The sequence below is a fragment of the Erwinia sp. MMLR14_017 genome (assembly GCF_033657285.1).
Taxonomy (GTDB): Bacteria; Pseudomonadota; Gammaproteobacteria; order Enterobacterales; family Enterobacteriaceae; genus Erwinia.
The window spans coordinates 1-57,671 of sequence record NZ_JAWVWP010000001.1 but is presented as its reverse complement, the minus strand read 5'-3'; the positions used below and the strand labels follow the sequence as shown (position 1 = coordinate 57,671).

The following is a 57,671-nucleotide window of genomic DNA, read 5'->3' as shown; positions in this document are numbered from 1 at the left end:
CGCACCTGCCGCCGGGTCGATGCGCTCCGTATCGATGATGAAGCTGCCGTGGCTGTCAGATATTCCCATCGCCGGGCGAGCACTGTTTTCGCAAAGCCCGGTGTTCTATCTGGCGGTGATCATTACTGTGGCGTTGTGGTGCCTGTTTCGCTTTACCCGTGCGGGACTGCTGTTACGTGCGGTGGGCGAAAACGCCTTAGCCGCGGATGCTGCGGGCCACGCCGTGCTGCGCTTACGCTTCAGCGCCACCCTGTTCACTGGGGTGATGGCAGGGCTGGGCGGCGCTTATCTGTGCATCATCGCCTCCGGCGGCACCTTCGTAGACAACATGACGGCGGGAAGAGGCTACCTGGCGATTGCCGTAACCATTTTTGCACGCTGGAAACCGCTGCGGGTGATGATAGTGGCTGTGTTGCTGGGGCTGCTCGAAGCGCTGCAGTTCCAGGGACAGTATCTGGGCATTGATATCGCCCCGTCCCTGCTGATGGCGATGCCCTTTGTCGTCGCGCTGGTAGCGTGGGTGATGATGGGTCGGGCTGGTGCAGCACCGGGAGATTTAGGCCGTCCTTTCCTTCGTGGTTCAGGGCGGTAGTGATTCTAAAACCGGGGCTGCGGCCCCATTCAGGAGAAGCGTATGAACCAGGCAATCAATCCCGAAGGGTGGATCATCGGCAAAACGGCTACCGGCCTTAATCACCTTAACTGGGGTGTGAAAGCGGGTAACCACGTCTCTGTCGCCGGCATGCTGTCCACCGATCCGGTGGATGGCAGCATCGTCGGCGTTGGCGACATCGAAGTACAGACGCGCCGCGTGCTGGACAGCATCAAAGTAGTGCTGGAGGCCGCTGGCAGCAGCATGGATCATGTGGTGATGAACCAGATTTTCCTGCGCAATCTGGACGACTACCATAAGTTCAATGAGATCTACGTCAGCTACTTCCCGCAGATCCTGCCCGCGCGCTTCTGCGTAAAGCTGGAAATGGTGCGCCCGGAGTTTCTGGTCGAAATCGCGGCCACGGCCATTATTCCAGCCTGAAAAGCCAGGTAACACAAAGAGCAGGCGCTTCGTCTGCTCCTGAGTAGCAATCAGAGGGTGAAGTCATGCAATACCGTTATCTGGGGCGCAGTGGGCTTAAGGTGTCCGAAATTTGCCTGGGCACCATGATGTTCGGCGGAGCCACCGACGAGGCTACGTCACGCAGCATTACCGCTGCGGCGCGTGATAGTGGGGTCAATTTCATTGATACCGCAGATATGTACAATAAAGGCGAATCGGAACGCGTTGTCGGCCGGGCCATCGCCGCCGAACGCGACCGCTGGGTGCTGGCGACCAAAGTAGGCAACCCGATGGGCGAGGCACCGAACCAGAGCGGGATGTCCCGCAAATGGATTCGGGAAGCGGTTCACGGCTCGTTGACGCGTCTGGGCACCGATTACATCGATATTCTGTATATGCACAAAGCTGATTTCGCAGCGCCGCTGGAAGAGATGGTGCTCGCCTTTGCCGATCTCATCCGTGAAGGTAAAATTGGCTATTTCGCCGTGTCGAATTTCAAAGCCTGGCGTCTGGCGGAAACGGTGCGTCTGGCCCGCGAAGCCGGTATCACCGGCCCGGTAGCGACGCAGCCGCTGTATAACCTGGTCAACCGTGAGGTCGAAGTCGAAATCCTGCCTTCTGCGGCTTATTTTGGCACCGGCACCGTCTGTTACAGTCCGCTGGCACGCGGTATTCTCACTGGCAAGTATCGCCCGGATGTGGCACCGGACAGCAACAGCCGCGCCGGACGCGCTGACCCGCGCATGCTGGAAGCGGAATGGCGTCCGGAGTCACTGCAAGCCGCCAGCGAGTTGGCAGCCTATGCTGAAAGCACCGGACGTAAAACGGCGCATCTGGCGCAGATGTGGGTGATGCGTAACAGTCTGGTCACCAGCACGCTGCTCGGGCCGCGTACTTTCGACCAGTGGCAGGACGGCATGGCGGCGCTGGACTGCCCGTGGACAGCAGAAGATGAAGCCTTTTGCGACCAGTTGGTTTCGCCCGGCAAAGGCACCAGCCTTGGCCCGGTTGACCCGCATCACCCGATTGAAGGCCGCGTAACCCGCTGGTAATGCAGTGAATATTTACAGGGCCAACCCCTGGCCACTACTTTTACAGGTCCGTTCATGACAGAATCCAGTAACACTAAAGACAGATCGCTGACCGCGTTAGCCGAAGACGTGGCGAAGATTGCAGAAGCCTACCGTGGCGGTATGCGCCTGCTTCCGGCAAGCGTTTGTTTGATCACCGCCAGCCGGGGCGAGGAACTGGGCGGCATGATTGCCACCGCCGTGACCTCGGTCAGTGCAGAGCCGCCAACACTGCTGGTGTGCGTTAACCGCAGCGCCTCAATGTTTGAGATGATCCAGGAAACAGGTCGCTTCTGCGTTAATGTCCTGACCACCGAAGCTCTGCCGTTGGTAGACATTTTCAGCCGTTCAGACCGCCGCGCAGAGCGCTTTCAGAGCGGGGAATGGAGGATATCCCGCCACGGCACGCCAGTTTGTGCGGAGGCCATGGTCTCTTTCGAATGCCGGCTGGCGAAAGTGGTCGACTGGCACAGCCACGGTATTTTCCTTGGCGAAGTGACCAGCGTGTTGCACCCCAGCGTCGGTGCAGCACCGTTACTTTATATGGATCGTCAGTTCCATGAGCTCAGCGAGCTGACGGCTGAAAAAATCTAGCTTATCCCCCAAAAGGAGTTCTGATGCTTTCTGATGATGCAATGAACGCTCTGTTTCTTGAAGCACGCTCCCACAATGGCTGGCAGGACAGAGCAGTCACTGACGAGCAGCTTGCCACCCTGTACGCGCTGACGCGTATGGGGCCGACTTCCGCCAACTGCAGCCCGGCCCGTTTCGTGTTTGTGCGCACGCAGGCAGGTAAAGAAAAGCTGAAGCCAACGCTCTCTTCCGGCAACCTGCAAAAGACCATGACCGCCCCGGTTACGGTGATTGTGGCGTATGACAAAGCCTTTTATGAGCTACTCCCGACACTGTTTCCGCATGGCGATGCCAGAAGCTGGTTCACTTCCAGCCCGGCATTTGCCGAGGAGACAGCGTTGCGTAACAGCTCCATGCAGGCGGCGTATCTGATTATGGCTGCGCGCAGCATGGGGCTGGATACCGGCCCGATGTCCGGCTTCGATCGTGCGAAACTGGACGCCGCTTTTTTCCAGGGCACCACGCTGACCGCCAATTTATTGATCAACCTGGGTTATGGCGATGCAGACAAGCTGTTTGGCCGCCTGCCAAGGCTGTCGCTGGAAGATGCCTGCTCTTTTGCGTAAGTGACGGGCAACAGAGCATAAAAAATGCCGCTTTACAGCGGCATCATAATCACGACTTCAATCTCCAGCATTAATTCCGGTTCGGCCAGCGCCGAAATCTGGAAAAGCGTGCTCGCTGGCAGCTCCAGCCCGGCAAAAAACCGCTCCCGCACCGGATGTATTTCCGCCACCAGATCCAGATCAGTCACATAGGTTGTAGTTTTCACAATTGTGTCCCGGCTTACGCCAAGCCCCGCCAGCAGCCTGTCGATATTATCGTAGACTTGCTCAACCTGCTGTTTCATGTCGCCAATGCCTACCACGTCGCCCTGCTCATCCCAGGCCACCTGGCCGGTGGGGAAAACAGGGGTGCCTGGCCGGATTTTGATGTGATTGTAGTAGCTGCGGGCTTTTAAACCCTGGGGATTCAGAATGCTCATTGCGTGTAGCGCCTCGCCATGCGGATATTCAGCTTTCAGCCTAGCATTCTCCACGGGGGCTTTAAACGCGCATTCCGGCTACACCGCGTTGCCGGTTTAGCAACGCGGGGCAGAGGTCTGTGGGAAGGTTAAACGGTGGCAGTGATTTTATCCGCAACCAGCGCCAGCGCCTGCTCTACTGTCTCGATATTAGCGCCAGGCTTGTGCGCATTTTCGCTGAGATGCCGACGCCACTGACGGGCGCCGGGAATGCCCTGGAACAGGCCGAGCATATGGCGGGTGATGTGGCCCAGGTAGGTTCCTTTTGCCAGCTCCGCCTCAATATAGGGGTACATGGCGCGAACCACGGCGACAGGATCGACATCCGGCGCCGTACTGCCAAACAGTTCGCGGTCAACCTGCGCCAGCAGGCCAGGGTTCTGATAGGCTTCGCGCCCCATCATCACGCCATCAACGTGCTGTAAATGCACTTTGGCTTCTTCCAGCGATTTTACGCCGCCGTTAATTGAGATGGTCAGATGCGGGAAATCGCGCTTCAGCTGATACACACGTTGGTAATCCAGCGGCGGGATTTCGCGGTTCTCTTTCGGGCTGAGACCGGAAAGCCAGGCTTTGCGCGCATGGATGATAAAGGTCTCGCAGCCGCCCTGCTCTGACACCTGGCGAACGAAGTCACACAGGAACTCGTAACTCTCCTGATCATCGATACCAATGCGGGTTTTCACCGTCACCGGCACAGAAACCCTGTCGCGCATCGCTTTGATCCCATCAGCCACCAGTGCGGGTTCCGCCATCAGACAGGCACCGAAACGCCCGTTCTGTACGCGGTCTGAAGGGCAGCCCACATTAAGATTTATTTCGTTATAGCCGCGCGCTTCTGCCTGAGCGGCACACTCTGCCAGCGCAGCAGCATCAAAACCGCCAAGCTGCAGGGCCACAGGTTGCTCCAGCTGATTCCAGGCCAGGTAATCGCCTTTGCCATGAATAATAGCGCCGGTGGTCACCATCTCGGTGTAGAGCAGCGAATGCTGCGTCAGCTGACGCAGGAAATAACGACAGTGACGATCGGTCCAGTCAAGCATAGGGGCGACGGAAAAACGGTGTGCAGGATAAATTGGGGTCATAAAGCGCGCAAACTCGGTGTGATTAACAAATGACGATAATGTGCACAATGATAACATGCCCGGCGGCGGCAAGCATTACCCGCCGGGCTACGAGAGGGCCATAACGAAAAAAGGGCGCATTCAGAATGCGCCCTTGTCTGAGAGAAGACTCAGAAGGTGAAGTTCAGCTGAGCAACCGCGCCCCAGGTGTTGTCATCCCCTTTCATGCCGGCCAAATCCAGATGCACCTTGTTAAAGGGTGACAGACCGAAACCGGCGGTATAAACGTTGGTATCGTTAGACTTCATATCCGCACGATAACCGGCGCGCAGCTGCAACCAGCTCAGCAGACGGTATTCGGCACCCACACCGGCATACTGGCTCTCTCCCTGCGTTTTAAAACGCTTGGTTGGCGTTACGTCCACATCCAGCGCGGCGGTAAGGCGTTCGGTATGGAAAGCGACGCCAGGCGTAACGATGGGGCTGATCTGGTAAGTATCCTTGTAGCCGTTAACCTCTTTGGTATCCAGATCGCGGGAAATCAGGTTCTGCGCGCTCAGGCCCAGCGTCCAGTTATCTCCTACGTCCGTTGCCACGCCCGCATCAATGTTGAAGCCGGTATCGTCGTTTTTATAGCGGCCCTTTTTGAAATCTGATTTGTCGTAGTTATAAACCGAGGCGCTGTAGTTATAGAGATAGGTTTTTTGCAGCTTAGGGGTCACGCCTACAGAAACCGGATGCCCGGCAACAGTAAACTCATGCGCTACGGCAATGCCGTAATCATAGACAATCGCGCCGCGCCCTATTCCGGCAGAGGTCAACTTGTCCTGATCGCCAGGCAATGGGAAAACGGGGCCATCAGCTACACCCTGCAAATAGTCGATGTCGCTTTGCGTAACGTCCGTTCTCACGCTTGCGGTTCCATAGGCTTTAGTTACAAAGGCAAACGGCAGAACTTCATTAGGAACAGTGACCGCAAGGGCTGCGCCTGCCGTGCCCGATGCCCGATTGCCTTTGAGGCCGCGTAGCTGGCTGGCTAAATCGCCCGCCGCTGCCTGAACTTTTGGATAATCGGCAAAGCTGGTAAGGCTACCCGCCAGATCCTGATAACGGTCAACGCTGTCGGTCAGGTCATCAACCTTATCAATCAGCTTGTTTTTATCCGTGACCTGCAGACCTGCTGCCGGAAGGATAATGCTTACCGTGTCGTCCGGCTGCGCTTTGGTCATCAACGCCGGGTTTGCCAGTACGGCAGTGCCGTAAGTGGAAGAGGCAACACCTGTACCGCCCATGGCATCGTTGCGCGCATCGTAATAGTTACCGGCGGCCAGAGCGCTGAGGGGAGCCAAAAATAAAATGGGAAAGGCTGCAGGGCGGGAAAAGCTGTTCAACTTACGGATTAATTTTGCCATTTTTACTTGAGACCCATCCAGACAAAGAGGAAAACGCCGTTAAAAGCGTGAAGTTTTCTGCTGCCTGAATAATGGACACAGAGGCAGCTTTTCATTGCTGAGAAGTAAGTAACAATGGTGGAGCTTTTCGGCTTATTGCCGTTTTATTTATCTGTTAACAGGCAGATTCATAAGCTGTCCGTAACGTTTGTTTTATCTTAAATGCACTATAACCGCCGCTACAAAGTAGCGATTATCAGCACAGGCTGCAATTCACATTAGTAAAGTTTTAAAGAAATTCTATGGCACAGTTTATTAACCCCTGATTCATTAACGCCCTTTAACAAGTCAGCTTTAGTGCAAATCTGTATCAGATCCAGTGTTAGTTCAATGATTTAACGCTGTAAAACCTGACAGAAAGAGGCGTGTGGCCTGAATTCGGCGTTTTGCGGCGGGCGTGATAACATAACAATCTGATCTGGCCTGAGGGGAAAGTTATGAGCATAAGCAGTCCTGAAAAAATCCTGTCGCAGGCGGAAACGATCTGCCAGCAACGTAATGTCAGGCTGACGCCTCAACGCCTGGAAGTGCTGCGCTTAATGAGCCAGCATCAGGGTGCGATCAGTGCTTATGACCTGCTGGACTTGCTGAGAGCCTCAGAGCCTCAGGCCAAACCGCCTACGATCTATCGCGCGCTGGATTTTCTGCTTGAGCAGGGGTTTGTCCACCGCGTGGAATCGACTAACAGCTATGTGGTTTGCCATCATTTCGAACAACCTTCACACACATCGGCCATGTTAATTTGCGATCGGTGTGGTTCCGTAGCGGAACAGCAGGCGGAAGGCGTGGAGAATATCCTGAAATCGCTGGCACTAACTTCCGGATTCGCCCTGGCGCATAGCGTTATTGAAGCTCATGGTTTATGCCACAATTGCGTTGAAGTTGAAGCCTGTACCCATCAGGATGCGTGCCAGCACGACCATACCCCCGCCCCGAAGAAACGCGGGCGTTAAGAAGCGCTGACGCTTAAAAGCGCGGGCGTCAGATGTGGAATAATAAAAATTTGCCGGATCAAGAGCGCTGTCCACAAGGCGGACATAAAGCAAGAGCGCTGACTCCCTCTGCAACGCAGAATAGTTACCCTGTGAAGTGACAAACTTACACTGAAAAATTGGCTACGGAGCAGCCAGACTCAAATGGATGCCAGACAGGGATTTTGCAGCAGGGGAAGGGTGCCAGAATGTTGAATTACGGATTTGAAGGGCGAGAGTAAACCAGGTTGCCGAAGAGATTAAGTGGCACATTCCATGTGCCTGGGTAGGAGCATCGTCCTGAAACGCTAAATTCTTGTCAGAGAATTCTCTGGCTGTCAGAAACGGTGGTTATTATGGGTTTCCCAGTCACTGAGTTCTTTCTCAGCCTGATCTTTACCATAACCGTAACGCTCCTGAATCTTGCCAACAAGCTGATCGCGTTTACCTTCAACAACGGTCATGTCGTCATCGGTCAGCTTGCCCCACTTTTCTTTAAATTTACCTTTCAACTGTTTCCAGTTACCGCCGGCTTCGTCTTTGTTCATCTTGTCTCTCCTCGACCTTAGGTTTACACAGCTTTAGGATTATCCTGTCAGCGAATCCGAGAGCAACAACATAAAACGCTGCTCAATCGCCTGACATACAGATAATTATAGTAGAAGATTAGAATCTTGCTCTGTTAAGCAAAATATTCCGCCAGAATCAGAGCAGACGCACGAAGTGCCTGTTTAAAAGCTGTTTTAAATCAGCGGCTAACGAAGCGGCAGAGGAAGGTAACAAATAATTTCACTGCACGAACCAGCTGTTATTCTGCCAGTGTCGACGCCAGATAAGCCAGAGCGTCAGGCCGCGTAGCAGCAGGAATACCATCACTGCCAGCCAGAGCCCATGGTTTCCCAGCAGCGGGACGGTAAACAGCGTCAGGCCATACCCGGCAGCCGCAATCACCATGCCATTACGCATTTCGCTGGCACGCGTTGCACCGATAAACATACCATCAAGCAGATAGCACCAAACCCCGCAGACGGGCAGCACGATCTGCCAGAACAGGTAGCTGTCGGCCTGCTGTTGCAGGGCCGGAATGGAGGTCAGTAAGGCGACTATCTGCGGGCCTGCAAGACCATAAATCAGGGAAAAAGCCAGCGCCACTAGCCCAGCCTGACGACAGGCGGCGCGCCAGACGGCGAGCAACTTCTCTGCGTTTTTGGCCCCAAAGGCCTCGCCGGAGCAGGCTTCAACGGCATAGGCAAAGCCATCCAGCGCATAGGCCGTAAATGTCAGGAACATCAGCAGCACCGCATTGACGGCGACAACTTCGCCGCCCAGCCGCGCCCCCAGAACCGTCAGCGAGGCGAAGCAGAGTTGCAGCAGCAGGGATCGCAGCATAATGTCGCGATTGAGCCGCAACAGCCGCCCGATGTTGCCGCGCCAGGCCGTTTTTAACACCGGCAGCGAAATACCGCGTAGCTTCAGCACGCGCCATACCATCACTAAACCGATAATCATGGTGACATATTCCGCTATGGCCGTGGCGGCAGCGGCGCCCTGCACGCCCCATTTCAGGCCAATCACCAACCAGAGATCCAGCGCGATATTCACCATGTTCCCCACCACCAGCAGGATCACCGGCGCTCGCGCATACTGAACGCCCAGCAGCCAGCCAAGCAGCACCAGATTCGCCAGCGTGGCGGGCGCGCTTAGCCAGCGAATATGCATAAACAGAGCGGCCTGATGCAGCACCTCTTTGTCGGCCCCGACAACGGAAAGCGCAAGATGCGTTAAGGGAGATTTCATGAGAACAAACAGCAGGCCGGCGGCCACTGCTATCAGAAGGGGTTGCATCAGCGCACGAGCCAGCGCAGGTTTATCCCCTGCGCCAAAAGCTTGTGCCGTGAGGCCGGTAGTACTCATGCGTAAAAACAGCAGCAGCATAAAGAGAAAACTGGTGGCCGTGGTGCCAACGGCTACGCCACCAAGATAGGCAGGTTTGTCCAGATGACCAACGACCGCCGTATCCACCAGCCCCAGTAAGGGCACGGTGATATTTGACAGGATCATTGGCAGCGCCAGCCGCCAGAGATGTTTATCCGAGGGGGAAAATAATCGCATTATCATCCACTGTGCGACTGGCTAATAAGCACTATCGCCGCACCAGACCGGTGCCACGATAACAATGACGCACCGTTCAGAGGGTGCGTCCTGACCAGATCTTTAGAGCCAGTTACCGTTGCGGATCACGCCCACGGCCAGCCCTTCAATCGACAGCGTCTGCTGACGCAGGTCGACAACGATCGGTTGGAAATCGCTGTTTTCAGGGAGTAAATGCACTATATTACCCTGTTTTTTAAGGCGTTTTACCGTGACTTCATCATCAATACGCGCGACCACGACCTGGCCGTTACGGACATCCTGAGTTTTATGCACAGCAAGCAGGTCGCCATCCATAATACCAATATCTTTCATCGACATCCCGCTAACGCGCAGCAGGAAATCGGCGCCTGGTTTAAACAGGCCTGGGTCTACCTTGAAGTGCCCTTCAATATGCTGCTCCGCCAGTAAAGGCTCCCCGGCAGCAACGCGCCCTATCAGCGGCAACCCTGTCTCATCTTCCATCATCAGACGGATACCGCGTGAAGCGCCAGAGACAATTTCAATCACGCCTTTACGCGCCAGCGCTTTGAGGTGTTCTTCAGCCGCATTAGGGGAACGGAAGCCGAGTTGCGCAGCAATTTCCGCCCGCGTCGGTGGCATGCCGGTCTGGTTAATGTGGTCGCGTATCAGGTCATAAACCTGCTGCTGCCTTGCCGTTAGTGCTTTCATCCCGCCCCCTGGTTGTTTATACAGTCGACTGTGAGTATATACAGGTATTTGCGCATTGAAAACCTAAACCTGCTTAAAAAGCGGCGGTTCGCTAAAAACGGGAAACATCCCGCAATTAACCCATTAACAGCATTACCCACACAAAAATAGCGAGTAATATCGTCAGCAGCACGGCAGCAGAACCCATATCCTTCGCGCGGCCAGATAACGGATGGAATTCACTGCCAATACGGTCCACCACAGCCTCCAGCGCACTATTGAGGATCTCTACGATAATGACCAGCACCACAGACCCTATCAATAGCACTCGTGTAATGGCATCCACGTCGAGCCAGCAGGCGACGAGGGTGGCGATAACGGCAGCAACCGCCTCCTGCCGGAAGGCCGCCTCGTTTTGCCAGGCAGCGCGTATTCCTTTCCACGAGTAGCCGGCGGCTTTTATAATGCGGGTCAGTCCGGTGACGTTATTTGCCATAATGAGGGAACCCTTTGTGATGATTAACGTCAATGTCTGGGTGGCGCACAATTTGCAACACCACAGATCTCACTGGCGCTTTCTGGTATGCTTGCGGCGCTTTGCTAACAAGAGGCTTCATGTTGTCTATGTCAGGTTGGCGTAACTTATATTATAAACTGTTGAATTTACCGGTTAAATTTCTGGTAAAGAGTAAAGCGATTCCTGCCGAGCCGGTCACTGAGCTGTCGCTCGACACATCGCGCCCTATTATGTATGTGCTGCCCTATGATTCAAAGGCCGATCTGCTGGCGCTGCGTGAACAGTGCCGCAAACAGGATCTCCCCGATCCGCTGGACCCCCTTGAAATCGACGGAACGGTACTGCCTCGTCACGTCTTTATCCATGACGGCCCGCGTGTTTTCCCCTATTTCGTGCCAAACGTGGAATCGGTGAAACTGTTCCATGAGTACCTGGATCTCCACCGCAGCAATCCTTTACTGGATGTGCAGATGGTGCCGGTCTCGGTGATGTTTGGTCGGGCACCTGGCCGCGAAGTGCAGGGTGACGATCAACCCCACCTGCGCGTGCTGAATGGTGTACAGAAATTCGTTGCCGTGTTGTGGTTAGGCCGCGACAGCTTTGTGCGTTTCTCGCCTATGGTGTCGCTTCGCCGCATGGCTACCGAACACGGTACGGATAAAAGCATTGCGCAGAAGCTGGCAAGAGTGGCGAGAATGCACTTTGCCCGCCAGCGTCTGGCTGCGGTGGGTCCCCGTCTGCCCGTCCGCCAGGACCTTTTCAACAAGCTGTTGCAGTCGAAAGCGATTGCCAAAGCCGTAGAGGATGAAGCGCGCAGCAAGAAAATCTCCCACGAGAAAGCCCAGCAGAATGCCATTGAGCTGATGGAAGAGATTGCCGCTGATTTCTCCTATGAAGCGATTCGCCTTACGGACCGCATCATGGGCTGGACATGGAGCCGACTCTATCAGGGTATTAACGTCAACGGCGGTGAGCGCGTGCGTCAGCTGGCTCAGGACGGTCATGAGATCGTTTATGTGCCCTGCCACCGCAGCCATATGGATTACCTGCTGCTCTCTTATGTGCTCTATCACCAGGGTCTGGTGCCGCCGCACATCGCAGCCGGTATTAACCTGAATTTCTGGCCGGCAGGCCCGATTTTCCGCCGTCTGGGAGCCTTCTTTATCCGGCGTACCTTTAAAGGTAACAAGCTCTACTCCACCGTGTTCCGCGAATATCTGGGTGAACTGTTTACCCGTGGCTACTCGGTTGAATACTTTGTGGAGGGCGGCCGCTCGCGTACCGGCCGCCTGCTGGACCCGAAAACCGGCACGCTGTCGATGACGATTCAGGCGATGCTGCGCGGTGGTAACCGTCCTATCACGCTGGTGCCGATCTATATCGGTTATGAGCACGTGATGGAGGTAGGGACTTACGCAAAAGAGCTGCGCGGCGCCACCAAAGAGAAAGAGGGCTTTATGTCGATGGTTCGCGGGCTGCGTAAGCTGCGTAATCTCGGCCAGGGCTACGTGAACTTTGGTGAGCCTTTGCCCCTGGTGGCTTATCTCAACAAGCATGTGCCGGAGTGGCGGGAAGCTATCGACCCGATTGAAGCACAGCGCCCGGCCTGGCTGACGCCAGCGGTCAATGATATTGCTCAGCGCGTAATGGTGAGCATTAACAACGCCGGGGCCGCGAACGCGATGAACCTTTGCGTGACGGCTCTGTTGGCGTCCCGCCAGCGCTCTCTGACGCGTGAGCAGCTCATCGGGCAGCTAACCTGTTATGTGCAGCTGCTGCGCAACGTGCCCTACTCTTCAGACTCTACCGTGCCGGATATGACGCCGGAAGCGCTGCTTGATCACGCTCTGAGCATGAACAAGTTTGAAATTGAGCAGGATAATATTGGTGAAATCATCGTCCTGCCACGCGAGCAGGCGGTGCTGATGACCTATTACCGCAACAACGTTCATCACATGCTGGTGATGCCGTCGCTGATAGCGGTGATCCTGATGCATTACCGTGAGGTGACGCGGGCCGAGCTACTGCGCCAGATTAGCGTGATCTATCCTATGCTGAAAAGTGAGCTGTTCCTGCACTGGAATAAAGAAGAGCTGCCAGCGGTGCTGGATTCGCTGGTAAGTGAGATGGCACGTCAGGGGCTGTTGACAGCGGACGATCAGATGCTGCGTCTGAGTCCGGCCCGTTTCCCTACGCTACAACTGCTGGCTGCGGGCGTGCGGGAGACGCTGCAACGCTACGCCATTACTTTCTCTATTCTCAGTGCCAATCCGTCGATTAACCGCGGAACGCTGGAAAAAGAGAGCCGGACCATGGCTCAGCGCCTGTCGGTACTGCATGGCATCAATGCGCCTGAATTCTTCGACAAAGCGGTCTTTTCAACGCTGGTGCTGACGCTGCGTGATGAAGGCTACATCAGTGATACCGGCGATGCGCAGGTTGAGCAGACGCATAAGGTCTATCAGATGCTGGCTGATTTAATCACTCAGGAAGTGCGGATGACTATCGAAAGTGCGGGACCGCACGAGTAAATTCTGACGCTGTTAAAAAGGGTCGATGAGCAATCATCGACCCTTTTTTGTGACTGGACGCTCAACGCCAGGCGGCAAGCTTATTCTGTGACTGTCACCTTCAGCGGCCCCGCTTTTGCTGCCGTTTAATCACTCAGTCAAAGCCAGGCAGCCAGCGGAGAGGTACTCAACGCAATACCGATAAACAGCACCAGCCCCACATAATTATTGTTCAGAAAGGCTTTAAAGCAGGCATCGCGTTCGCGGGCGGAAATCAGCTTCTGCTGATGGATAAAAAGCGCGCCAGCCAGCAGGATTGACCAGTAGAAAGCCCCGCCAAGCTGCATCATCCAGCCAATCAGCGCCATCAGTGCCAGCGTCGTCAGCTGTAAAAGCGCCACGATAAGCTTATCAAAGCGACCAAACAGGATCGCTGTCGACTTCACGCCAATCTTTAAGTCGTCATCTCTGTCCACCATCGCATACAGCGTGTCATAAGCCACTGTCCAGCAAATATTAGCGGCAAACAGCAGCCAGCAAACCAGCGGCACGGTTTCGCTTACTGCTGCCCATCCCATGGGAATAGCCCAGCCAAATGCCGCGCCCAGCACCACCTGCGGCAGATGGGTATAGCGTTTCATAAACGGATAGACCCAGGCCAGCGCCAGGCCGCCAAAAGAGAGCCAGATGGTCATCGCATTCATGGTCAGCACCAGACAGAACGAGACCAGTACCAGCCCGGCAAACAAGAGTTTTGCCTCTCTGGAGGTCACCGCGCCGCTGGGTAAGGGACGCGCCTGGGTGCGCTTAACATGCCCGTCAATTTTACGATCGGCGAAATCATTAACCACGCAGCCAGCGGCGCGCATAAAGAATACGCCAAGGGTAAACACAATCAGCACGTTAAGCGGCGGGATCGCTTTGCCCGCCAGCCACAGCGCCCAAAAAGTGGGCCACAGCAGCAGCAGCGAGCCAATCGGCTTGTCGATGCGCATCAGGCGGCTGTAGGCCTGGAATTTACTCACTGGAAGCGTTCTCTCCACGTTACGGGTTCCCTTTAGCCAACAGCGACTGATAAAGCGGTGCCGGCGGTAAAAACAGTTCGGTCAGCAACAGCGGCTTGCCGGAGAGACGCAGACGGGAACGGCGTCCCCATAACTCCGTATGCTGGCCCGGCTCGATAAAATCTCGCGTCAGCGATGAAGAAGAAAAAAGATAACGTCCCAGCGGGCGGGTGCCCAGCTGTTGCAACATCTGCTCTGGCCCGATCAGAGTTGATTCAGGGACGATTGTCCGGCCAGCGAGCCAGGGCACACCGTCGCCACACAGCAAAATTTCACGCAGCCAGTAGCGGGATTCCTGAGGTAAAAATTCCACCTCCTGCGCCGCATCCTCTGGCCCAATAAACCCTTCACGCACAATATTCACCGTCACTTTTTCACAATGACGTTCAAAACGTTGCGTCATGGAATCTTCTTCCATCAACCAGTCCAGCAGCGGCTCGGTCAGCAAGGGCGAGGAGGCAGGAAGCCACTCAAGGGCGCGCAATTGCGTCAGCGCGTTTTCAGCCATTCGGCTTCTCCGGGCAAAAAATTGGGTGCCATAGTGTAACGCAGAGGTTAAAGGAGAACACGGCATGAGAAGGGAAATTAATGCGATTTTTGCCGGGAGCATTGCGCGCCCTTCAGGGCGCGCCGGAAATCATTCGCGCTTCAGGCGATTGCTGTTAGCCAGCCAGAGAGTCACCACCAGAATCAGAATGGCGACGGAATAGGCGAGCGTATCCAGCGGATTTTTATGATCAACAATGATCAGGCGAATAATGGCCGTGATACCGATATAGACGAAATAGCGCAGCGGGAAGTGATAGCCCGACTGAAAGTACTTCACGATCAGGGCGATAAATTCAAAGTAGAGGAAATAGATCACTATTCCATCGATCAATAAATAGGAAGAGGTCTGTTCGCCGGTATTCAGCAACACGTTGGCGAGATGAATGGTCTCCTTGCCTAAAAAAACGGCCAGAATGCAGGCCAGTCCTATCAGCCCAATATTCAGCAACATCTGTAATAACCAGGCGATACGCGTGGCGGTAATCATGGTGCTTCCTCTAAATCATGGTTATCGGTCAGGGTAATCCTGATACGCACAATATGCTTTAGTGTGAGCCAGTTCACAAGTTTTGCTTAGCCACCGCCCCGCTTTCCGCAGCAGTCGCTGATAAAGCAGGCGCTTTTAATAAGCACCACCCGGCTCCACATGCCTTTGCGCTCCGTGACAGGCGCTGACGCAGCAGGCAGTTCCAATAAAAAAGGGTGCACAACGTGCACCCTTTGCAAACCACATTCAGGCCATTTGACCCGCCGCGTTTGGTTAGCGGAAATCGCGATCCCGGTCACTGGTCATATCATACAGCTGGTATTTACGGCCCAGCATCTGCCCGCCATCACGCGTTAACGGCGTCCAGCTTACCTGCGCACGGCCACGCGTTGGCGAAGCAGTAAACAGATCCATTGGAATGGAGATGTAGAAGCCTTTGGTGAAGTCTCCTTCGCCGTACTCTTCCGCCGACACGTTGGTTTTGGTGGCGTAAGCGCCCACAATCACACCGCTGTCGAACTGGCGGGAGACATCAATGGTGGCCCCTTTGTCCTCGGCCAGATACTGACCCACGCTGGCTTTCACCAGCACCTGGTTATTAAAGAAGGAAGGACGCCAGTAGGCTGTCAGATTACCGACTTTTGCTGTGTAGTCGGTAAATTGCATCATGTTGTCCCAGTCACGCTGTTTGACGTAGTTGGCATCGATGCCCACTGCCCAGTCAGAGTCCAGCGGACGATAGATCACTTCGCCCCCTACGCCACCGTACATGGTTTCCAGATAGCCGCCATAGAGCTGGCCGTAGAAGCCGTTGCCCAGGGCGTGCATGTAGTTGGCCTGCAGATTATTAACGTAGACGTTGTTATCCACATAGTCGCGAATGTGCGTACGAACGCGAGGCAGTGAAGAGTCGTTTGGCGCGCCGTTGTAATTAAATTTATCGTAGTTGTTTGCCAGATTGCCGAACAGGCTACCATCAATCAGCAGGTGCTTCGTCAACCAGTAATTGGCGTTTGCCATCACGCCAACCTGGTAGAGATAGAAGCTCTCCGGGCCGCCAACAGACTGATTCAGAACCGGCGCAATGCTGTAGTTGAAATCATCAGCATCAATATAGTAACCCTGCTCGGTATGGCCCGGATCGACCGGCTCAACACGCTTTTGATCCAGCGTCTGCTCTTTGCCGAGCGGATATCCTTCCAGCTGCTGGCGAAGGCTGGCGACCTTCGTTTCTGTGGTGACTTGCGGCATCCGGTCGCGAATTTCCGTCACTTTCAGCGTGTCGATATTGGCTGGCAGGTTATTCATCAGGATCACGTTAGCGCGATCCACCCCTTCCTGGGTATTACGATACTTTGTCTGCCGTCCGGAAGCGTACAGAGTGTGGTCCTGCACCTGAATATTTGGCGCATCCAGCCCGGCGTTATATTTCAAATCGGTCAGCTGGCTCGCCACGGCAGTCTGCTCAAGGAACTCACCCTGCGGTTGCGGTTTATAAGCGGGTTTGGCGGAATCAATCGAAACCGTATGCAGATCGTTGAAGTTGGTACGCAGCGTGAAGCCAGCCATAAAGGTGTTGCCGCGCTCGTAGCTGACATTCACGTCTGCCCAGTCGGTAAGGCGATAGATGGCGCCGACGTTAATTTTGCTTTTCTGTTCAAGGCGACCGGCAAAGTCATCCTGATAATCATTGCCTTCATATTCTGCCTTCAGGCGAAGCGGCTGCCAGGGGGTCTGATACTCCACCCCGCCGAAAATCGCCGCAGGGCCTTTAAACATATCTTTGCCGCTGACAGAGCCCGCCGTCCCGCTGGTATCAGAACGGTTGCAGTAGCTGCTGTCCGCTTCACAGAACGGGTTTTTCACCGTGCCGCTGTTACCCAGATAACCAAATCCCAGGCCCAGCGTGAAATCAAACGGTCCCCAGGCTTTGGTCGCGACCAGGTATTCGCTGTCGAACAGGCCCGTACCACCCAGATCACGCGCGCCTACGGCCACTTCCGGCAGCCAGTAGCCTTCCTGCCAGAGGCGGGCTTTCAGATCGAACGCTTTGTCCTTGTAACTCTGACTTCCGCTGAAGCTGTCCACGGCGCTGTAGCGGCGGGTTTTCACATCCGTATAGCGAATGGTCGCTTCCAGCCAGGGGAAAAGCTGAACCGATGAAGAGTAGAAGCGATACTGATCGTTATAACGGTAGTTCAGGCTGAATTCGCCATCTTTTGCCATCCGCGCGGTGGGAACCTGCAACAGGCCCACTCCGCCAAAATCGGACTGCGAAGGACCAACCGGATCGGGAAAGGTTGCCGCCTGGGCCTGACAGGCGCAGGCCACAGAAATAGCTAACAGGCTGAGAAGATAAGATTTTTTCATCAGTCAGGGATCCGGTGCGTCAGAACAGAAACAATCTGCTGGTTAAGGTCTTCACTGTCGCCAGGCAGCGTCCATGAGGAAAAGCCAACGTAAATAATGCTGCCTGCTTCAGGCTCAACGTGGCGGCGGTTCCAGTAAGCGACCGGCACTTCACTGGCCTCGCCGTTCGGGGCAATCAGCACCGCAACGTTCCGCTCTGCACCCGACAGGTTGTCATGATCCTGCAGATAATCCACCACGCTCCGGCCAGGCAGCCACGAGGTTTTACCGCTTCCGGCAATCGCGCCTGCCAGGGTAATGGTGGTGGGCTTTTGCAGCGTATAGACGCTGTAATCTCCTGCCAGAGTCCGGTTAGCACCGGGACGCAGGCGAACCCAGTCGGGATCAAGATTGGTGAATTGCCGTCCGGTGACTTTCACCGCGGCCACCTGTTGCAGCACGTTATCCACGACGGCCGCAAGAGTGGCGTCGCCGTCCGCATACAGGGCATTGCTCCAGGCTTTCAGGCGCGCCATAACTTGCTGCTGCTGCTGAACCGCGGCGGCGGTCGCCAGTTTTTCCGCAATTACCGTACCGGGCCACCAGGTTTTGCCTGCCAGCGCAGGGCTGCTGACCAACTGAGCCAGATTCTGTGCATCACTGACTGTCGCCGTCTGCGTCTGCCCCTGGGAGTAAACCGTTACCTGACTTTCCGCACGCAGGCTCAGCGAGACGCAGGCAGCGATCCCTGCAAAGAGAAGAGTTATTTTTTTCATGATTTCGCAGGCTTCAGGATGGTGGTTTCAACAGGGAAATAGTCGCCGCCCAGCGTCTGCTGTGACTGGCGAACCTCTCCAGCGGTGGTATCAATCCAGAAGGTGTTGCGCCAGGATTTGCCCTCTGCGGGCAGCTCAACCTCTTCCTGCCAGACGCGACAGGCCACGTTGTTGCCTGCCAGCAGCAGAACCTGATCTTTCAGGCGCGTAAAGCGGGAGGTAGCGGTTGCCGCGCGGAATTTACCTGCTTCACTCCAGCTCAGGGTACGCGTCCAGCCTGCCCCTTCCGTCAGTTCGAGCGGATTCGACAGCGGGTCCTGGCTCAGATTGGTGACATCACTCAGGTTGTCTGCCAGCCCCAGCGTTTTCACCACGCGTCCATGCTGAGTGACCACCATCGACTGATCGCGGGTGATCCACTTTTGCTGGCCGTTTTCATCAAAGCCCAGCACCACAAAAATACGCTGCCCGTTATTCACGCGCAGGTACATGCTGGCATAAGGCAGATTTTCAACTTGTTGATCGGTAACCTGAACGTCATCCGGCCCGAGCAGGGCGAGTTTTACCGTCTCTCCAAGCCCTTTTTGTGTTTGTGTACAGGCCTGGAGAAGCAGGCAGAAAAGCAGCAGTGATAGGTAGCGCACCTGTGTGTGTCCCTGAGCAAAGTCTGACAATGTCAAAAAATAACCACACAAACGTGTGGTTATGATTAATTTACCGCACTTAACGCGTGGTGCTGGTGGTGGTGGTTGTGGTGGTGCCGGTATTTGAACCGTTGCCACCACTGGATGCTGCAAGAGCAACACCAACCAGTGCGCCAAGCGCACCCACACCTACCGCAGTAGTGGTTCCGGCGGAGAGTGTCCCCGCAGTAGCACCGGCGGCAGCGCCAGCTTCTTCAGGCGCAGCAAACGCGGCTGAAGCACTGGCTAAGTACACTATGGCTGCAGCAGCACATAAGACTTTTTTCATAACATTTCCCTTCATTAAATGAATGGATACCTCACCTGAAGGTTTTCAGGCGGCTCCAGTATAAGGCAATAAATGACCAGAATTCAGGGGGATCCCCGCTGTCGCGACGGCCCTTTTCTTTGTCTAAAATAAGCACGCTTTGCCCATCCAGGGCAACATTTGACTAAATAATTCAATATATTAGTGTTTATAACTGCGTCAGGACCAATTATTAGTGTCATACGCTAATAATGTCCTTTAGTAAGGCGTAATTACCGGAGAGGGCGCTGAGAGAGAGTTATTGCATTAAAGAGTTTAAATTTCAAAATATTAGCGACAGATCGGCAGCATAACCTCGATAAACCGCCCTGGTTTATTTCAGATTTATCCTTAAGAAAATCAAAGCAAAACAGCGATTTTTAAGATTATCCTCACCTCTGCGCGCGTGACTTTATCTATTTTTGGGGGCATTAGAGAGCTGTAAGCTGCTTTAGTTTGTCTCTCGCGCAACGGCTATCGGGTAACAGAGAGAACCGCAGATAATGTCAACCAGGTCCATAAACAGATAAAGTCGGATCTGATGAGCGGCTCCAGACCCCGGATAAGGTCGGTCAACGCTGTTCCGCCAGAAAATCGATAAATGCGCGCAGCGGCGCCGAGGTAAATCGGCTGGAAAAATAGAGCCATGGTCCTTCAAAAGTGCTCCACCATTCAGGCAACACGGGTTGAAGATCGCCATTCTGAAAACAGGGCTGTAGCCAGTTCTCAAACGTCGCAATAATCCCTTTGCCGTGACGGGCAAGATCGATGGCAGCGGAAACGCCATTAACGCCGATGGTCAGCCGCCCCGGAGGATCAACAATCAGCTTCTCTCCTTCACACTCAAATTCCCAGGTGACCAGCGCGCCGCTTGAATATTTCAGGCGTATGCAGTCGTGATCGAGTAGCTCCCGAGGAGCGAGAGGACATCCCCTTCTCTCCAGATAAGAAGGTGCGGCCGCTAAGGCTAAACGTTGTGACCTGGGGCCTACAGGAACAGCTATCGTGTCCTTTGCCAGGTGCTCGCCATAGCGGATCCCTGCATCGCAACCGGCGGCAATAGCATCTACAAGCCGATCTTCAACCACGATTTCTACCCTCACCTGCGGATAACGCGTAAGAAAACTGTCGAGCAAAGGGGGAAGAATATCTGTCATTACCGCGCCGGTGACGTTCAGCTTAAGCGCGCCCCGTACATGTTGCTGAGAGCTTGCAACATCGTTGAGTGCTGCTCTCATTTCAGAGAGTAGCGGGAAAATACGGGACGCCAGCGCCCGACCAGCTTCTGTTGGCATGACGCTACGCGTGGTGCGGATCAGCAGTGGCGCTCCCAGACTGAGTTCCAGGGCTGAGATCCTTTCGCTGACGGTTGACGGGGAAAGGCCAAGTCGCCGTGCAGCAGCTCTGAAACTGTTTTCTTCAAAAACAGCGAGAAAAATCGACAAATCATTCATGTCAGAGGGCAGGCTATTGTTCGGCATAGCGATCAGCGTATGCGTATTCGGGCATATTATCAAACACGCCTGCTCAGTCTATAAATAGGCTTAACGGTAATCATTGCCAGCGGTAAGAGATCCCACCTTACCTTTCTGGCTAACTGAGGAGGCTGAGTTGAGTATAAAAAATGTCGTTATTACGGGTGCTAACAAAAGCATAGGCTTTGAAACCGCCCGTCAGATGGGCTTGCTCGGCTATCGGGTATGGGTGGGGAGCCGCGACAAAAACCGGGGATTAACAGCGGTTTCTGAACTGGCAGCACAATGTATTGATGCACGGCTTTTGCTGCTGGATGTCACTGACAACGAGAGCGTAGAGGCTGCGGCTGAACTGATGCGCAAAGAAGAGGGAAAACTGGATGTCCTGATCAACAATGCCGGTATTTCCGGCGCCCAGCCTGTCACGCCGGGTACGCAGAGTCTCGTCGACATTCAACGTGTTTATGAAACGAACGTGTTCGGTGTAATACGCATGACCCAGGCCTTCCTGCCTCTGCTAAAAGCCGCCTCTGGTGCTAAAATTGTGATGGTCAGCAGCGGCTTAGGATCGCTCTGCTGGGTTTCCGATCCCGCTCATCCCTATTCTCAGGTTGAAGCGATGGGTTACAACAGCTCGAAAACTGCCCTTAATGCGGTGACCGTTGCCTTCGCCAAAGAACTTGCGGCGTTTGGTATCAGCGTTAACGCAGTCGACCCTGGTTACACAGCCACAGATTTCAATGGGCATAGTGGCTACAGAACCGTTGCTGAGGCCGCCGCCGGGATCGTCTGGCTGGCAGACCTTAACTCTGCGGATATGACTGGAGGATTTTATTTCGATCGGAACCAGGCACCCTGGTAACATCCACTTATCCGCCCTGGCGGTAAGCGGCTATTTTGGCAATCCTTCGCCAAAATGTTGAGGGTCAGAGCGGACGATGCGCCGTTTCTTTTGCTTTCCAGAGCGCGATAAGCGTAACAGTTAGCGCCAGAGTGACGTAGAGCGAAACCCACAGCGTGCTGCCCATCTCTTTATAAAGCGTAGTGATAATCAGCGGCGCAAACCCACCGCCGATGATCCCCGCCAGGGTATAGGCCAGCGATGAACCGGCATAGCGCACATGGCTGGGGAACTGCTCAGTGACAAACGCCGCCTGTGGGCCGTACATCATGGCGTGGATCAGCAAACCACCAATCACTCCCAGCACAATCAGAACCGGCTGCGTGCTGTCGAGCAGCACAAAGAAGAGGAAGGACCAGACGATTGCCAGCAGTGCTCCGGTAATATAGACCGGACGCCGACCCCATTTATCTGACAGCGCGCCGAACATCGGTACGGTAACCGCATTGCCGATGGCGCCAAGCATGGTCGCTATCAGTGCCAGCGGGCGCGGCAGGTGGAGTACCGTCGTAACGTAGGTCAGCGTGAACACCACCACCAGCGCATAGAGGACGTCAGAGCCGATACGCGAGCCGCCAGCTATCAGCAGCTGTTTGGGATAGCGTACAAACACCTCTTTCAGCGGGGTGTGGGTAGTTTTTTCCGCTGCCTGCATGGCGACAAATGTTGGCGTCTCCTCAACGCCACGACGCAGCCACAGGCCAAACATTACCAGTAGCAGGCTCAGCAGGAAGGGAATACGCCAGCCCCACGCCTGAAACTGTTCGCCGCTCATCAAAACCGTTACCAGCGTAATAAAGCCGGTACCGATCAGCGTCCCGCAGGAGGGGCCGACCTGAGCAAACGAGGCGTTACGGCCACGTTTATTGTCATCACCATGTTCCATGGAGAGCAGAACGGCACCCGCCCATTCGCCACCCAGCGCGATGCCCTGCACAAATCGCAGCGCCACCAGCAGGACTGGACTCCAGACTCCCCAGACGGCATAGCCGGGCAGCAATCCCATTAATGCCGTGGTCACGCCCATGATCACCAGCGTAATAATCAGCACGGCCTTGCGCCCGGCGACATCGCCGAGGTGACCAAAAACAAATCCTCCCAGCGGACGCGAGATGTAGCCCACCGCATAGGTGGAGAACGCCAGAATCGTGCCGACTATCGGATCGAAGCTGGGGAAAAAGACGTGGTTGAACACCAGCGCGGCCATGATGTTATAGACGGTGAAGTCATACCATTCGAGCGCAGTGCCGATCGAACTGGCCGCAGCAAGGCGCCCAGTTTTTGATTTGGTCCGCTTATCATGCACCGCCTGATGCAGGGTAGAATCAGTATCAGTCATGAGCCATCTCCTGTTTGGTTAACTGCCAGCTGAAGAGATAGTGTTGAATATCGCCTTGCAAGCCTGCCGTGGCGGCTAATGCCAGCTGCTGGCAACATTGCGCATTGCTGCAGCTAATCAGCAACACAGGCAACATCGGGCGGTTCTCTTTATTTTCACGCGGCAGCGGTGAGCTGAGCTGGGTATCAGGCGTAAGCAGGCGGGAAGAAATATAACCCGGCGTCTGGCTCGCGCTCTGCTGCCAGTCAGCTAATACCGCAGGATCGGCCGCCCCTTTCAACGTCACCACCGCAAGGTGCTGGCCGGTGCCTTTACCATGCGTATGGCTGATTGCGCAGACGCGGCGCATCGGATTAACCATCTTTTGCAGGTTTGTTACCGACCACCCGGTCTGGCGCGTAAAGGCGGCGTGATAATCTGCACTGGTAAAGGTCTCCAGAGAGTTGGTCTCATAGAGGCCAAGGTATTTCCGCTCCGCATCCACAGCCTGATAGCGCGTACCGCTGAGAAAGCCCGGAATAGCGACGCGCTCCTCAACGTGCTCATGGTCATACCACTGGTTAAAATCCGCTTCGTCTTCAGCGCCAATGTTGGTGGCAACAAACAGCATGCCGTGGGAATGGGTCATGTTCAGGCTCTCCAGTTAAGGGCAGTTTCCACAGCGAGCGACCAGCTGATTAAGCGGGCATCATCACCATGTACGGAAGCAAGGCTCAGGCCAACCGGCGCGTTGCCGGGTAGATGACAGGGTAAAGAGAGGGCGCAGCCATCCAGCATGTTGATCACGCTGGTGTTGCGCAGCATCAGGGCATTGATCTCCATATAACGTTGCGGATCGTCCAGCGAGGCAATAGTGGGGGCGATGCGCGGTACGGTAGGCATCAGCAGCGCATCGAATCCGGTCAGCGCAAGGTTTATGCGCTGTCGCCAGGCTTCACGCTGCTGATAAAGTTCAGCGGCATCCTGCTCCGTCAGCAGGCTACCGCGCTGTATCCGCACCAGCACCTGTGGGTCATAAGCCTCCGGCTGCGCCTGGGCAGTGCGTTGATGCCACTGCCAGGCTTCAGAGGCAGTGATGCCGCCGCGAGCGTTCATGCTATTCAGCTCTGCAAGCTCCTGTAGCGGCAGCTCGGTCAGCGTGGCACCTGCATTGCGCAGCGTAGCAATAGCCCTTTGCCAGGCCTGAGTGACCTCCTCATCCATATCGTCCAGCACGCGGGTCTGCGGAATGGCAAATTGCGCCTGTCTCAGCGCAAAAGTCTGAAGCTCCAGCGGCGTAGCGGCGATTACGCTGTCAAGCAGCCAGCAGCTGCGGACGTCATACGCTATCACCCCTATGCTGTCGAGCGAGGCAGAGAGCGGCAGGGTTCCGCGCTGATCAATACGGCTGGCCGTAGGTTTAAAACCGGTGAGTCCGCACAGCGCGGCGGGAATGCGTACCGAACCGCCGGTATCGGTACCCACGGCCCCCAGAGACATACCGCTGGCAACCGCTACTGCCGCTCCAGAGGAGGAGCCACCGGGGATGCGTTTCTCTTCGCGCTGCCAGGGGTTGGCTGGCGTGCCGTAGTGCGGATTGATCCCAAGTCCCGAGAAGGCGAACTCGGTCATATTGGTTTTGCCGACAATTGCGGCACCCGCCTGCGTTAATTGGGTTACCACGCTTGCGTCAGCCGTTGCTGCCGGTGCGTTCACCAGCAGACGCGATCCTGCGGTAGTCGCTTCGCCTTTAACGTCGAACAGATCTTTAATGCTGACCGGCAGCCCATCTATCGGACTCAGCGCCGCATGGTTTTGCCAGCGCACGCCTGCCTGATGAGCCTGGATTTTTGCCCTCTCCTCATAGCGTCGGATAAAGACCCGCACGCCTTCGCCGTCGGGATCGCTTGCCGCTTTTAATGCGGCATCAGTAAAAGTCTCCGGTGCGGATGCGCCCGTCTGAAGTTGTTGGCTCGCCTGCCACAGTGTGGTCATCATCCGGCTCCTCAGGCAACGACCGGCAACGCGCCGGTACGATAGTGGTGTTCCAGCGTACGGCCCAGAATCGGGTCATGCAGCGCCATACGAAACTCGCTGGAGGGACGGATGCCGCCAATGGCGCTCAGGGTGCCGCAGGACATGGCAAAGCCCTCGCTGGTTTTGCGCTCATCGGGATAGCGCGCCAGCAGATCCTGCGGCGTCAGCAGTGAAGCGAGCGTGCCCTGCTGATAAACAACCCACTCGCCCTGCTCTTTGATCCAGGAGGTGAGTTCAAGCGCATCCCAGTGTTCAGCTACCTCACTCATGCGCCAGGCGCTGTCAGCAACCGGCTTGATACAGGCCTGTTTGGAGAGCGCCACGCTGAACGTTTCCAGATGGCGATCGGTATGATCGGAAATAAGAGAAACCCAATAGGCTCCCTGGGTGAAAAACAGGAAGGGTTCGGCCTCACCGGAGGTTTCATTGCCGACAACTTCCAGTTGGGTTTGCTGACTGAGCTGGTTGGTTGCAACCCGGTAAAACAGCGGCACTGCACCCGGAGCGGGCACGCCAAGCGCCTCCAGCTCCCTGATATGGTGCAACACTGCATCCCGATCGCGCCCTACCCAACCCGCAATGACGAAATGATTAACCTCAACATCCAGCGTGGCGGCGGTTTCAACGCCTGTGGTGAACTGAAGGTGCATATGCCGATCTCCATTTGAAAAAACACTGTGAAATTTCACTGTCATTTCAAACTAGCGATTTTCATGCCAGATTTTTGTGTAATATGTCTCATAAGCAAAAAAAGGAATGTGGTGATGAGTGATTCGGTTGCTGGAAATGAGAACCCGGGAGGCAGGGAAAAGACGCTGTCGCTCAACGATCAGGCCTATCTGGCGTTCAGACACAGACTGATTACGTTGCGCTACAAGCCCGGCGAATACCTGAATACCGCGCAGGTAATGGACGATCTGGAGAGAGGCCGCACGCCGGTCAATCAGGCAATCCACCGGCTGGCCACCGAGGGGCTTCTGCAAATCATTCCCCGTAAAGGCGTGATGGTGGCCCCTCTGTCGATTGACGATGCGCTGGAGCTAATAGAGGTGCGGCTGGTCAACGAAACGTTGTGCGTGCAGCTCGCCAGCCAGAAGGTGATGGCGACACATATTGCTCAACTGCGCGACCTCAATCAACGGATCGCCGCAGCCAGTAAGGCACACGACAGAGAGCAGATGATGTTGCTGGATCGGGAGTTTCACCAGATGCTGGCGGAGATTGCCGGTAATCGTCGGCTGTCCGATATTCTCAGCGTGATCCACGCTCAGGCGCAGCGCTTCTGGGCCACAACTCTCTCCAGCGTCACGCATATGGAAGAGGTTATTGCGGAGCACAACGCGATTATCATGGCGCTGGAAGAAGGGGATACACAACGCGCAGCCGAAGCGGCCCGTGCGCATATTCAGTCGTTTAAGCGGGCGCTACTCGCTACCTGAGTAAAAGCCTGTAGCGAAGTGAGGTGCCAGATAAAACAAAGGGCCGGTGCATCAGCACCAGCCCCTGGGTCTCCAGAAGAGAGATTAGCCGCGCCAGTTCTTGTAACGGTTGATTAAGCCGTTGGTAGAGCTGTCATGGCTGCTGACCTCTTCACTGCCGGACAACTCAGGCAGGATGCGGTTTGCCAGCTGTTTACCCAACTCGACGCCCCACTGATCGAAGGTGAAGATGTTGAGAATCGCGCCCTGAGTAAAGATTTTATGCTCATACAGCGCAATCAGCGCCCCCAGGCTGAACGGCGTGATATCGCGCAGCAGGATGGAGTTGGTTGGACGGTTACCTTCAAACACCTTGAACGGCACAATATGCTCGACAGATTTGGCGTCTTTGCCCGCATCGGTAAACTCTTTCTCTACCGCATCGCGTGATTTACCGAACGCCAGCGCTTCGGTCTGCGCAAAGAAGTTCGACAGCAGCTTGGCATGATGATCGCCCAGCTTGTTGTGCGTTACCGCAGGGGCAATAAAGTCACAAGGGATCAGCTTGGTGCCCTGGTGGATCAGCTGATAAAACGCATGCTGACCATTAGTGCCCGGCTCGCCCCAGATGATAGGACCTGTTTCGTAAGTAACCGGCGCGCCGTTACGGTCAACATACTTACCGTTCGACTCCATATTGCCCTGCTGGAAGTAGGCGGCAAAGCGGTGCATGTACTGATCGTAAGGCAGAATCGCTTCGGTTTCAGCGCCGAAGAAATTGTTATACCAGATACCAATCAGCGCCAGGATCACCGGCAGGTTCTGTTCGGCTGGCGTGGTGGAGAAGTGCTTGTCCATCGCATGCGCGCCGCTCAGCAGCTTCTCAAAGTTGTCGAAACCAACAGAGAGAATGATGGAAAGGCCAATGGCTGACCATAGTGAGTAGCGTCCGCCAACCCAGTCCCAGAATTCGAACATATTGTTGGTATCAATACCAAACTCGCCAACGGCTTTACCGTTGGTAGAGAGCGCAGCAAAGTGTTTCGCCACGTGCTGCTCGTCACCCGCTGTTTTCAGGAACCAGTCACGCGCGCTGTGGGCGTTGGTCATGGTTTCCTGAGTAGTGAAGGTTTTTGATGCCACCAGGAACAGCGTGGTTTCAGGATTCAGATCCTTCACGGTTTCCGCGATGTGCGTGCCGTCAACGTTCGAAACGAAGTGCATATTCAGGTGATTTTTGTACGGGCGCAGCGCCTCAGTCACCATAAACGGCCCCAGGTCTGACCCGCCAATACCGATATTTACCACGTCGGTAATAGGTTTACCGGTATAGCCTTTCCAGTCGCCGCTGATAATGCGCTCAGAGAAAGATTTCATCTTCTCCAGCACCGCGTTAACCTCTGGCATCACATCTTTGCCGTCCACGACGATCGGCGTGTTGCTACGATTGCGCAGGGCAACGTGCAGCACGGCACGATCTTCGGTACGGTTAATTTTTTCGCCGGAAAACATCGACTTGATAGCGCCCTGCAGGTCGGTCTCTTTCGCCAGATCCTGCAGCTTCGCGAGGGTATCGCTGGTGATGCGGTTTTTAGAGAAGTCTACCAGCATCAGGTCGTCGAAGGTGGCAGAGAAGTTCGCGAAGCGATTGCTGTCTTTAGCAAACAAATCAGCAATTTGAACGTCTTTCATCTCTTCGAAATGCTGCTGCAGCGCTTGCCATGCAGCGGTTTGTGTCGGATTGATATTTTTCATAACAACACACTCTTTTTATTTAAGAACCGTAAATCAGACCGGACGCCATGTTACCCGAGGTACCCGCCTGGGTTCCCTCTTCCTGTAACAGGCCTCAGCTATCGTTAGCAGGTTTCCCCACCTTTTTGTCCGGGGCTATTTATAATTCAGGCGGCGGTCAGCTTGCCCGCTCAGCGTTTCAGTATGACTATTCTTGCTGTCGAAAGGAAAAATTTTATGGAGTTCTCTGCCCCACTGCTGTTGGTTATCATTGGATTAAGTTCGCTGGTAGCCCAGTGGCTGGCCTGGTTGCTGCGTCTGCCCGCCATTTTGCCGCTGCTGGTTTTCGGCATAGTCCTGGGTCCGATCGGGCACGTTTTGCAACCGGATGCCCTGTTTGGCAGCCTGCTGTTTCCTTTTGTTTCACTCTCTGTCGCCATCATTCTCTTTGAAGGGGCGCTGACGCTTCGCTTCGACGAGATCCGCGGTCTGGGAAGCGTGGTGCGTAACCTGGTCACCGTAGGAATGATGATCACCTTTCTGGCGATCAGCGTTGCCTGCTGGGCGCTGCTCGACTTTCCGCCGGAGCTTGCTGCGCTGGTCGGCTCCGTTACCGTGGTCACCGGCCCCACGGTTATCGCCCCGCTAATGCGCGTAGTACGTCCCAATAAGGCGATAAACCAGGTACTGCGCTGGGAAGGCATCGTTATCGATCCCGTGGGCGCCATTTTCACCCTGCTGGTGTTTGAGTTCATTGTGCTGCGTCAGAAAGCTGAATCGTTAACGCACCTGTTCTGGACTTTAGGTGAAACGGCAGCGGTTGGTTTAGTCGCGGGTGTGTTTTTTGGCTGGCTGCTGGGCATTGCCCTGAAGCGCGTCTGGCTACCGGGTTATCTGCAAAACTTTGCTGTACTGGCGGTGATGCTGACCGCATTTGGCCTTTCCAACGCGCTGGCGGATGAGTCCGGCCTGCTGACGGTCACGGTGATGGGCATCTGGCTGGCCAATATGCGCGAAGTCGATCTCAGCGAAATTATCGCCTTCAAGGAGGAGCTTTCGGCGCTGCTGATTTCCGGCCTGTTTATTATTCTGGCGGCAAGGCTGGATCTGGCTGCGCTACTGGCAATGGGCTGGCCGCTGGTCGGGCTGCTGCTGATTGTGCAGTTTATCGCCCGTCCTTTATGCATTGCAGTTTCTACCTGGGGCTCGTCACTGCCGCTGCGTGACAGGCTGATGCTGAGCTGGATTTCGCCTCGCGGTATTGTTGCCGCAGCGGTCAGCTCGCTGTTTGCCCTGACGCTGGAGAAAACCGGCTTTGTCGGCGCGGATAAGCTGGTAACGGTGGTGTTTGCGGTGATTATCGGCACCGTAGTGCTGCAAAGCCTGACCAGCTCGGTGCTGGCGCGGATGCTGAAGGTGCAGCAGCGCGAGCCGCGTGGCGTGCTGATTATCGGCGCCAACAGCGTGGCGCGTACGCTGGCAGCTTCGCTGCAAAAGCTCGATATCCCGGTACTGGTGACAGACAGCAGTTGGGAATATTACCGGCTGGCGCGGATGGAGGGGATCCCCGCCTATTATGGCAATGCCTGGTCGGAACATGCAGAGAACTTCCTTGATCTGAGCGAAACGGCTCAGGTGCTTGCGTTGTCGCCCAATCGCCATCAGAATGCGCTCGCGGTTTATCACTTCAGCCATATGTTTGGTGAAAAAAACGTGGCGGCTATCCGCTCCGGTGCCGCACTACGCGTGAAGCGCGACAGCGAAAGCCCACGTTTTCGTCGCCATGAAGTGCTGTTCGGTCAGGAGCAGACCTATGCCCAGCTCAGCAGCCTGCTGTCGAAAGGCGCGACTATTAAGGCCACCCGTCTTAACGAAAACTTTGGCTGGCTGGAGTACCTGGAAAAAAACCAGGGGGTGATCCCGTTGTTTGTGCAAAACGAAGCGGGCGCACTGAACGCGGTACGGGGTGAAGAGACGCCTGTCCTGCCCTGCACCCTGATTGCGCTGGTGCAAAATGAAAATTCCTCAGACGGCAGAGATTGACAGCGGCAGCAGAAAGCGATATTTGTAGCCCGCTAGTTGCGCATCTGATGCGCAAGCCAGAAGAGGCGCGTCGCCCAGGCAGTGTGTTGGAGGAGCCGAATCCAGAGAAAACACATCAGGGGGAGCGACGCCGAGGTACAATCCACGCGGCGTGGGGCGTATCGACCGCAGGGGCTGAATCCTCTGGGTTGTCACCAGGATCGTGCGTCAAAAACGATTCACACCTGATTACGGGTCCTGCAGCCTAAGCCGCTGCCGCATCCGTAACGGGTAGACAAGGTGGGGCGCTTCTGGGTGACTCGTAGTAATCCCCTTTTCTACGTCTACCCCGTTTTCGCTCTTCCCTTGTGCCAGGAATTTAATCAGACACGAGGTATGTCAACACATGTCCCAATCTTTGATCGTGGCCAAATTTGGCGGCACCAGCGTTGCCGATTTTACAGCCATGAACCGCAGCGCCGATGTGGTGCTGGCCGATCCCCATACCCGTCTGGTGGTTCTTTCTGCCTCTGCGGGCGTGACTAACCTGCTGGTGTCGCTGTCTGAAGGTCAGGAGCAGGAGCAACGGGCTTATCAGCTTGATGAGATCCGCCGTATCCAGTACGCCATTGTTGATGAACTGGCCCAGCCGGAGGTGATCCGCGAGGAAGTGGATCGCGTGCTGGAAAACATCACCATGCTTTCTGAAGCCGCTGCGCTGGCGACCTCTGCCGCCCTGACCGACGAACTGGTCAGCCACGGCGAGCTGCTCTCTACCCTGCTTTTCGTGGAGATCCTGCGTCAGCGTCAGGTTGAGTCTGAGTGGTTTGACGTACGTAAAGTGTTGCGCACCAACGACCGCTTTGGCCGTGCCGAGCCTGATGTTGCTCTGCTGGCGGAGCTGGCTCAGGCTCAGCTGGCCCCACGCCTGGCGCAGGCGCTGGTGGTGACGCAAGGCTTTATCGGTAGCGAGGCCAAAGGCCGTACCACTACCTTAGGCCGTGGCGGCAGTGATTACACGGCTGCCCTGCTGGGTGAAGCGCTGCACGCCAGCCGCATCGATATCTGGACAGACGTGCCTGGCATCTACACCACCGATCCACGCGTGGTACCCACAGCGAAACGCATTGATGAAATTACGTTCGAAGAAGCAGCCGAAATGGCCACCTTCGGCGCAAAAGTTCTGCATCCTGCCACGCTGCTGCCAGCCGTTCGTAGTGATATTCCGGTGTTTGTCGGCTCCAGCAAAGATCCCGCGGCTGGCGGCACCCGCGTCTGTAATCAAACGCAAAATCCGCCGCTGTTCCGCGCGCTGGCTCTGCGCCGCAAGCAGACGCTGCTGACGCTGCACAGCCTGACCATGCTGCATACGCACGGTTTCCTGGCGGAATTGTTCAACATTCTGGCGCGCCATAATATCTCGGTCGATTTGATCACCACCTCTGAAGTGAGCGTGGCGCTGACGCTGGATACCACGGGCTCAACGTCGAACGGCGACAGCCTGCTGACGCAGGCGCTACTGACCGAGCTTTCTTCCCTCTGCCGCGTGGAAGTGGAAGAGAATCTGGCGCTGGTAGCGATTATCGGTAATAAGCTTTCACAGGCGTGTGGCGTGGGCAAAGAGGTGTTTGGCGTGCTGGACCCGTTCAATCTGCGCCTGATTTGCTACGGTGCCAGCAGCTACAATCTCTGCTTCCTGGTGCCGGGCAATGACGCCGAGCAGGTAGTACAAACGCTGCATCGCAATCTGTTCGAATAATCCTCTGGTACGTCTGCTATTTAAAAAACCGGGCCTGGCCCGGTTTTTTTATTTCCTGCCCGCTGCCGCCTGGTTGCGAACCCCGGCATAATATAGGAATTTTCTGCAATCACGTGGGCATCTGCGGTGAAAAACCCTGTTCAGATCAATTCAGATTTAAATAAAAAGGGCATAACTTGAATTATCCCGTCCCGTCACGATAATCCCGTTCCTTATCAATTCAGGAGTGTAGGGGTTTTTATGCGGAAGTTTATGGCGGAATTTTTCGGTACTTTTGTACTGGTTTTTGGGGGATGTGGTAGCGCAGTGCTGGCAGCAGGATTCCCGGCGCTGGGGATCGGGTTTGCCGGCGTTGCGCTGGCTTTTGGCTTAACCGTGCTGACAATGGCTTACGCCGTGGGTCACATCTCCGGCGGGCATTTTAACCCGGCGGTCACGCTGGGGCTGTGGGCTGGCGGTCGCTTTCCTGCCTCGCAGATAGTGATCTACATCGTGGCCCAGGTGTTCGGCGGCATCGCCGCCGCAGCCGTATTGTATGTTATCGCCAGTGGGCAGAACGGTTTTGATGCGGCGGCCAGCGGTTTCGCCTCTAATGGCTTTGGTGAGCATTCACCCGGCGGCTTCTCACTGCTCTCCGGCATGGTGAGTGAAGGGGTGCTTACCGCTCTCTTCCTGATCGTTATCCACGGCGCGACGGACAAGCGTGCACCGGCGGGTTTTGCACCGATCGCTATCGGTCTGGCACTGACCCTGATCCATCTGGTCAGCATTCCGGTCACCAATACTTCCGTTAACCCGGCAAGAAGTACGGCCGTGGCTATTTTCCAGGGCGGCTGGGCTGTTCAGCAGCTGTGGATGTTCTGGCTGATGCCGGCTGTTGGCGGCATCGTTGGGGGTCTGCTCTACCGTTATCTGCTGGCACATAAAGAGTAATCACTACCCGCCGTGGGCCAGCGTCTCTGGCCCACGCTTCCCCTGCCGTTATTTAATGCTATGATTCGGCGTTCACTTTTTCCTCGTTCCGGAAACAGTGATCTGTCTGATGGCAAAACCTGCAAAAAACAAACACAACCCCGAAAAAAGGAAGTCTGGCTATGTTCGCCACTATTACCCGGCTGTTCCCGTTATGGGCAGTTCTGCTCTCTGTTGCCGCCTACTACTCACCCACCACCTTTCTTGGCATTGGCCCGTGGGTCACTTACCTGCTGATGCTGATTATGTTCGGGATGGGCGTCACGCTAAACATCAACGATTTCAAACGGGTGCTGACGCGCCCGGCACCGGTCATTGCCGGTACCTTCCTGCATTATCTGGTGATGCCGCTGGCGGCATGGGGTCTGGCTAAGCTGTTTCATATGCCGCCCGATTTGTCGGCGGGCATGATTCTGGTGGGCAGCGTTGCCAGCGGCACCGCGTCTAACGTCATGATCTATCTGGCTAAGGGTGACGTCGCGCTCTCCGTTACTATCTCATCGGTCTCTGCCCTGGTGGGCGTGTTTGCCACGCCGTTGCTGACCAAACTCTATGTGGATACCCATATTCAGGTGGACGTGGTCGGTATGCTGCTCAGCATTGTGAAGATCGTAGTGGTGCCTATCAGCATTGGTTTGGTTATTCATCACACCATGAACAGCCTGGTCAGGCGCGTGGAGCCTTATCTGCCTGCATTCTCTATGGTCTGCATTTTGCTGATCATCAGCGCGGTGGTGGCAGGTAGCCAGAGCTTTATCGGCTCGGTGGGTCTGATGGTGATTGTGGCGGTGATGCTGCATAACGCCATCGGTCTGTTGGGCGGCTACTGGGGCGGCAAGCTGTTTGGCTTTGATGAGTCCACCTGCCGCACGCTGGCGCTGGAAGTGGGGATGCAGAACTCCGGTCTGGCCGCCACGCTGGGCAAGCTCTACTTCTCGCCGCTGGCGGCGTTGCCCGGCGCGCTCTTCTCTGTCTGGCACAACCTCTCTGGCTCGCTGCTGGCAGGCTACTGGTCAGGCAAACCGATTAAGAAAAAATAACGCCCTGAAGCGCAGGCGTGCTCTTTACGGGCACGCAAACGGCGCAGCTTTCCCGGCGGATCTTCTCCCGCCGGGACGCTTATTCCTCATCCCGCGCATCATCAGGCTGTTCAAGCACGCTGTAGGCCACCGCGCAGAACAGTGAATTCAGACGCTTCATATCGCCCAGCAACCCCAGATGCAGCGAGCTGGTTTCAATACTCTGCACGTTTTGCTGGTGCAGGCGGTCCACATGCTTATGGGAGTAACGGCGGTTAGTGATGCGAAAGCGATGCTTGGCCCGGCGCAGGCGCCTGGCGCTGGTGATATCTCTTGATAAAAACACCGACAGGCCAAGACGCAGGTTTCCGGCCAGTTGCTCAATTAATGCGTCCAGTTCGCCCAGGCCTTCGACGGAAAATGCCCGCCGCGCCGTCAGCGATTTATCGGCCACGTCGCCGCTCATCCTTTCCAGAATATCGCCCGCCATTTCCAGATTCAGCGCCATTTCGATGATTTCCGCCCAGCGTTGGGAATCTTCTTCAGGCAGATCCTCTTTCGGCATCTGCGCCAGATAGAGTTTGATGGCGGTGTAGAGCACATCAACGTCGTCGTCCAGCTTGCGGATCTCGCGCTCTTCCCGAAGCTCGCCATGCACCACTTTGCTGAAGGTGGCCAGCATCTGCTCCAGCACATCGCCCATACGTAGCGTCTCTCTTGAGGCGTTGGCAAGGGCTAATGCAGGCGTGTCCAGCGCACTTTTGTCCAGATGGCGGGGTTTCAGACGCAGCTCGGACTCCTTCTCATCACCGATTAACCGCGTGCAGAGCCTGGCCATCGGATCGGCGAACGGCACCATAATCAGGCAGCGGATCAGGTTGTAAAAGACGTGGAAAAAAATCACCAGTTCTTCGTCGTTGACCGGCAACTTTTGCAGCTGATCGGCCAGGGGATCGACAAACGGCAGCACCATCAGCGAGCCGATAAATTTAAAGAGTAAACTGCCCAGCGCCACCCGTTTTCCGGCGGCATTCGACGTGCTATTGTTCAGCATCGCCAGCAGCCCGCTGCCCAGGTTGGCGCCAATCACCAGACATAACGCCACTTTAAACGAGATAACGCCAGTCGCCGTGAGCGTAGCGGTAATCAGCACCGCCGCGAGGCTGGAATAGCTGATAATGGCAAAAACGGCACCGAGCAGCGCATCCAGCATCACATCGCCGGTAAGCGAGGAGAAGATAACTTTTACGCCAGACGCCTGGGTGATAGGAGTAGCCGCAGCCACAATCAGTTGCAGGGCAAGCAGTATCAGCCCCAGGCCGATGCTGGCGCGGCCAAGCTGTCCGGCTCGCGTTTGCTTACGGCCAAGGAAAAACACCACGCCAAACAGGATAAACAGCGGAGAGAGCCAGGAGAGATCGAACGTCAGTATCCGCGCCATGATCGCCGTACCGACGTCTGCGCCGAGGATAATCACCAGCGCGGGCGTCAGACCAACCAGCTCCTGCGCCACAAATGAAGTGACCAGCAGCGTGGTGGCGTTGCTGCTCTGCACCAGCGCGGTAACGCCAATGCCAGCCACAAACGCCATCGGTTTCTTTTCCACACTCTTGCTGAGCACGCGACGTAAATCAGCGCCGTAAACGCGCATGATGCCGGTACGTACTATGTGTGTACCCCAGACCAGCAGCGCGACGGCAGAGAGCAAATTAAGCAGGGTTAACACCGATATAGACCTCCAACTTCTTAACCTGATACGTACGGAACGGGGGACCCGTTCTGCCTACGCTATTAAGTTTAGTCGGTTAGCTGAAAAAATCTTTTTAATCAGCATGATATCTGTATCGTTATGCGACTTCCCGCAGCGTCATTTTGTCCAGATGCAGCCCCACCCGGTAACCCGCCGGGTGCAAATCTTCCACAGAACGGTTCAGCACATCCACCATCAGCTCAACGTCTTGCGCCTTTACCCGGTAACGGATAACGTTGCCCAGCAGGCTGTGGCTGAGAATTTCAGCTGGTATGCCCTGTTCCGGCGGGCAGAAAGCCACAGATTCAGGACGAAGCGCTACCTGACCGCTGAAGGTCTCCCCTGTGAGCCGCGCAGCCTGCTCAGCACTCAACAGGTTATAATTGCCGATAAACCCGGCGGCGAAGAGGTCTACCGGTTGAGTATAGAGGGACTCGGCATTGCCGTTTTGTACAATTTTCCCTTTATTCATCAGCACGATGCGGTCAGACAGCGTCAGCGCCTCTTCCTGATCGTGGGTGACAAACAGGGTGGTGAGGTTCAGCTCTTTCTGAATGCGACGGATCTGGTCGCGCAGATGGCGGCGAATACGGGCATCAAGCGCCGAGAGCGGCTCATCCAGTAACAGCAGACGCGGCTGCGTCACCAGCGAACGGGCCAGCGCCACGCGCTGACACTGCCCGCCAGAAAGCTGATGTGGATAGCGCTTCGCATAGTCGTTCAGCTCTACCAGCTCCAGGACTTCTCCCACCCGGCGCTGAATATCTGCAGCGGGCAGCTTCTGCATTTTCAGCCCAAAGGCCACGTTGCGCTCAACGCTCATGTTCGGGAACAGCGCATAGCTCTGGAACACCATGCCTATCGAGCGTTTCTGCGGTGTCAGCGGCACAATGTCCTGGCCCTGTAACAGAATTTGCCCACTGTCGACTGACGTCAGCCCCGCCAGGCAGCGCAACAGGGTCGATTTCCCGCAGCCGCTGGGGCCGAGCAGCGTGACGAATTCGCCTTCGCTGGCGGTAAAATTAATCTCCTGAAAAATCGACGTTGGGCCGTAGCTTTTGTTCAGTTGGGTGACGCTTAAATAACTCATTTTCAGCCTCGCTCGCGGTTCAGGGCATTTGCCAGCCAGGTCACCAGCAGGACAACAAAGAAATAGGAGATAACCAGCGCGCTGCTGAAGTGACCACTGGCATTGCGCACGTTATAGAGATAAACCTGTAGCGTTTCATAGCTGGTGCCCACCAGCATGTTAGCAAACACAAACTCACCGATTAAAAACGAGAACGAGAGCAGCACCGCAATCAGCGCCCCTTTGCGCAGGTTTGGCAGCACGACCAGCAGGGCCGCCTGCCACGTGCTGGCCCCCAGCAGATGCGCCGCATCAATCAGCTCGCGCATGTTGATCGCCTGCATATTGTTGGAGATGGCGCGGTAGATAAACGGCAGCGCAATGGTAAAGTAGCAGCCAATCAGGATCCACGGCGTGCCGGTCAGCATCAGCGGCGGCTCTGAATAGAGTTGGAGTAACCCCACTGAAGAGACAACCGGCGGCACGGCAAAGGGCATCAGGATCAGCACGTTCATCACCGCATCGAGTTTAGGGAAGTAGTAAGCGATCACAAACATCGTTGGCAGCACCAATACCAGCGAGAAGAAGAGCGCGCCAAAGCAGATCAGCAGCGAGTGCCACAGCGCCACCAAAAAGCGCGGATCGCCCCAGAGCTGGATAAACCATTTCAGGGTAAAGCCATCAGGCACAATGGTGGCGCCCCAACCGGTAGCCAGCGCATAGAGCAACGTGGCGACCAGCGGCAAGGCAAGGATCAAAAATACCAGCCAGACAATCACCCGATGATAGATAAATTCCGTTCGCGACATTGAGGCTCTCCGTTAGCGCGCATGCTGATAGCTGCGGCGCACCAGCCACTGATGAACAGCAGTAATCACTGACATCAACACCACCAGCACCATCGCCAGCGCGCTGCCCATATGGGGATCAAGTGAGATATCGCCCGAGACCAGCGCGGCAATACGCACCGGGATAACATTGAAGTTTCCCGTGGTCAGCGCATAGATTGTGGCGTAAGCGCCCAGGGCATTCGCCAGCAGGATCACAAAGGTGCCTAACAGCGCCGGGGTAAGGATGGGCAGACCGATATGCAGCCAGAAGCGCAACCGGCTGGCACCAAGCAGGGCCGCTGACTCCTCCCACTCCTTCTTCAGCCCGTCGAACGCCGGATAGAGCAGCAGCAGCCCCAGCGGGATCTGAAACCAGGTATACACCACAATCAGCCCCTGGGTGGAGTAAAGCTTGAACCCTTCCATCAGGCCATATTTACGCATCAGCAGGGTCAGGCAGCCGTTCAGCCCAAGCAGGATAACAAAGGCGAACGCCAGCGGGACGCCAGCAAAATTGCTGGTCATATTGGTGAAGGACATAAAGAAGCGGTGCAGCTTGCCGCTCCCGAGCTGGTGTAGCGAATAACCGCCCACCAGCGCGATGATCAGGCCATAAAAGCTCGACCAGAAGGAGATATCCAGCGAGAAACGGATCGCCTGCTGATAAAAAGTAGAGGTGAAGATATCGCTGTAGTTGCTCCATCCCCACGCTTCATTCATCTCGCTGTAGAAGCTATTAATGGCGATCCATACCAGTGGCGCAATCTGAAAGGCGAGGTAGAAGAGCGCAAAAGGAAGCAGGCAAAGCAGCGCTATCCCCCTGCCTTTCATGATGCGTTCTCCTGCACACTCAACAGTTCAGGGCAGACAGACTTGTCGTGATCCACACCAAGGATGTCACACAGCGTGCCGCACAGCTCCGTTTGCAGAGGAGCCGCATCGTTTTGCAAAGAAAAAGCGCTGCCGAATACGAACAGCGGCACCTGCGTCTCCTCCGGCAGCATGCCGCCATGGCTGCGGTCATCGTTCATGCCATGATCGGCCGTCACCACCACCTGATAGCCTTCGGCCAGCCAGCCAGGCATCCAGCGCGACAGATAGCCATCCGCCATGCGGGCGCGGTTGCGGTACTGCGGCGTGGAGAGACCGAACTTATGGCCGGCATCATCAATATTCATGGGATGGATCAGCAGGAAATCGGGATCAAAGCGCAGACGCAGGCTCTCCGCATCCTCAAACAGGTGCGAATCGGGATAGCCGTCATCGTAATAAAAATGGCCATACTGGATGGGCAGCAAGGCATCCTCAGTATGGCGATCGCGGGCGGGCTGCCAGGGCGAGCGATTATAGAGTTCGCTCACCCAATGGTAGGCCGCCGCCGCCGTGGTCAGCCCGGCATCGCGCGCATAGTGAAAAATACTGCGCTCTGTGCTCAGACGAGTGACCTCATTGTGGATAATGCCGCTTCTCACCGGCGTAACGCCAGTGAGAATGCATTCATACAGCGGACGGGAAAGCGAAGGAAGCTCGCAGGTCATCTGGTAAAGCTGCCCCTTCCCCTGCGCGCACTCGGCATGCAGGTAACCCATCGCATGCTGAGCCACTTCAAAGCTCAGGCCGTCCAGCACTACCAGAATCGTTTTCATCCCTTATCCTTATTGCTTCATGTTAACGATGACATTTTCCTGCCACAGGCGAGGCAGCATTTTGGATGCTTTATCCCAGGCTGCCACGTCAGCAATCGGGTGGGCATTTTTATATTCAGAGTCAGGCAGCAGTTTGGCCTGCACGTCCGCGGGCAGCGTTAAGTGCCCGGCACGGATAGGACGGGCATAGCCACGCGCCAGGTTAATCTGGCCGGCATCAGAGAAGATATATTCGCGGGTAAGTTTGGCGGCGTTCGGGTGTTTAGCATATTTGTTGATGATGGTGGTGTAGCCGGAGGTGATCGAGCCGTCAGACGGGATCACTACCTCAAACTTACTTTTATCAATCTGATCGCGGTAATTCAGGCCGTTGAAGTCCCAGACTACAGCCACCTGAATTTCACCTTTTTCGATGTTAGCGATAACCGGATCGGTTACGCCCAGACGGCCTTCTTTCGCCAGGTCACTGAAGAAAGTCAGTGCCGGTTTCAGATCCTTTTCGCTGCCGCCCATGGCATAGGCCGCCGCCAGCACGCCATTAGCAGCCTGAGCTGCTACCCCAACGTCACCGATAGTGACCACATACTTACCTTTTTTCAGGTCGGCCCAGCTGTGAGGGATATCTTTAACCTGATCTTTATTCACGATAAAGGCGATGGTGCCGGTGTAGGCCAGCGCCCAGTTGCCCTCTTTGTCTTTTGCCCAGTCAGGCACCTGATCCCAGGTGCTGGGTTTGTAAGGCTGCGCCAGACCTTTCTGCACGGCAACCGGCCCGAAAGCGGCGCCAACGTCACCTATATCTGCCGTGGCGTTGCTCTTTTCAGCGGCAAATTTCGCCAGCTCCTGAGCGCTCGACATGTCGGTATCGCTATGTTTAATGCCATATTTGCTGCTGATATCTTCCCAGGTTCCTTTCCAGTTGGCCCAGCTGTCCGGCATGCCGACGCTGTTGACCTGACCTTCGGTTTTAGCCGCTTTTTCAAGCGTGGCGAGATCGGTATCGGCTGCATAAGCGGCCGGGAGGGCAAGCATGATGGCACTGGCTAACACAGAGGCGAACAAAGGTTTCATAACTGCAGCTCCGGATGATAAGTTGAGTGGCCTTCTGGACTAGTCCAGCAAGATCCGAGCCAATCTAGCCTGGCGGGATGACAGTTTTATGTCAGCGCAGGCGGGGGCGTGGACTAGTCCATCTTCTCTGATAGCAGGGGAAAGGATTTTATGCGCGAAGGTCGTGCTGTTTATGTGCAGCTTCGCACCATATTGAGGCTTATATATGATGAAAGCGTTAACCGTAGATGTTATTTGCCAGACGCTGGCCAGCCGGATCGTCAGCGGTGAGTATGCGGTCAATGGGCGACTGCCTTCCGAGCGGGAATTGAGCGATCGTTTCTCTACGACCCGTATCACGCTTCGTGAGGCCTTAGGGCAGCTTGAGGCGCAGGGCATGATTTACCGCGAGTTACGCCGTGGCTGGTTTATTGCGCCGCCTCGCCTGGCTTATGACCCGCTTCTGCGCAGCCATTTCCATGCGATGGCGGAAAAGCAGGGACGCAGAGCAGAGACAGAAGTGCTGGATGCCCGGCGGGTGAGCCTGCCTGCTGCGCTGGCGCAGCAGCTTGCCATGCAGGAAGGCGAGGAGGTTTATTGCATCCGCCGGCTGCGCCGTATTGATGGTCGCGCGGTGCTTTACGTAGAGCACTACCTCAACCCGCACTATTTCCCGGACCTGATGAGTTTTGATCTGACCCGTTCGCTGACTACCCTTTATCAGGAGGAGTATGGCATCCGCTATGGGCGCGTTGGTTTTACCATGCTGCCGACCCCTTTACCGACCCTTGCCGCCCCCGCGCTGAAAGTGGCCGCAGGCAGCCCGGCGCTGTTTATCACGCGCATTAACCGGGACCAGCAAGATCGCATTATCGACTGTGACTACGAATACTGGCGCTATGACGCCCTCTATATCGACGTGCAGGTCAGGGAAGAGGACGGGAGTGCGGCTCCTGACGGAAATACAGGCGCAGGCTGAAGCTGGTAGAAGGCGCTCCCTCTGCAAGAAGATGCGGGGCAAAGCCTGATGTTGATGGAAGGCCCTGCCTCTGCAAAAAGATGCGGGCAAAGCCTGGTGCTGATGGAAGGCCCAGCCTCTGCAAGAAGATGCGGGGCAAAGCCTGGTGCTGATGGAAGACCCTATCTCTGTAAGAAGATGCAGGGCAAGCCGGTCAGGCGGCTCGCCCTGTACTATCAGTCGGCGTCGTAGCCCAGATTAGGTGCCAGCCAGCGCTCCACTTCGCTTACCGCCATGCCTTTACGCCGGGCGTAGTCTGCAATCTGGTCGCGCTGGAGCTGTGCTACGGCGAAATATTTGCTCTCAGGATGGCTGAAATACCAGCCGGAGACTGCGGCTCCCGGCCACATAGCAAAGGATTCGGTCAGCTTCATGCCGGTATGCGTCTCCACATCCAGCAGCTTCCAGATCGTCTCTTTTTCCGTGTGTTCCGGGCAGGCGGGATAGCCCGGCGCAGGCCGGATGCCCTGATAATTTTCCCGGATAAGCTCTTCATTGCTGAGATTTTCCGTAGCGGCAAAGCCCCAAATAACCTTACGCACGCGCTCGTGCAGATACTCTGCAAAGCCTTCTGCCAGACGGTCAGCCAGCGCCTTCACCATGATTTTGTTGTAATCATCATGCTGCGCGTCATAAGCCTCGGCCAGCGCATCCTCTTCAAGCCCGCCCGTTACGGCAAATGCGCCAAGGTAATCAGCTTTACCACTCGATTTGGGGGCCACGAAATCAGCAAGACAATAATTCGCAAAGCCCGTCTTTTCTGTTTGTTGGCGTAAGTGATGACTTACTTGCAAAACATGAGTACGGGATTCATCGCGATAAATTTCAATATCGTCACCGACCCGGTTAGCCGGGAAGATCCCTACCACGCCGCGCGGATTCAGGGATTTTTTCGCGCTAAGCTCATCCAGCATCGCGTCGGCGTCGGCAAACAGACGCTTCGCCTCTTCGCCAACCACTTCATCTTCCAGAATGCGCGGATATTTTCCGGCCAGCGACCAGGTCATAAAGAAAGGTGTCCAGTCGATGTAGTGGCGCAAGGTTTCAATGTTAGCGCTTACTTCGCTCACACCCAGCCTGTGGGCGACCGGCGGCGTATAGTTTTCCCAGTCCAGCGCCAGTTCGTTATCCCGTGCAACCTGCAAACTCACCGGCGGCGTGCGGGGCTTTTTACGCGCATGCTGGATGCGTACCGTGTCGTACTCTTTTCGCGTGCGGGCGACAAAGCCCTCGTACTGCGTGGCTGACAGCAGCGCGGAGACCACGCCAACGGTGCGTGAAGCATTCTGCACATAGACCGTCGGCCCGCTGTAGTTCTGTTCAATTTTCACCGCCGTATGGGCTTTTGACGTGGTTGCGCCGCCAATCAGCAGCGGCAGAGTAAAGCCCTGCCGCTCCATCTCTTTCGCCACGTTGACCATTTCGTCCAGCGACGGAGTGATCAGGCCGGACAAGCCGATAATGTCGGCGTTGTGCTCTCTGGCCGTTTTAAGAATTTTATCGCTCGGCACCATTACGCCAAGGTCGATGATTTCATAGTTATTGCACTGCAACACCACGCCAACGATGTTTTTGCCGATGTCGTGCACGTCGCCCTTTACCGTCGCCAGCACGATTTTACCGTTGGTGCTGCCCTTCTCTTTGCTGGCCTCGATGTAAGGCTCCAGGTACGCCACCGCCTGTTTCATTACGCGGGCTGATTTCACCACCTGTGGCAGGAACATTTTGCCTTCGCCAAACAGATCGCCCACCACGTTCATGCCCGCCATCAGCGGGCCTTCAATGACCTCAATCGGGCGGCTGGCATTTTGTCGGGCCGCTTCGGTATCTTCCTCAATAAATTCGGTGATGCCTTTTACCAGCGAATATTCGAGGCGTTTCTCCACTTCCCAACTGCGCCATTCGGCCTGCGGTTTGGTGCTGCCCTCATCAGACTTTGTGCCACGGTACTTTTCTGCCAGGTTCAGCAGCCGCTCGGTGCCGTCGTCGCGGCGGTTGAGCACCACATCTTCCACCGCTTCACGCAGGTCAGCATCCAGGTCATCATAAATCGCCAGCTGTCCGGCGTTGACGATGCCCATATCCATGCCGTTGCGGATAGCGTAATAGAGGAATACGGCATGAATCGCTTCGCGAACCGGGTCGTTGCCGCGGAACGAGAAGGAGACGTTCGACACACCGCCAGAAATCATTGCGTGTGGCAGTTCACGCTTGATATCTTCGCAGGCACCGATAAAGTCCATCGCGTAGTTGTTATGTTCATCAATCCCGGTAGCTACCGCAAAGATATTGGGGTCGAAAATGATGTCTTCAGGCGGGAAACCGACTTCTTCAGTCAGGATCTTATAGGCGCGGCGACAAATCTCAATTTTGCGTTCGCGGGTATCTGCCTGGCCCACCTCATCGAATGCCATTACCACCATCGCGGCACCGTAACGGCGTACCAGCTTAGCGTGGTGAATAAAGGCCTCCACGCCCTCTTTCATTGAGATAGAGTTAACGATGCCTTTGCCCTGAATGCACTGCAGCCCTTTTTCAATCACCTCCCATTTAGAGGAGTCGATCATGATTGGTACGCGGGCAATATCCGGCTCCCCGGCAATAAGATTCAGGAAGCGGACCATTGCCGCTTCCGCATCCAGCATCCCTTCATCCATGTTGATATCAATAATCTGCGCGCCGCTCTGAACCTGCTGAAGCGAAACTTCAAGGGCTTCGTTATATTTATCTTCTTTAATCAGCCGTTTGAATTTTGCCGAGCCGGTAACGTTGGTTCTTTCACCGACGTTTACAAACAGCGACTCCGCACTGATGGTCAGCGGTTCAAGGCCGGAAAGACGGCAGGCAACCGGCAGCGCAGGCAGAGGACGCGGAGCGATGCCCTCCACCGCTCTGGCCATAGCCGCGATGTGCTCTGGCGTGGTGCCGCAGCAGCCGCCCACGATGTTCAGGAAACCGGACTGCGCCCACTCACCGATTTGCTCCGCCATGATGCCGGCATCTAAGTCATATTCGCCAAACGCGTTCGGCAACCCGGCGTTCGGGTGCGCCGTGACGTAACCTTCCGCAATGCGGGAAAGTTCCGCCACATACTGACGCAGCTCATCTGGCCCCAGCGCGCAGTTAAGGCCAAACGACAACGGCTGAGCATGGCGCAGCGAGTTATAGAAGGCTTCGGTAGTCTGGCCGGAAAGCGTGCGGCCCGAGGCATCAGTGATGGTGCCGGAGATCATCAGCGGTAACTCGATGCCCAGCGCTTCAAATTCGCTTTGTACCGCAAAAACGGCGGCTTTGGCATTGAGTGTGTCAAATACGGTCTCGATCATGATGATATCCGCGCCGCCTTCAACCAGCGCGCGGGTAGATTCACGGTACGCTTCCACCAGCTGATTGAAGGTTACGTTACGGAAGGCCGGATCGTTGACGTCGGGGGAGATAGAGCAGGTGCGGTTGGTAGGACCCAGCACGCCAGCGACATAACGCGGCCTCTCTGGTGTGCGCGCCGTCCACTCGTCCGCGCAGGCACGCGCCAGCTTCGCGGCAACGTAGTTAATTTCTGCCGACAGCGACTCCATATGGTAATCAGCCATCGCAATGGTGGTTGAGTTGAAGGTGTTGGTTTCGAGAATATCGGCACCCGCTTCCAGATAAGCATTGTGGATCTCGCTAATCACATCCGGACGGGTCAGCACCAGCAGGTCATTATTTCCCTTCAGGTCGCTCTGCCAGTCGGCAAAGCGTTCGCCGCGAAAATCACTCTCTTCCAGGCGATAGCTCTGGATCATGGTTCCCATACCGCCGTCCAGCAGCATGATGCGTTTCGCCAGCTGCTGTTGCAGCGCTTCTCTTCTGTTGCTCACTCTAGCCCCTTCAACCTCAACCCAATGGCAAATATGCCAGCGGACCATACTGGCACAACTTTTGCGCAGGTAAAAGCAACCGGCCATGAGACATTTTCAGTCAGCCCTGTGAACACCTCTGACCAGTAAGGCTGCCGTTGCATTATCAGCCAATAAAACGGAAATGATTTCCACATGGTGAAAATGAAGGAGTCAGACATGGCGACCCCCATCGTGGCGAAACACGGTAAAAAACCTCGCGCTGCTGCTGTTCAACCCGCTCAACCTGCCGGACAGGTCCAGTCGCTGACCCGTGGCCTGAAATTGCTGGAATTTATTGCCGACTCTCACGGCAGCGTAGCGCTGACCGAACTGGCAAAGCAGGCCGGTTTACCCAATTCGACTACGCATCGTCTGCTGACCACCATGCAGCAGCAGGGGTTTGTACGTCAGGTGGGCGATCTGGGTTTGTGGACGATTGGCGCGCATGCGTTTGTGGTCGGCAGCAGTTTTCTGCAAAGTCGGAACCTGCTGGCGCTGGTTCACCCGATGCTGCGCAAGTTAATGGATGATTCCGGTGAGACGGTGAATCTGGCCGTTCTGGATCTTAGCGATCGTCAGGCGGTGATCATCGATCAGATTCAGTGTACGCAGCTGATGCGCATGTCCGCGCCGATTGGCGGCAAGCTGCCGATGCATGCCTCAGGAGCGGGAAAAGCGTTTCTGGCTAATCTGAATGAGCTCAGGTCAGTGAACTGCTGCATCGCCAGGGGCTGCACCATTATACGCCGCAAACCCTGACTTCGCCGCAGAACCTGAAAGAAAACCTGGCACTGGTGCGGAAGATGGGCTTTTCCTTTGATGATGAAGAGCACGCGCTTGGTCTACGCTACGTGGCAGCCACTATTTACGATGAGCATCACGAACCTTTCGCCGCTATTTCCATTTCCGGCCCAATTTCCCGGGTCACCGATGACCGGGTAACGGAGCTGGGTGCACTGGTGATTAAAGCCGCCAAAGAGATCACCCGCGAGTATGGCGGGTAAGCGGTGAGTCTGGTGATTGCGCGGGACAACGCCAGGTGCGGTGGTAAGGCGTAACCATTGGGCACCTTATCCGAGACGCCGTAAATCCTTCCCTGGAGGCTTGGATGCCGCATCCATGCGGCATACACTCGGCTAAGGTGCCCAATGGTGCCACCCGAAAATTTTGGCGTCGTTGGTGAGTCTGGCGATCGCACAGGTCAAAACCAAGGGCGGTGGTAAGGCATCATCCAATAATTTTCGTGGCGCGGGTGAGTCTGGTGATGGCACAGGTCAAAACCGGGTGCAGTGGTAAGGCGTCACCACAGGACACCTTATCCGAGACGCCGTAAATCCTTCCCTGGAGGCTTGGATGCCGCATCCATGCGGCATACACTCGGCTAAGGTGCCCTGTGGTGCCACCCGAAAATTTTGGCGTCGTTGGTGAGTCTGGCGATCGCACAGGTCAAAACCAGGGGCGGTGGTAAGGCGTCACCATTGGGCACCTTATCCGAGACGCCGTAAATCCTTCCCTGGAGGCTTGGATGCCGCATCCATGCGGTATACACGCGGCTAAGGTGCTTTGTGGTGCCACCCGAAAATTTTCGTGTCGCTGGTAAGTGTGGCGATTGCACAGGTCAAAACCAAGTGCGGTGGTAAAGCGTCACCACAGGGCACCTTATCCGAGACGCCGTAAATCCTTCCCTGGAGGCTTGGATGCCGCATCCATGCGGCATACACTCGGCTAAGGTGCCCAATGGTGCCACCCGAAAATTTTGGCGTCGTTGGTGAGTCTGGCGATCGCACAGGTCAAAACCAAGGGCGGTGGTAAGGCATCATCCAATAATTTTCGTGGCGCGGGTGAGTCTGGTGATGGCACAGGTCAAAACCGGGTGCAGTGGTAAGGCGTCACCCCAGGGCACCTTATCCGAGACGCCGTAAATCCTTCCCTGGAGGCTTGGATGCCGCATCCATGCGGCATACACTCGGCTAAGGTGCCCTGGGGCGCCACCCGAAAATTTTTGCGTCGTTGGTGAGTCTGGCGATCGCACAGGTCAAAATCAGGTGCGGTGGTAAGGCGTCATCCAATAATTTTCGCGTCGTTGGTGAATATGCCGATCGCCCAGGTCAAATTCCTGGCAACAGGTTTTAGCTATAACAAACGACAACGAAGCGTTCTAACCCAGATATCACAACATTCAGACGACATGCCCTTTGCCCTTAGCGCATGGCCCTCTTCACTCAGAAAACTTTGAAGCGGATCACAATTACCACCGAATCCCACCCATTCTGATTGCGCACGCTGCGCATTCCCTCAACAATGCCAGAGCATAATGTTACCGGTAACACCGCTAACAAAGGGTGCGCCTTTTCACTTTGGGAGCTGAGCTATGAGCAATCAACATCACCGAATCTACGTCGTTATGGGCGTTTCCGGCAGCGGCAAATCTGCTGTCGCCGCCAGCGTTGCACGCCAGCTCTCTGCGGGCATGCTGGATGGCGACTTCCTCCATCCGCGCGACAACATTCAGAAAATGGCGGCGGGCATGGCGCTGGATGATGGCGACCGTGCACCCTGGCTTAGCGCCCTTAATGATGCGGCTTTTGCCATGCAGCGTACCAACGAAGTTTCGATCATCGTCTGCTCTGCCCTGAAAAAGCACTACCGCGATCGTCTGCGGGCCGGTAACAGCAACCTCTCGTTTATCTATCTGCACGGGGATTTCCCGGTTATTGAAGCGCGCCTTGCCGCACGCAGCGGCCATTTCTTTAAAACCCAGATGCTGGTCAGCCAGTTTGCTGCGCTTGAGCAGCCTGGAGCGGAAGAGAGCGACGTGAAAATCATCGATATCAACCAGCCGCTGGAGCAGGTAATTGCCGATGCTGTTGAGCATATTCAACACTTTCAGCCACAGGAAGCCTGCGCATGAACACCGTTCATCCCATCATCGCGCAAGTTACACAACGCATTATTGAGCGTTCCGCTGAGACCCGAAGCGCCTATCTGGCGCGCATGGAGACCGCCCGTTCCAAAACCGTGCAGCGCGCCAAATTGGCTTGTGGCAACCTGGCGCATGGGTTTGCTACCTGCCAGCCTGACGATAAAACAGCGTTGAAAAATATGGTGCGCAGCAATATCGCCATTATCACCGCTTACAACGATATGCTTTCTGCTCACCAGCCTTATGAAACTTACCCGGATAAAATCCGCCGCGCCCTGAGTCAGACAGGTGCGGTAGGCCAGGTAGCGGGCGGCGTGCCCGCCATGTGCGACGGCGTGACCCAGGGCCAGGACGGCATGGAGCTGTCGCTGATGAGCCGCGATATTATCGCCATGTCTGCTGCGGTCGGCCTTTCCCATAATATGTTCGATGGCGCGCTGTTCCTGGGCATCTGCGACAAAATCGTGCCGGGCCTGGTTATGGCTGCTCTCTCATTCGGTCATCTTCCGGCGCTGTTTATCCCGGCTGGCCCAATGAGCAGCGGCCTGCCGAATAAAGAAAAAGTACGCGTGCGCCAGCTCTATGCCGAAGGCAAAGCCGATCGACAGGCTCTGCTGGAAGCGGAAGCTGCCTCCTATCATGGCATTGGTACCTGTACCTTTTACGGCACCGCCAATACCAACCAGATGATTATGGAAGTGATGGGTCTGCATCTGCCCGGCTCTTCCTTTGTCCATCCCGATACGCCGCTGCGCGAGGTGCTGACTGAAGCCGCAGCCCGTCAGGTCACGCGTCTGACGGAAACCTCAGGCAATTACCTGCCTGTGGGCAGGCTGGTCGATGAAAAAGTAGTGGTAAACGGCATTGTGGCGCTGCTTGCCACGGGCGGTTCGACCAATCTGACTATGCATATGGTGGCGATGGCGCGCGCGGCAGGCATTCAGATTAACTGGGATGATTTCTCCGACCTCTCCGAGGCTATCCCGCTGCTGTGCCGCATCTATCCGAACGGTCCGGCGGACATTAACCAGTTCCAGGCCGCTGGTGGCGTGGCTTTGCTGGTACGTGAGCTGCTGAACCACGGCTTACTGCATGAAGATGTTGAAACCGTGGCCGGATCTGGTCTGCATCGCTATACCCAGGAACCCTGGCTGGATAACGGCAAGCTGGCCTGGCGTGAAGGCACCGAAACATCCCTGAATGACAAGGTGATCACATGCGTATCACGCCCCTTCGAGCAGCATGGCGGCACAAAAGTGCTGCAGGGCAACCTGGGCCGCGCGGTAATGAAGACCTCTGCGGTGCCGGCTGACAATCAGGTTATCGAAGCGCCCGCCGTGGTGTTTGAAAGCCAGCATGATGTTCTGCCCGCTTTTGAGGCTGGCGAACTGAACAAAGATTGTGTGGTGGTGGTTCGCTTCCAGGGGCCGCAGGCCAACGGCATGCCGGAACTGCATAAGCTGATGCCGCCGCTTGGCGTGCTGATGGATCGCGGTTTTAAGGTGGCGCTGGTCACCGATGGCCGTTTATCTGGCGCATCCGGCAAGGTGCCTTCAGCCATCCATGTCACCCCGGAAGCCTGTACCGGCGGCCTGCTGGCAAAAGTCCGCAATGGCGACAGCATCTGTGTTAATGGCCGCACGGGCGAGCTGGAGCTACAGGTTGATAACGATGTGCTGGCGGCACGCACCGCCTCTCAGCCAGACCTGAGTGCTGAACACACTGGATCCGGACGCGAACTGTTTAGCGCGCTACGCAGCCAGCTTTCGGGTGCCGAACAGGGTGCCTGCTGCATCAAATTTTAACGGAGAACCCTTTATGAATAACTGGAAAACCAGCGCTGAGCAGATCCTGACTTCCGGTCCGGTCGTCCCGGTGATCGTCATCAATAAGCTGGAACATGCGGTACCGCTGGCGAAAGCGTTAGTGGCGGGCGGCGTACGAGTGCTGGAAATAACTTTGCGCACGGCCTGTGGAGTGGATGCCATTCGGGCCATTGCCCGGCAAGTGCCGGAAGCGATCGTCGGCGCGGGCACGGTGATCAATCCGCAACAACTAAAGCAGGTTACCGAAGCTGGTGCGAAGTTTGCGATCAGCCCCGGCCTGACGGAGGATCTTCTGAAGGCGGCCAACGCAGGTTCGATCCCGCTGATCCCTGGGATCAGCACCGTTTCTGAACTGATGCTGGGGATGGATTATGGTCTGCGCGAGTTTAAATTCTTCCCGGCAGAAGCAAACGGTGGTGTTAAGGCGCTACAGGCGATTGCCGGCCCGTTCCCGCAGGTCCGTTTCTGCCCGACGGGCGGTATCTCACCCGCCAACTACCGTGATTATCTGGCCCTGAAAAGCGTGCACTGCATCGGTGGCTCCTGGCTGGTGCCCAACGATGCGCTGGAGATGGGCGATTATGACCGTATTACCGCGCTGGCTTGTGAAGCGGTAGCTGGCGCCTCTGCCTGATCCTGCCGCAGAGCCTGGCTTACCGTCAGGCTCTGCTTTTCTGTCTGAGCAAATGGGCGCTGGAACACCAGCTCCGTGCTAATAACCTGCTGTGTCATAGCTCTACTCCCGTCACCAATCGCATTGGAAAACATCTTTGCAGGACGCTCTGCTGCTGGGTACTTTTTAACCCGCTGTGACAAGATATAATTATCTAAATTACAAAAACTATTTCCATTTTAGAATTATAAATATATTAACTTATTGAATTTAATGTTTTTTAATTTTTTTATAAAAAGAAATGACTTTCACAGTTCATTTTTATGCACTGAAAAAAGAAGAAAAGCATGCAGGATCAGGAGATGAGCTGGTGGCGATCGCGACTGGGAAAAGGCGATAAAAAAAGGACCCAATGCTGATCGCAGGTCCTTTTTTCTGTAGCGGAAATTAATCCAGGCTGGGGTTCATATGGCGCAGATCAAATGGCGTGATCTGATAAACATAGTAGTTCAGCCAGTTAGAAAACAGCAGGTTGCCGTGGCTGCGCCAGCTGGCACGCGGCGGAAGCTCAGGATTATCTTGTGGGAAATAATTATAGGGAATTTCCGGGTGCAGACCCGCTTCATAGTCACGATGATATTCCCCGGACAGCGTCAGCGCATCATATTCAGGATGCCCGGTGACAAACGCCAGCCGTTTGTCTTTGCTGGCAAACAGATAAGCCCCGGTCTGCTCCGATTCAGCAAAGATTTCCAGATCGGTGTAATCACGCAGCAGCTGCGTCGGGAAATCGGCATAACGTGAATGAGGAGCCAGAAAGGTGTCATCGAAGCCGCGCGTCAGCAGCGCATGCGGATGCAGGATCTGATGATCATAGACGCCGGATAATTTGGTTTGTCGCGTCTGTTTTGGAATGCCATACAGGATATTCAGCGCAGCCTGCACTGCCCAACAGACAAACAGCGTAGAGGTAACATGCTCTTTTGCCCAGTGCAGCACCTTCTGGATCTGCGGCCAGTAGGCCACATCATCGAAGTCAACCAGCCCTAACGGTGCACCGGTAACGATCAGCCCATCGTAATTATTGTGCTGAATATCTTCAAAATTGCAGTAGAAGTTATTCAGATGCTCCATCGGCGTATTGCGGGTTTCACGGCTGTCGATACGCAACAGCTGAATGTCGATCTGCAGCGGCGAGTTAGAGAGCAGGCGCAGAAACTGGTTCTCGGTCTCAATCTTTTTCGGCATCAGATTCAGTACCAGCACTTTCAACGGGCGGATCTCCTGCGTGCTGGCCCTGGTTGAGGTCATCACAAAGACATTTTCGTTGCGCAGGAAATTCACGGCTGGTAATTCATCGGGTACCCTGATTGGCATAACCTTGTTTCCTCACTTAACCATTTAAACATTTAGACATCCAGACCGCTAAAGATAACGTGACAGGAACAGAATGTCGAGGTCTCATCGGGTAGTTGAAAATGTTTCATCTCTGGTCGCTGAACATGTCAACAAATGGCAGCGTTACCGCTGCGTCCGAACTGGCATGTCGATAAAGCAGCCAGGTGCGGCTTTTCACCGCTTCTCCACCCACCGCTATTGGTGTGCGAAACAGCTCCTTTGCCAGAGGCTGATAGCTGGAGACGATGGCATAACCTAACCCTCGTTCCACCATCGCCAGGCACACTTCCAGCTTGTCCACGCTCATCACCACCCGGGGCGCCAGCGTATAACTGGCATTCCACCACCGCTCAATCAGTTTGGTGATGTGGCCGCCGTGATTGATTTTTATCTGCGGCAGATGCGGTAACAATGCCAGATCGATGGGCTGGCGGCTGATCAGGTAATAATCATCCTCATCGACCAGCTTTTTACCCTCTTTCCAGCCGTAATCATCTTTGACCAGTGCCAGATGCACATCGCCCCGCTGAAGCTTGAGGAACATCTCTTCACTGAGACCGCTGACCAGGTGCACATTGATACCCGGATGCCGCTGGCTGAATTCAGCTAACAGATCGGGCAACCGGTAAGCGGCATAGTTACTGGAGACGCCTATTCGCAGTTCTCCCTGCTGCGGTCCATTCAGGCTTTGCAGCGTACTCCGTAACAGCTGAAGTTCATCCAGTACCGTTTGGGCATGCTGCGCCAGATAACGTCCCTGAGCGGTGAAGGTCAGACCGCGCCCTCCATCTTCAAAAAGCTGGATCGCCAGCTTGCGTTCAATCTGCCGCAGGCGATAGCTCAGCGCAGGCTGCGACGTAAAGAGCACATCCGCTGCACGGGTGATGTTTTTGTACTGCCAGACCGTGCGAATAATCAGCCAGTCTTTTTCATTCATCGCAACCTCGCCTCTTTCTGAAATCGTCATCCATAAAATATTTTTTGCGGGCACGATGCAAGCCATAAAAATTCTCAATTGGGCAGAGAGCAAAAAAAAGCCTATATCTGTTTAACGCACTGGTTTTACAGAATTTAACTGCACCTAATTGGGGAGCCATTATGTCGGAACGCACCATCAGCGCGCAGAAAGATAAAATTATTTATGCGCTTGAGCAGATTAGCCCGGCAATGCGCGACCTGGCGCTGAGCCTGCATCAACATCCGGAGCTCAGCTTTGAAGAGCATCGCTCTGCGGCTGAACTGATCGCTCCTCTGCGTAAAGCAGGATTCACCATCGAAACCGGCACAGGCGGCCTTGAGACGGCGTTTCGGGCCAGCTGGAAACAGGGAACAGGCGGCCCGACGATTGCTTTCCTTGCAGAATATGATGCCTTGCCAGAATTAGGACATGCCTGTGGCCATAATCTTATCGGCACTGCATCTGTGGCAGCGGCACTGGCGCTGAAAGCCGCTCATGTAGATTTCAATGGCTCTGTTGAGGTGATTGGCACGCCTGCAGAAGAAGATGGCGGTGGGAAGATCATCATGGTTGAGAAAGGGGTATTTGATGATGTCGATGCCGTCATGATGTTTCATCCCCGTGAGAAGAATATGGTGCTGCGCGGTGCGCTGGCCTGCCATGACTCCACCTTTAAATTTTATGGCAAGGCGGCGCATGCGGCTTCCGCTCCGCAGCTGGGTATCAGTGCGCTGGACGCGGTTATTCATACCTTTAACGGGATTAATGCGCTGCGTCAGTTCTTTACTGATGATGTGCGCGTCCATGGCGTGATCACCCACGGTGGCAGCGCGGCAAATATCGTCCCGGCCTATGCCGAGGCTAAATTCATTCTGCGTGCCGCAACGGTTGGCGCGCTTAGCGAGGTACGCCGCAAAGTTTATGCCGCTGTTCATGGCGCGGCAGAGATGACCGGCGCACGCGTGGAGATTGAAGAGGGCCTGATCTACGCCGAGCGCAACAACAATCTGGCACTGGCGGCGCGGTTCACTGACAACCTGGCGCTACTTGGGGTCGAAAGCTACGACCCACCGACCCGTGGCGGCGTAGGATCATCCGATATCGGCAATGTCAGCCAGGTCACCGCCGCCATTCATCCCTATCTGCGCATTGGCGACGTCACCCCGCATACGCCTGAATTTGCTGAGGCAGCCGGCTCCGTAGCGGGCCTTGCAGCGATGCTGACGGCAGCAAAAGCCTTAGCCATGACGGCATATGACTTATGCCATGACGAAGCGCAGTTAGCCGCAGTGAAAAACGAATTCATTCACTGGCATTCACAAACGATTCTGGCAGGAGAGAAACAATGATTAAGGTAACCCGTACTCTGACACTCGCCTCGCTGGCACTCTGTTGCTCCTCCGCGCTGGCGGCAGGTGAAACTCTGCGCGTAGGCGCTGACCTGACCTATCCCCCGTTTCAGTACCGTGATGTAAATGGTAAGCCGACAGGCTTTGAAATCGATATCACTAACGCCGTCTGTAAAGCGATAGCGGTAAAATGCGAATATGTCGTCAGCAGCTTTGATGCTGAAATCCCCTCGCTGATGGCGAAGAAAGTGGACTTTATTTCGCCACTCGGCGCAACCGTAAAACGGAAGAAGTCGATCGACTTCAGCCACTTCATATATCACGTACCTTCACAACTGGTGGCGCATAAGGGAACAAATCTGCAGCCTACGGTTGAATCGCTGCAGGGTAAAAATATCGCCGTACAGCAGGGGTCAATTCAGGAAATGTACGCCAATAAATACTGGGCACCCAAAGGCGTGGAGATCAAAACCTATCCCGATCAGGATGTGATTTATCAGGATCTGGCTGCTGGCCGCCTGGATGGGGCGCTCAGCCCGGCAGTGGCCGTTACTTTCGGGTTCCTGCAGAAGCCGGAAGGGAAAGATTTTGCCTTAACCGGCCCGGAAGTGCGTGATGATATCCTGTTCAGTATTGGTTCCGCTTACGGCCTGCGCAAAGGAGATGAGAAAACGCAGCGCATGCTGAATGAAGGGTTGGCGAAAATCATGGCTGACGGTACATGGGAGAAGATCAAGCAGCACTATTTTGGCGATATAGAAATGAAAGTCACCCGTACGGAGAAAACGGATGCTGCCGGGTGAAGCTGACAGCGCTACGCTGATCCCACTGATGGAAAGCATACTGGATAGCTTCGAGTCGCTTAATCGCCTGTCGGGCAGTGAAGAGGCGGAACGATCGGTGGATATCCTTATTGAACAGCTTCGTGCCATTGGGCTTGTTCCGGTTCGGGAAAGCTGCCCGCTATGGCTCAGCGATCCCGTGATGGGATCGCTGACAATCCCTGATTTCCCTGGCTGGCAGGGAAAAGCGAAGACGCGCTCCTTTTCCGCTTCCTGTCCCGCAGGCATACAGGGAGAGCTGTTCTATGACACCCGTTCGTTACAGGCTGTTGCCGATAACAGTATGGCGGCCTGGGCTTCTTCCGTGCGAGGGAAAATCGTTATCGCCGATCAGGCCTTTGAGGAGTATGTGCAGCGTCTTTGTCAGGCCGGTGCGTTGGGACTGGTGCATATCTGGGGATCGGCTGAAGAGGCTCTGCATGAAGAGACAGTCGGCCCTGTCTGGGGTACACCGGTGCCAGATGACCTCGCGCTTTATCCGTCGATACCGGTAATTTCCGTCAACTATCAACAAGGCCATATTTTACTGGAGTGGCTTGCCCAGCAAAAGAGACCCGTTACAGCAGTGATCCGGACTGAACTTAATCAGCATGTTGCCCGCTGTAGTATGCCCGTTGTCGATATTCCTGGTGAGAGCGATGAATTTGTACTGCTCTCCTCTCACTACGATTCCTGGCATGAAGGCGTGACCGACAACGCTACAGGCAATGCTTTATGCCTTGCCGTCGCCGCCCATTTTCATCGGCTACAGCCGCAACTAAAGCGAGGATTACGTATCGCCTGGTGGCCGGGGCATTCTAATGCCCGTTATGGTGGTTCCACCTGGTATGCTGACCGTTATCGACAGGTACTCCAGCAGCGGTGTGTGGCCCATCTCAATGTCGATTCGCCAGGCTGTAAAGGCGCTACAGAAGTGGTGGTGAATGCCAGTGGCGCGGAAGGTTTATCCTTTCTTAATCGGGCAATACGGAACATAACGGGTAATGATGCCCGACGCATCACTCCATTGGGAAAAGGCGGCGATCAATCCTTCTGGGGCTGTGGCATTCCTTTGCATTTTGCCTTCCGCGAAGAGCCAGCGCTCCGAACCAGCCAGTCACCGGGCAGTGGCGGGGGATGGTGGTGGCATACGGAAGCGGATACCAGGGATAAGGTAGAGAGCGCAGTGTTGTGGCGCGACTGCCAGATCCATATTGGCTGGCTGCATGAGTTACTGGTTGAGGCAGCATTGCCCGTTGATCCCTCCCATTATCTGACGCAGTTGCTTGAGGAGCTGGAGAACCTGCAAAGCGTGCTGGATCCCCAGTTTGATCTGGTCTTAATCAAAGAGTGTTTACTGACCCTTCGACAGCAGATAGCGCCTCTGGCAGGCAGCAAAGAAGAGCAGCATCAGAAAGTTGTTAAGCAGGCGGTTGCTCTCTGGCACCGGGCCCGTTACAGCTCAACTGATGATTTTCATTATGACGGCAGCTACCGGGGCGGCGCCTGGCCAGGATTACAGATCCTGCGTGACCATAAGCTGGAAACCACTTCTCCGCAGACCTTCTTAATGCTGACAACGCAATATTATCGTCAGCGCGATCGGGCTGTGAGTTTACTCCAGGCCAGTCTGGATCTGATTTCACAGTCTGAAGAAGGCTGAATTACTTTTTTAAGGGCAGAAAAAAGGGCCCCGTGCGTCAGCGCGGGGCCCTTTTCTTTCTTCTTCCGCGCACGATGAGGCATCACGCCGCGCCTTTCTGCTTTACGTGCGGTAACGCCGCCGTCCCGCACCGCTTCTCACGGCGCCTGAACGCAAAAAACCCCGGCCTTATGGTCGGGGTTATTGCTTTATTTGATGCCTGGCAGTTCCCTACTCTCGCATGGGGAGACCCCACACTACCATCGGCGCTACGGCGTTTCACTTCTGAGTTCGGCATGGGGTCAGGTGGGACCACCGCGCTAAAGCCGCCAGGCAAATCTTTATCCGATTAATCGGCATTGTTACTGGTGCTGATACCCAGAGTCGAACTGGGGACCTCACCCTTACCAAGGGTGCGCTCTACCAACTGAGCCATATCAGCACGCTTATTTCTGTCAGAAAACGGTTTACTCACGTTTACTGCTTTTAAATTAATGCCTGGCAGTTGATGAACTCACGTTCACCCCACGGGCCGTTGCGCCGCAACGTTCAGGCTGCGCCTGTCCCACTCTCTGAGAGTAGCGTACTGCCCCGTTATACCAGTTTACTGCTTTTAAATTAATGCCTGGCAGTTCCCTACTCTCGCATGGGGAGACCCCACACTACCATCGGCGCTACGGCGTTTCACTTCTGAGTTCGGCATGGGGTCAGGTGGGACCACCGCGCTAAAGCCGCCAGGCAGATTCTGTCGTTCACGCCGCCCTCGCGGGCCGCGCAAATCAATCCGTCACAAGCTGAAAATCTCTCTCTCAACGCCCACCAGAACGCTTCTGGCGTTGTAAGGTTAAGCCTCACGGGTCATTAGTACCGGTTAGCTCAACGCATCGCTGCGCTTACACACCCGGCCTATCAACGTCGTAGTCTTCAA

At 55.4% G+C, this 57,671-nt stretch carries 49 protein-coding genes, 1 tRNA gene, 3 rRNA genes, 1 pseudogene and 1 riboswitch (1 of these 55 running past the window's edge); of the genes and pseudogenes, 21 read left to right on the top strand and 33 right to left on the bottom strand.

What is annotated here, in order from left to right:
- The 5 genes from SD961_RS00270 to SD961_RS00250 form a co-directional block, all read left to right on the top strand.
- Positions 1–592, top strand: partial view of an ABC transporter permease gene (locus tag SD961_RS00270; protein WP_318788426.1) — the 3' portion only. 350 nt of this gene lie to the left of the window's left edge; only the last 592 of its 942 coding nucleotides appear in the window; the start codon falls outside the window, past its left edge; it ends in the stop codon at positions 590–592.
- 42 nt (positions 593–634) lie between these two features.
- Positions 635–1,036 (top strand): RidA family protein, encoded by a 402-nt coding sequence (locus tag SD961_RS00265; protein ID WP_318788425.1) that lies wholly within the window; start codon positions 635–637, stop codon positions 1,034–1,036.
- 65 nt (positions 1,037–1,101) lie between these two features.
- Positions 1,102–2,109, top strand: a complete 1,008-nt coding sequence (locus SD961_RS00260; RefSeq protein WP_318788424.1) for an aldo/keto reductase — start codon at positions 1,102–1,104, stop codon at positions 2,107–2,109.
- 54 nt (positions 2,110–2,163) lie between these two features.
- On the top strand, positions 2,164–2,721 hold the full coding sequence (locus SD961_RS00255; protein ID WP_318788423.1) for a flavin reductase family protein: 558 nt from the start codon (positions 2,164–2,166) through the stop codon (positions 2,719–2,721).
- Between the two features lie 23 nt (positions 2,722–2,744).
- A complete protein-coding gene (locus tag SD961_RS00250; RefSeq protein ID WP_318788422.1) occupies positions 2,745–3,326 on the top strand; it encodes a malonic semialdehyde reductase in 582 nt (193 codons plus the stop codon).
- A 32-nt stretch (positions 3,327–3,358) separates the two neighbouring features.
- On the opposite strand, the gene SD961_RS00245 is transcribed toward SD961_RS00250, so the two are convergent.
- The 3 genes from SD961_RS00245 to SD961_RS00235 form a co-directional block, all read right to left on the bottom strand.
- The gene (locus tag SD961_RS00245) at positions 3,359–3,745 is read right to left on the bottom strand and encodes a RidA family protein (protein WP_318788421.1); all 387 of its coding nucleotides are present in this window, start codon (positions 3,743–3,745) and stop codon (positions 3,359–3,361) included.
- A 128-nt stretch (positions 3,746–3,873) separates the two neighbouring features.
- Positions 3,874–4,869, bottom strand: coding sequence for a tRNA dihydrouridine(20/20a) synthase DusA (gene dusA, locus SD961_RS00240; protein ID WP_318788420.1), 996 nt, complete (start codon positions 4,867–4,869; stop codon positions 3,874–3,876).
- A 149-nt stretch (positions 4,870–5,018) separates the two neighbouring features.
- Complete coding sequence (locus SD961_RS00235) at positions 5,019–6,260, bottom strand: conjugal transfer protein TraF (RefSeq protein WP_318788419.1); 1,242 nt, start codon at positions 6,258–6,260, stop codon at positions 5,019–5,021.
- A 476-nt stretch (positions 6,261–6,736) separates the two neighbouring features.
- On the opposite strand from SD961_RS00235, the gene zur reads away from it, so the two are divergent.
- Positions 6,737–7,252, top strand: coding sequence for a zinc uptake transcriptional repressor Zur (gene zur / locus SD961_RS00230; RefSeq protein WP_318788418.1), 516 nt, complete (start codon positions 6,737–6,739; stop codon positions 7,250–7,252).
- 356 nt (positions 7,253–7,608) lie between these two features.
- Here zur and SD961_RS00225 read toward each other — a convergent pair whose 3' ends face one another.
- From SD961_RS00225 to SD961_RS00210, 4 genes are all read right to left on the bottom strand, one after another.
- The gene (locus tag SD961_RS00225) at positions 7,609–7,818 is read right to left on the bottom strand and encodes a CsbD family protein (RefSeq protein ID WP_318788417.1); all 210 of its coding nucleotides are present in this window, start codon (positions 7,816–7,818) and stop codon (positions 7,609–7,611) included.
- Between the two features lie 241 nt (positions 7,819–8,059).
- Positions 8,060–9,382, bottom strand: a complete 1,323-nt coding sequence (dinF, locus tag SD961_RS00220; protein WP_318788416.1) for an MATE family efflux transporter DinF — start codon at positions 9,380–9,382, stop codon at positions 8,060–8,062.
- Between the two features lie 102 nt (positions 9,383–9,484).
- Positions 9,485–10,093, bottom strand: coding sequence for a transcriptional repressor LexA (gene lexA, locus SD961_RS00215; RefSeq protein WP_306208672.1), 609 nt, complete (start codon positions 10,091–10,093; stop codon positions 9,485–9,487).
- A gap of 115 nt (positions 10,094–10,208) precedes the next feature.
- Complete coding sequence (locus tag SD961_RS00210; RefSeq protein WP_318788415.1) at positions 10,209–10,568, bottom strand: diacylglycerol kinase; 360 nt, start codon at positions 10,566–10,568, stop codon at positions 10,209–10,211.
- A gap of 128 nt (positions 10,569–10,696) precedes the next feature.
- Here SD961_RS00210 and plsB point away from each other — a divergent pair, with 128 nt between their 5' ends.
- A complete protein-coding gene (plsB, locus tag SD961_RS00205; protein WP_318788912.1) occupies positions 10,697–13,120 on the top strand; it encodes a glycerol-3-phosphate 1-O-acyltransferase PlsB in 2,424 nt (807 codons plus the stop codon).
- 137 nt (positions 13,121–13,257) lie between these two features.
- On the opposite strand, the gene ubiA is transcribed toward plsB, so the two are convergent.
- The 8 genes from ubiA to SD961_RS00165 all read right to left on the bottom strand — a co-directional run bounded on the left by ubiA (position 13,258) and on the right by SD961_RS00165 (position 20,795).
- Positions 13,258–14,124, bottom strand: a complete 867-nt coding sequence (gene ubiA, locus SD961_RS00200; RefSeq protein ID WP_412916619.1) for a 4-hydroxybenzoate octaprenyltransferase — start codon at positions 14,122–14,124, stop codon at positions 13,258–13,260.
- A gap of 19 nt (positions 14,125–14,143) precedes the next feature.
- Positions 14,144–14,671 (bottom strand): chorismate lyase, encoded by a 528-nt coding sequence (gene ubiC / locus SD961_RS00195; protein ID WP_318788413.1) that lies wholly within the window; start codon positions 14,669–14,671, stop codon positions 14,144–14,146.
- A gap of 129 nt (positions 14,672–14,800) precedes the next feature.
- Complete coding sequence (gene psiE / locus SD961_RS00190) at positions 14,801–15,199, bottom strand: phosphate-starvation-inducible protein PsiE (RefSeq protein ID WP_318788412.1); 399 nt, start codon at positions 15,197–15,199, stop codon at positions 14,801–14,803.
- 273 nt (positions 15,200–15,472) lie between these two features.
- Entirely contained in the window at positions 15,473–17,569 is a 2,097-nt protein-coding gene (locus SD961_RS00185; RefSeq protein ID WP_318788411.1) for a YjbH domain-containing protein, read from the bottom strand.
- On the bottom strand, positions 17,569–18,324 hold the full coding sequence (locus SD961_RS00180; protein ID WP_318788410.1) for a capsule biosynthesis GfcC D2 domain-containing protein: 756 nt from the start codon (positions 18,322–18,324) through the stop codon (positions 17,569–17,571). Before SD961_RS00180 ends, SD961_RS00185 begins: the two co-directional genes overlap by 1 nt.
- The gene (locus SD961_RS00175; RefSeq protein ID WP_318788409.1) at positions 18,321–18,968 is read right to left on the bottom strand and encodes a YjbF family lipoprotein; all 648 of its coding nucleotides are present in this window, start codon (positions 18,966–18,968) and stop codon (positions 18,321–18,323) included. Before SD961_RS00175 ends, SD961_RS00180 begins: the two co-directional genes overlap by 4 nt.
- A gap of 79 nt (positions 18,969–19,047) precedes the next feature.
- Positions 19,048–19,296, bottom strand: a complete 249-nt coding sequence (gene yjbE, locus SD961_RS00170) for an exopolysaccharide production protein YjbE (RefSeq protein ID WP_306208686.1) — start codon at positions 19,294–19,296, stop codon at positions 19,048–19,050.
- A gap of 590 nt (positions 19,297–19,886) precedes the next feature.
- Positions 19,887–20,795: a LysR family transcriptional regulator gene (locus tag SD961_RS00165; RefSeq protein WP_318788408.1), complete on the bottom strand. Its 909-nt coding sequence runs from the start codon at positions 20,793–20,795 to the stop codon at positions 19,887–19,889.
- A 130-nt stretch (positions 20,796–20,925) separates the two neighbouring features.
- On the opposite strand from SD961_RS00165, the gene SD961_RS00160 reads away from it, so the two are divergent.
- On the top strand, positions 20,926–21,651 hold the full coding sequence (locus SD961_RS00160) for an SDR family oxidoreductase (RefSeq protein ID WP_318788407.1): 726 nt from the start codon (positions 20,926–20,928) through the stop codon (positions 21,649–21,651).
- Positions 21,652–21,715: 64 nt separating this feature from the next.
- Here SD961_RS00160 and SD961_RS00155 read toward each other — a convergent pair whose 3' ends face one another.
- The 4 genes from SD961_RS00155 to SD961_RS00140 are packed head-to-tail and all read right to left on the bottom strand — an operon-like array spanning position 21,716 to position 25,695.
- A complete protein-coding gene (locus SD961_RS00155) occupies positions 21,716–23,029 on the bottom strand; it encodes an MFS transporter (RefSeq protein WP_318788406.1) in 1,314 nt (437 codons plus the stop codon).
- A complete protein-coding gene (locus SD961_RS00150; protein WP_318788405.1) occupies positions 23,022–23,657 on the bottom strand; it encodes a DUF4286 family protein in 636 nt (211 codons plus the stop codon). The genes SD961_RS00155 and SD961_RS00150 overlap by 8 nt, the downstream gene beginning before the upstream one ends.
- A 2-nt stretch (positions 23,658–23,659) precedes the next feature.
- Positions 23,660–25,003, bottom strand: a complete 1,344-nt coding sequence (locus SD961_RS00145) for an amidase (RefSeq protein WP_412916639.1) — start codon at positions 25,001–25,003, stop codon at positions 23,660–23,662.
- Between the two features lie 11 nt (positions 25,004–25,014).
- On the bottom strand, positions 25,015–25,695 hold the full coding sequence (locus SD961_RS00140) for a DUF2848 domain-containing protein (RefSeq protein WP_318788403.1): 681 nt from the start codon (positions 25,693–25,695) through the stop codon (positions 25,015–25,017).
- A gap of 114 nt (positions 25,696–25,809) precedes the next feature.
- On the opposite strand from SD961_RS00140, the gene SD961_RS00135 reads away from it, so the two are divergent.
- Positions 25,810–26,484: a GntR family transcriptional regulator gene (locus SD961_RS00135; RefSeq protein WP_318788402.1), complete on the top strand. Its 675-nt coding sequence runs from the start codon at positions 25,810–25,812 to the stop codon at positions 26,482–26,484.
- Between the two features lie 84 nt (positions 26,485–26,568).
- On the opposite strand, the gene pgi is transcribed toward SD961_RS00135, so the two are convergent.
- Positions 26,569–28,218, bottom strand: a complete 1,650-nt coding sequence (pgi, locus tag SD961_RS00130) for a glucose-6-phosphate isomerase (protein ID WP_318788401.1) — start codon at positions 28,216–28,218, stop codon at positions 26,569–26,571.
- Between the two features lie 216 nt (positions 28,219–28,434).
- Between pgi and SD961_RS00125 the strand changes: the two genes are divergently transcribed.
- The 4 genes from SD961_RS00125 (at position 28,435) to panS (ending at position 33,990) form a co-directional block, all read left to right on the top strand.
- Positions 28,435–30,240, top strand: coding sequence for a sodium:proton antiporter (locus tag SD961_RS00125; protein ID WP_318788400.1), 1,806 nt, complete (start codon positions 28,435–28,437; stop codon positions 30,238–30,240).
- 52 nt (positions 30,241–30,292) lie between these two features.
- Positions 30,293–30,538, top strand: a riboswitch (Lysine riboswitch).
- Positions 30,539–30,625: 87 nt separating this feature from the next.
- A complete protein-coding gene (gene lysC / locus SD961_RS00120) occupies positions 30,626–31,978 on the top strand; it encodes a lysine-sensitive aspartokinase 3 (protein WP_318788399.1) in 1,353 nt (450 codons plus the stop codon).
- Positions 31,979–32,218: 240 nt separating this feature from the next.
- Entirely contained in the window at positions 32,219–32,911 is a 693-nt protein-coding gene (aqpZ, locus tag SD961_RS00115) for an aquaporin Z (protein ID WP_318788398.1), read from the top strand.
- Between the two features lie 161 nt (positions 32,912–33,072).
- Entirely contained in the window at positions 33,073–33,990 is a 918-nt protein-coding gene (panS, locus tag SD961_RS00110) for a ketopantoate/pantoate/pantothenate transporter PanS (RefSeq protein WP_318788397.1), read from the top strand.
- 79 nt (positions 33,991–34,069) lie between these two features.
- On the opposite strand, the gene SD961_RS00105 is transcribed toward panS, so the two are convergent.
- The 6 genes from SD961_RS00105 to SD961_RS00080 form a co-directional block, all read right to left on the bottom strand.
- Positions 34,070–35,695, bottom strand: coding sequence for a Na/Pi cotransporter family protein (locus tag SD961_RS00105; RefSeq protein ID WP_318788396.1), 1,626 nt, complete (start codon positions 35,693–35,695; stop codon positions 34,070–34,072).
- A gap of 121 nt (positions 35,696–35,816) precedes the next feature.
- Positions 35,817–36,809 (bottom strand): ABC transporter ATP-binding protein, encoded by a 993-nt coding sequence (locus SD961_RS00100; RefSeq protein ID WP_318788395.1) that lies wholly within the window; start codon positions 36,807–36,809, stop codon positions 35,817–35,819.
- 2 nt (positions 36,810–36,811) lie between these two features.
- Complete coding sequence (locus tag SD961_RS00095; protein WP_318788394.1) at positions 36,812–37,597, bottom strand: ABC transporter permease; 786 nt, start codon at positions 37,595–37,597, stop codon at positions 36,812–36,814.
- Between the two features lie 12 nt (positions 37,598–37,609).
- Positions 37,610–38,449, bottom strand: a complete 840-nt coding sequence (locus tag SD961_RS00090) for an ABC transporter permease (protein ID WP_318788393.1) — start codon at positions 38,447–38,449, stop codon at positions 37,610–37,612.
- On the bottom strand, positions 38,446–39,264 hold the full coding sequence (locus SD961_RS00085; RefSeq protein WP_318788392.1) for an alkaline phosphatase family protein: 819 nt from the start codon (positions 39,262–39,264) through the stop codon (positions 38,446–38,448). The genes SD961_RS00090 and SD961_RS00085 overlap by 4 nt, the downstream gene beginning before the upstream one ends.
- Positions 39,265–39,273: 9 nt before the next feature.
- Positions 39,274–40,335: an ABC transporter substrate-binding protein gene (locus SD961_RS00080; protein ID WP_318788391.1), complete on the bottom strand. Its 1,062-nt coding sequence runs from the start codon at positions 40,333–40,335 to the stop codon at positions 39,274–39,276.
- Positions 40,336–40,540: 205 nt separating this feature from the next.
- Between SD961_RS00080 and SD961_RS00075 the strand changes: the two genes are divergently transcribed.
- A complete protein-coding gene (locus SD961_RS00075) occupies positions 40,541–41,293 on the top strand; it encodes a UTRA domain-containing protein (protein WP_318788390.1) in 753 nt (250 codons plus the stop codon).
- A gap of 215 nt (positions 41,294–41,508) precedes the next feature.
- Here SD961_RS00075 and metH read toward each other — a convergent pair whose 3' ends face one another.
- Positions 41,509–45,192, bottom strand: a complete 3,684-nt coding sequence (gene metH / locus SD961_RS00070; protein ID WP_318788389.1) for a methionine synthase — start codon at positions 45,190–45,192, stop codon at positions 41,509–41,511.
- A 198-nt stretch (positions 45,193–45,390) separates the two neighbouring features.
- On the opposite strand from metH, the pseudogene iclR reads away from it, so the two are divergent.
- The 4 genes and pseudogenes from iclR (at position 45,391) to SD961_RS00050 (ending at position 50,596) form a co-directional block, all read left to right on the top strand.
- Positions 45,391–46,217 (top strand): annotated as a pseudogene (iclR, locus tag SD961_RS00065) (glyoxylate bypass operon transcriptional repressor IclR).
- Between the two features lie 1,367 nt (positions 46,218–47,584).
- Positions 47,585–48,124, top strand: a complete 540-nt coding sequence (gntK, locus tag SD961_RS00060) for a gluconokinase (protein WP_318788388.1) — start codon at positions 47,585–47,587, stop codon at positions 48,122–48,124.
- Entirely contained in the window at positions 48,121–49,941 is a 1,821-nt protein-coding gene (edd, locus tag SD961_RS00055) for a phosphogluconate dehydratase (RefSeq protein WP_318788387.1), read from the top strand. The genes gntK and edd overlap by 4 nt, the downstream gene beginning before the upstream one ends.
- A gap of 13 nt (positions 49,942–49,954) precedes the next feature.
- Positions 49,955–50,596: a bifunctional 4-hydroxy-2-oxoglutarate aldolase/2-dehydro-3-deoxy-phosphogluconate aldolase gene (locus SD961_RS00050; RefSeq protein WP_318788386.1), complete on the top strand. Its 642-nt coding sequence runs from the start codon at positions 49,955–49,957 to the stop codon at positions 50,594–50,596.
- Positions 50,597–51,022: 426 nt separating this feature from the next.
- Here the strand turns inward: SD961_RS00050 and metA are convergent, their stop codons facing one another.
- Both metA and SD961_RS00040 read right to left on the bottom strand, forming a co-directional pair.
- Complete coding sequence (gene metA / locus SD961_RS00045; protein ID WP_318788385.1) at positions 51,023–51,952, bottom strand: homoserine O-acetyltransferase MetA; 930 nt, start codon at positions 51,950–51,952, stop codon at positions 51,023–51,025.
- Positions 51,953–52,058: 106 nt separating this feature from the next.
- Positions 52,059–52,910, bottom strand: a complete 852-nt coding sequence (locus SD961_RS00040) for a LysR family transcriptional regulator (RefSeq protein ID WP_318788384.1) — start codon at positions 52,908–52,910, stop codon at positions 52,059–52,061.
- A 161-nt stretch (positions 52,911–53,071) separates the two neighbouring features.
- On the opposite strand from SD961_RS00040, the gene SD961_RS00035 reads away from it, so the two are divergent.
- From SD961_RS00035 to SD961_RS00025, 3 genes are read left to right on the top strand one after another with little or no spacing between them, the layout of a single operon-like run.
- Positions 53,072–54,280 (top strand): M20 family metallopeptidase, encoded by a 1,209-nt coding sequence (locus SD961_RS00035; protein WP_318788383.1) that lies wholly within the window; start codon positions 53,072–53,074, stop codon positions 54,278–54,280.
- Positions 54,277–55,083 (top strand): transporter substrate-binding domain-containing protein, encoded by an 807-nt coding sequence (locus SD961_RS00030; RefSeq protein WP_318788382.1) that lies wholly within the window; start codon positions 54,277–54,279, stop codon positions 55,081–55,083. Before SD961_RS00035 ends, SD961_RS00030 begins: the two co-directional genes overlap by 4 nt.
- Entirely contained in the window at positions 55,070–56,764 is a 1,695-nt protein-coding gene (locus tag SD961_RS00025) for a M28 family peptidase (protein ID WP_318788381.1), read from the top strand. The genes SD961_RS00030 and SD961_RS00025 overlap by 14 nt, the downstream gene beginning before the upstream one ends.
- Before the next feature lie 197 nt (positions 56,765–56,961).
- Here the strand turns inward: SD961_RS00025 and rrf (SD961_RS00020) are convergent.
- The 4 genes from rrf (SD961_RS00020) to SD961_RS00005 all read right to left on the bottom strand — a co-directional run.
- Positions 56,962–57,077 (bottom strand): 5S ribosomal RNA (gene rrf / locus SD961_RS00020).
- A gap of 32 nt (positions 57,078–57,109) precedes the next feature.
- A tRNA-Thr gene (locus SD961_RS00015) sits at positions 57,110–57,185 on the bottom strand.
- 181 nt (positions 57,186–57,366) lie between these two features.
- A 5S ribosomal RNA gene (gene rrf, locus SD961_RS00010) occupies positions 57,367–57,482 on the bottom strand.
- Positions 57,483–57,583: 101 nt separating this feature from the next.
- Positions 57,584–57,671: ribosomal RNA gene (locus SD961_RS00005) — 23S ribosomal RNA — on the bottom strand; the annotation flags it as partial.

What these genes read in the sequence shown, in the direction of transcription:
- SD961_RS00265 (WP_318788425.1), top strand. Translation starts at nt 635, where the DNA reads ATGAACCAGGCAATCAATCCCGAAGGGTGGATCATCGGCAAAACGGCT.
- SD961_RS00260 (WP_318788424.1), top strand. Translation starts at nt 1,102, where the DNA reads ATGCAATACCGTTATCTGGGGCGCAGTGGGCTTAAGGTGTCCGAAATT.
- SD961_RS00255 (WP_318788423.1), top strand. Translation starts at nt 2,164, where the DNA reads ATGACAGAATCCAGTAACACTAAAGACAGATCGCTGACCGCGTTAGCC.
- SD961_RS00250 (WP_318788422.1), top strand. Translation starts at nt 2,745, where the DNA reads ATGCTTTCTGATGATGCAATGAACGCTCTGTTTCTTGAAGCACGCTCC.
- SD961_RS00245 (WP_318788421.1), bottom strand. Translation starts at nt 3,745, where the DNA reads ATGAGCATTCTGAATCCCCAGGGTTTAAAAGCCCGCAGCTACTACAAT.
- dusA (WP_318788420.1), bottom strand. Translation starts at nt 4,869, where the DNA reads ATGACCCCAATTTATCCTGCACACCGTTTTTCCGTCGCCCCTATGCTT.
- SD961_RS00235 (WP_318788419.1), bottom strand. Translation starts at nt 6,260, where the DNA reads ATGGCAAAATTAATCCGTAAGTTGAACAGCTTTTCCCGCCCTGCAGCC.
- zur (WP_318788418.1), top strand. Translation starts at nt 6,737, where the DNA reads ATGAGCATAAGCAGTCCTGAAAAAATCCTGTCGCAGGCGGAAACGATC.
- SD961_RS00225 (WP_318788417.1), bottom strand. Translation starts at nt 7,818, where the DNA reads ATGAACAAAGACGAAGCCGGCGGTAACTGGAAACAGTTGAAAGGTAAA.
- dinF (WP_318788416.1), bottom strand. Translation starts at nt 9,382, where the DNA reads ATGCGATTATTTTCCCCCTCGGATAAACATCTCTGGCGGCTGGCGCTG.
- lexA (WP_306208672.1), bottom strand. Translation starts at nt 10,093, where the DNA reads ATGAAAGCACTAACGGCAAGGCAGCAGCAGGTTTATGACCTGATACGC.
- SD961_RS00210 (WP_318788415.1), bottom strand. Translation starts at nt 10,568, where the DNA reads ATGGCAAATAACGTCACCGGACTGACCCGCATTATAAAAGCCGCCGGC.
- plsB (WP_318788912.1), top strand. Translation starts at nt 10,697, where the DNA reads ATGTCAGGTTGGCGTAACTTATATTATAAACTGTTGAATTTACCGGTT.
- ubiC (WP_318788413.1), bottom strand. Translation starts at nt 14,671, where the DNA reads ATGGCTGAAAACGCGCTGACGCAATTGCGCGCCCTTGAGTGGCTTCCT.
- psiE (WP_318788412.1), bottom strand. Translation starts at nt 15,199, where the DNA reads ATGATTACCGCCACGCGTATCGCCTGGTTATTACAGATGTTGCTGAAT.
- SD961_RS00185 (WP_318788411.1), bottom strand. Translation starts at nt 17,569, where the DNA reads ATGAAAAAATCTTATCTTCTCAGCCTGTTAGCTATTTCTGTGGCCTGC.
- SD961_RS00180 (WP_318788410.1), bottom strand. Translation starts at nt 18,324, where the DNA reads ATGAAAAAAATAACTCTTCTCTTTGCAGGGATCGCTGCCTGCGTCTCG.
- yjbE (WP_306208686.1), bottom strand. Translation starts at nt 19,296, where the DNA reads ATGAAAAAAGTCTTATGTGCTGCTGCAGCCATAGTGTACTTAGCCAGT.
- SD961_RS00165 (WP_318788408.1), bottom strand. Translation starts at nt 20,795, where the DNA reads ATGCCGAACAATAGCCTGCCCTCTGACATGAATGATTTGTCGATTTTT.
- SD961_RS00155 (WP_318788406.1), bottom strand. Translation starts at nt 23,029, where the DNA reads ATGACTGATACTGATTCTACCCTGCATCAGGCGGTGCATGATAAGCGG.
- SD961_RS00150 (WP_318788405.1), bottom strand. Translation starts at nt 23,657, where the DNA reads ATGACCCATTCCCACGGCATGCTGTTTGTTGCCACCAACATTGGCGCT.
- SD961_RS00145 (WP_412916639.1), bottom strand. Translation starts at nt 25,003, where the DNA reads ATGACCACACTGTGGCAGGCGAGCCAACAACTTCAGACGGGCGCATCC.
- SD961_RS00140 (WP_318788403.1), bottom strand. Translation starts at nt 25,695, where the DNA reads ATGCACCTTCAGTTCACCACAGGCGTTGAAACCGCCGCCACGCTGGAT.
- SD961_RS00135 (WP_318788402.1), top strand. Translation starts at nt 25,810, where the DNA reads ATGAGTGATTCGGTTGCTGGAAATGAGAACCCGGGAGGCAGGGAAAAG.
- pgi (WP_318788401.1), bottom strand. Translation starts at nt 28,218, where the DNA reads ATGAAAAATATCAATCCGACACAAACCGCTGCATGGCAAGCGCTGCAG.
- SD961_RS00125 (WP_318788400.1), top strand. Translation starts at nt 28,435, where the DNA reads ATGGAGTTCTCTGCCCCACTGCTGTTGGTTATCATTGGATTAAGTTCG.
- lysC (WP_318788399.1), top strand. Translation starts at nt 30,626, where the DNA reads ATGTCCCAATCTTTGATCGTGGCCAAATTTGGCGGCACCAGCGTTGCC.
- aqpZ (WP_318788398.1), top strand. Translation starts at nt 32,219, where the DNA reads ATGCGGAAGTTTATGGCGGAATTTTTCGGTACTTTTGTACTGGTTTTT.
- panS (WP_318788397.1), top strand. Translation starts at nt 33,073, where the DNA reads ATGTTCGCCACTATTACCCGGCTGTTCCCGTTATGGGCAGTTCTGCTC.
- SD961_RS00100 (WP_318788395.1), bottom strand. Translation starts at nt 36,809, where the DNA reads ATGAGTTATTTAAGCGTCACCCAACTGAACAAAAGCTACGGCCCAACG.
- SD961_RS00095 (WP_318788394.1), bottom strand. Translation starts at nt 37,597, where the DNA reads ATGTCGCGAACGGAATTTATCTATCATCGGGTGATTGTCTGGCTGGTA.
- SD961_RS00090 (WP_318788393.1), bottom strand. Translation starts at nt 38,449, where the DNA reads ATGAAAGGCAGGGGGATAGCGCTGCTTTGCCTGCTTCCTTTTGCGCTC.
- SD961_RS00085 (WP_318788392.1), bottom strand. Translation starts at nt 39,264, where the DNA reads ATGAAAACGATTCTGGTAGTGCTGGACGGCCTGAGCTTTGAAGTGGCT.
- SD961_RS00080 (WP_318788391.1), bottom strand. Translation starts at nt 40,335, where the DNA reads ATGAAACCTTTGTTCGCCTCTGTGTTAGCCAGTGCCATCATGCTTGCC.
- SD961_RS00075 (WP_318788390.1), top strand. Translation starts at nt 40,541, where the DNA reads ATGATGAAAGCGTTAACCGTAGATGTTATTTGCCAGACGCTGGCCAGC.
- gntK (WP_318788388.1), top strand. Translation starts at nt 47,585, where the DNA reads ATGAGCAATCAACATCACCGAATCTACGTCGTTATGGGCGTTTCCGGC.
- edd (WP_318788387.1), top strand. Translation starts at nt 48,121, where the DNA reads ATGAACACCGTTCATCCCATCATCGCGCAAGTTACACAACGCATTATT.
- SD961_RS00050 (WP_318788386.1), top strand. Translation starts at nt 49,955, where the DNA reads ATGAATAACTGGAAAACCAGCGCTGAGCAGATCCTGACTTCCGGTCCG.
- metA (WP_318788385.1), bottom strand. Translation starts at nt 51,952, where the DNA reads ATGCCAATCAGGGTACCCGATGAATTACCAGCCGTGAATTTCCTGCGC.
- SD961_RS00040 (WP_318788384.1), bottom strand. Translation starts at nt 52,910, where the DNA reads ATGAATGAAAAAGACTGGCTGATTATTCGCACGGTCTGGCAGTACAAA.
- SD961_RS00035 (WP_318788383.1), top strand. Translation starts at nt 53,072, where the DNA reads ATGTCGGAACGCACCATCAGCGCGCAGAAAGATAAAATTATTTATGCG.
- SD961_RS00030 (WP_318788382.1), top strand. Translation starts at nt 54,277, where the DNA reads ATGATTAAGGTAACCCGTACTCTGACACTCGCCTCGCTGGCACTCTGT.
- SD961_RS00025 (WP_318788381.1), top strand. Translation starts at nt 55,070, where the DNA reads ATGCTGCCGGGTGAAGCTGACAGCGCTACGCTGATCCCACTGATGGAA.